Here is a 56939-nt window from a genome sequence, read left to right as displayed (position 1 = left end):
GTCGCGCAGCAGCGCCGGCACCTGGAAGCACAGCGACTTGCCGCCGCCGGTGGGCATCAGCACCAGGGCGTCGCCGCCTTCGCTCACGTGCTGGATGATCCGCGCCTGGTTGCCGCGGAAAGCGTCGTAACCGAACACGTCTTTGAGGGTGCGCAGGGCGGAATCGAGCATGGGGCCTCCGGATGAAGCCGGGCATTATACGCCAGCCCGCACCCGGTTCCGTGCGCCACTCGCCTGGCAGCGCGCCCACTGCTCGTCTACAATCGAGCGCGCATTCTTCCCGAGGTAGTGTCCCGATGTCCTTCGCCGAGCAACTGTCCCGCCTGCAAGCCTTTCTCGATGCCGACGACCTGCATGAGGAAGCGCTGGACTACGTGGCCGCCCACGGTTACCTGACCGCCCTGTCCATCTGCCCCGATCCGGTACCGGAGCGCGAGTGGATCGACGCCCTGTTCGCCGAGCCGCCGCACTACCGCAGCGACGCCGAGCGCGAGGAGATCGAAGCCTCGCTGATCCAGCTCAAGGCGCATATCGGTCGTCAGCTGGCCAGCGACGAGGACATGGAGCTGCCCTGCGATCTCGACCTGGGCGACGATCCCGACGACTCCGACCTGCGCGGCTGGTGCATCGGCTTCATGGAGGGCGTGTTCCTGCGCGAGGCCGTGTGGTTCGAGAACGCCGAGGACGAGGTCAGCGAGCTGCTGCTGCCGATCATGGTCGGCTCCGGCCTGTTCGACGAGGAGCCGGAGTTCGCCGAGATCGCCAGCGACCGTGACCTGGTCGACAGCATGATCGACCAGATCCCCGAGCTGCTCACCGCGCTGTTCCTGCTCTGCCAGGCTCCGGAAGAGAAGCCGGCGCTGCTCAAGCCCCGCCAGCACTGAGCCGCGCCGCATGGCGCCACGCGAACCCGCCGAGATCCGTCACGCCTGGCTGCGCTGGCTGCTGCTGGGCATTGGCTGGCTGAGCGTGGCGCTGGGCGTGCTCGGCATCTTCCTGCCGGTGCTGCCCACCACCCCCTTCCTGCTGCTGGCCGCCGCCTGCTTCGTGCGCAGCTCGCGGCGCGTCTACGTCTGGCTGGTCACCCACCCGCGCCTCGGCCCGTGGATCCGCGACTACCTCGACGGCCAGGGCATCCCCTTCCGCGCCAAGGCCTGGGCCATCGGCCTGATGTGGGCGAGCATCCTGCTGTCCTGCTACCTGGTGCCGCTGCTGCCGGCCCGCCTGTTCATGCTGACCAGCGCCGTGCTGGTGACCCTCTACATCCTCCGCCAGAAGACTCTCGGCCGGCCCTGAGGGACGGCGCCTTCCCCACAACCGGGGCCGATACCCCCAGCCACGGGGAAAGTTCCCCACCCCCCGACGCCAGGTACGAGGCCTCGCCTGGGGGGCAGGCGCTGCCCGCCCTTGGCTGCCGCGCCTGGCGATGGCTCCGTGCCGCCTGGCACCATGCTTGCTTGGTCTCCACTGACGATACCTTTCTGCCATCACGGGAAGCATCACGGGAAGGGCTCGATCAACGGAAGCAGTGCCCGGCCGGGAGCAACCGGCCGCGCAATCCGGTATGCACTGGAAGCACCGAGGCAAGACCTCTCGTCCTGATCGGCTCCGCAACGGCGCCGACCCGCGCCGAGTCGCCGTTCTCCTCCGTCGTGGAGCATCCAGTCGCGGTGAACGCCATCGTTCCGATGGTCGACGCGCGCCCGACAATGCACGCGCGTCTGCGTCTATCCGTGCAGCAGGGTGAGGACAACATGGACAAGAAATCATCTTCCGCGAGCCTGTTCCAGCTATCGGCCGTCGCCTGGGCGATCCTGGCGACCCTGAGCCTGCCCGGCAGCGCTGCCGGCTCCCTGGACGACGAGAGCCAGCCGCCGCCGACCGACCCCTCGGCCTACGTCGATGCTCCGGAGCATCCGGACGAGACGCTGCACGAGATGGAGAGCTGGCCGAAGGCCAACAAGGGCGCCTACGACCTGCCGAACGGGGTGAGCGGCGACAAGAACACGCCGACCGCCGAGAACGTGCTGCAGCCGCTGCAGCAGACCTCGTTCAACTACCCGACCAACGGCACGGCAAGCCCGCTGTTCGGCGCCCAGCCCTTCACCCAGCAGGTGCTGCGCTTCGAGGAGTTCGGCCTGGAGAGGCTCGACCCCGGCGCCCCGGCCGGCACCCTGCCGCTGCCACCGCCGAGCCTCGGCCCGGCTCCGGCCCAGGATCCGCTCAGCGTTGCCCGCAGCGGTCCGCCCTCCTCGGCGCTGGACGACTTTCTCAGGCAGCCGGGGCTGTTCCCGTTCCCGGCCCAGTACTCCAACGTGCTGGACCCCAACCCGTGGAAGTCCCAGATCGAGCACTTCCTCAACCGCTACGTCAGTTCGCCGGCCGAGGGCCGCCCGCCGGGCAAGGGCTGGTCGCACCAGCGCTGGAACGAGTTCTATCCCCAGGCCGCGTTCAAGACGGTACAGGCAGGGGCGCGGGTCAACGGTGGCGTGCGCAACGGCCGGCAGCTGCACGGCTACGCGGTCGGCGAATTCGGCCCCGGCGGCCTCTACCACAACACCGCCGGCACGCCAGCGACCGCCGGCACCACAGCCGGCATCGGCATCCGCCTCCACCCGAACATGCCGGTGCAGAATCACAAGTCGCTGTGGACCTTCGACGGCACCCTGCCGCCCAAGCTGCTGATGGTCCGTTACGGCCAGCCGATGCTGATGCGCCACTACAACGCCCTGCCGATCGACCCGGCGGCCAACCGCGGCTTCGGCCTGCACACCATCAGCACCCACGAGCACAACGGTCATGTCCCGGCCGAGAGCGACGGCTTCGCCAACGCCTTCTTCTTCCCCGGCCAGTACTACGACTATCGCTGGCCGGTGCAGCTGGCCGGCTACGACAGCATCAACACCAGGGCGGAGGATCCGCGAGCCGCCTTCCCCTGCGCACCGGGAGAGACCCTCTGGGTCAACGACCTCAACCCCGGCCCGAGAACCTGTGGCGACGACGGCAAGATCAGGATTCGCGGCGACTGGCGCGAGACCATGAGCACCCACTGGTTCCACGACCACATGCTCGATTTCACCGCGCAGAACGTCTACAAGGGCAACGCCGCGGTGATGAACTACTACAGCGCCGTCGACCGCGGCAACGAGGCGTTCGACGACGGCGTCAACCTGCGCTTCCCCAGCGGCTCGGCGCTGCCCTGGGGCAACCGCGACTACGACGTCAACCTGGTGATGGCCGACAAGGCCTGGGACGACCGGGGCCAGCTGTGGTTCAACCCGTTCAACACCGACGGCTTCCTCGGCGACCAGATGGTGGTCAACTGGCTGTACAAGCCCTACATGGAGGTGCGCGCACGCAGCTACCGCTTCCGCCTCCTCAACGGCTCGGTGTCGCGCTACTTCAAGATCGCCGTGGTGCGCGAGATCCAGGGCAGCGGCGGCGAGTTCAAGGGGCCCAAGGGCTCGGGCGTGTCCTACGACCGGGTGCCGTTCCACATGATCGCCAACGACGGCAACATCATGGAGCACGCCGTGCCCTTCGACGGCAGCATGGATCTGGACGGCGACGGCGACCGCAAGGACCACCACGGCATCCTGCCGACCCAGGCCATCGCCGAGCGCTATGACATCATCATCGACTTCGCCCGGCACGGCATCCGCCCGGGAGACCGCCTCTACCTCGTCAACCTGATGGAGCACGACACCGGCAAGGGCCCGTCGAACAAGGAGCTGTCGCTTGGCGAGGTGCTGTCCGAGGCATACAAGGCGACCCTCGACCAGACCAGCAAAGGCGCGCGCTGGCGGGACGGCGATCCGGTGGTCGGCAAGTTCCTGCAGTTGCGGGTCGTCACCTATGGCGGCAATGACCTGAGCATGAACCCTGCCGAATACGAGCCGGCCAAGCCCGGCAAGGCCGCCGGCAAGAAGATGATCCCGCTGACCATCGACCGCAACAGCGTTGCCGACCGGGCCAAGCTCGCCCAGGCCCGCAAGCGCCACTTCACGTTCGGCCGCTCCGACGGCACCGATGCCGAACCCTGGACCGTCAAGACCGACGGCGGCCTCGGCTATGCCGCCGACCCGCGGCGGATCTCGGCAGCGCCCCAGCTGGCCAACGGTCCGACCGACGCCGGCTGGAGCGGCGACGGCACCCTAGAGGTATGGACCATCGAGAACGGCGGCGGGGGCTGGAGCCATCCCGTGCACGTGCACTTCGAGGAGGGCGTCATCCTCAGCCGCGACGGCCGGGAGCCGCCGGAGTGGGAGAAGTGGGCGCGCAAGGACGTCTATCGCGTCGGGCCGGAGGTCGATGGCTCCATCGAGGTCGAGGTGGCACTGCGCTTCCGCGAGTTCGCCGGCACCTACGTCGAGCACTGCCACAACACCCAGCACGAAGACACCGCGATGCTGCTGCGCTGGGACCTGGAGCACCCCGGCCAGTTCCAGTTCATGCCGACGCCCCTGCCGACCTGGGATGGCGTGCAGTACGCCGGCTCGGTGGCCCTTCCCACTGCCCGCAGTAGCAGCGGCGGCAGCGGTAGCTCGGGAGGCGATACCGGCGGCAGCGATGGCGGCACCGGCGGTAGCGATGGCGGTACGGGCGGCGACGGCGGCAGTGGCGGCGGCACCCCGCCCGCCAATCAGCTGCCGGTGGCCATGGCCGACAGCGCCAGCACCAGGGCTGGCGCGGCGATCAGCATCGACGTGCTGGCCAACGACAGCGATCCGGAAGGCCAGCCGCTGAGCATCGTCGACCTGAACCCGCCGTTCCACGGCCAAGGCAGCGCCAGCACCGACGGCGACCGGGTGCTCTATACCCCGCCGACCACGCTGAGCGAGCCCCTGACCGCGACCTTCACCTACTCGGCCAGGGACGCCCAGGGCGGCGTCTCGAGCCCGGCCACGATCAGCGTGGCGGTCAACCCGGCGCCCAGTGCCGAAGACCTGAAGGTCACCACTGCCGAGGTCCGCTCGCGCAGCGGCAACCGCTATCGCTGGGAACTGAGCGGACGGACCTCGCTGCCGAGCGGCAACAGCATCGAGGTGACGGTCGCGACCCGCAGCGGGCCTCTCAGCCTGGGCAAGGCCACCCTGACCTCTGCCGGATCCTGGCGGCTTTCCGTGGAAACCACCGGCAGCGGCCCGGCAGCGGCCCCCACAGCGACCATCCGCTCGATCCACGGCGAGGTCACGGTACCGCTCAAGGCGCTCTGAGCCTCCCGCCCGCGCCCGGGAGTTCCCCGGACGCGGGCGGGATCCTGCGAAACGGACTGCCCGCGAGGGCGAACCAGCTCCGCCCGCCAGCGGACCCAGCACGGGAAGCCGAAGCCATGTCCAGCCAGCCCCGCACCGCCCGATCCGTCCTCACCACGCTGCTGCTGTCGCTCGCCCTGCTCGGCGCGCTGAGTCCGGCGGCCGCCACCTCCGCCAGCGAGAGCAGCGCGGCGAGCGGCTCCGTCTCCCCCTGGGGGCGGGACTACTTCCCCAACATCGTCCTGATCAACCAGGACGGCCAGAAGGTCCGCTTCTTCGACGACCTGATCAAGGACAAGGTGGTGGCGATCAACTTCATCTTCACCGCCTGCGGCGACTCCTGCCCGCTGGAAACCGCCCGCCTGCGCCAGGTGCAGAACCTGCTTGGCGAGCGGGTCGGCCGCGACGTCTTCCTCTACTCGATCAGCATCGACCCGATCTCCGATACCCCGGAGGTGCTCAAGCGCTACACCGAGAAGTTCAACATCGGCCCGGGCTGGCAGTTCCTCACCGGCGACTACGACGAGATCAACCTGCTGCGCCAGAAGCTCGGCCTGTTCATCGACGGGGTGGACGACCAGCAGGTCGACGCCAGCGGCACCCGCGACCACAACCTGAGCCTGATCATCGGCAACCAGAGCACCGGCCGCTGGATGAAGGCCTCGCCCTTCGAGAACCCGTACATCCTCGCCGACCGTCTCGGCAGCGTCCTGCACAACTGGAAGCAGGCCAGCGTCGTGCACAACGACTATGCCGAGGCCCCCGACGTACGCACGCCCTCGGCCGGCGAGCAGATCTACCGCACGCGCTGCGCCTCCTGCCACACCCTCGGCGACACCCGGCACGCCGGGCTGCGCAGCCTCGGGCCGGACCTGCTCGGCGTGACCCGCCGCCGCGACCCGGCCTGGCTCAGCCGCTGGATCAGGGAGCCCGACCGCATGCTGGCCGAGAAGGATCCGCTGGCCATGGCGCTGCTTGAGCAATACAACCGCGTGCCCATGCCCAACCTGCGCCTGGGCGAGGTCGAGATCAGCGCCCTGCTGGCCTATCTGGAGGAAGAGAGCAACCGGCAGAACCCGCCGCAACCCCTCGTGCAGGAAAGCCACGACGCGCAGCGCCAGCACCCGCGCTAGCGACGGCCGGCTGCCGACAAGCCGGCCGCGTTGCGCCTATCCTCAGAAGGGAACCGACAGGGCGTGAGCGGCGCGATGGAGCGATGCGGGATGGTCACGAGACAGCCGACCGGCAGGCGCGCGCTTGTGGGCTTCTGCCTGCTCGCCAGCCTGCTGCCCGGTCTCGCCGTGCAGGCCAACTGGGACTTCGCACGGATCATCCGCCTCGCCGAGCAGCGCTACGGCGGCCTGGGCATCGGACGCGAGCGCCTCGAGCAGTGGTCGCAGCTGATCGAGCACGGTGGCGGGTTCGACGAAGCCGAGCAGCTGCGTGCGGTCAACGGCTTCTTCAACCAGGCCCTGCGCTTCACCGACGACGCCAGCACCTGGCAGCAGCTCGACTACTGGGCCACCCCCCTGGAAGCCCTGGTGAAGGGGGCCGGCGACTGCGAGGACTACGCCATCGCCAAGTACCTGACCCTGCGCCAGCTCGGCGTCCCCGGCGAGAAGCTGCGCATCACCTACGTCAAGGCGCTGGAACTCGACCAGGCGCACATGGTGCTGGCCTGGTACGCCACCCCGACCAGCGAACCGCTGGTGCTGGACAACCTGATCCCCGATATCCGCCCTGCCTCGCAACGCCCCGACCTGCTGCCGGTGTATGCCTTCAATGCCGAAGGCGTCTGGCTGCCGGGTGCCGGCGGCAACCAGCGCAGCGGCGACAGCAAGACCCTGTCGCGCTGGCAGGACCTGCTGAACAAGATGCGCCACGAAGGATTTGCCCGGACCACGGGCAAGGAGGCCCCATGACCCTGCTGCAGCAACGCTTCCTCTCCATCTGCCTGTTCCTGCTGCTGGCCTTCACCGTCAGCTTCGTCGCCAGCCTGGAAAGCTCCCGCGAGCAGACCGTCGCGCAGCTGCGCTCGCACGCCCAGGACGCCGCCACCGCCCTCGGCGTGGCGCTGACGCCGCACATCGATGACCCGGCCACGGTCGAGCTGATGGTCTCCTCGATCTTCGACAGCGGCTACTTCGCCAGCATCCGCGTGCGGCGCGCGGACGACGGCGCCATGCTGGCCGAGCGGCAGATGAACCCGCGCAGCGACGAGGTGCCGGGCTGGTTCGCCCGCCTGGTGGACCTCCACGCCGAAGGCGGCGAGGCGCTGATCCAGCGCGGCTGGCAGCAGGCCGCGCGGGTCGAGGTGGTCAGCCACCCGCAGTTCGCCCTCGCCCGCCTGTGGCACGCCGCCCTGGGCAGCCTCTCCTGGCTGGCGCTGTGCGGGCTGCTCAGCGCCGCCCTCGGCGGCTGGCTGCTGCAGCGCCAGCTGCGCCCCCTGGAGCGCATGGTGGAGCAGGCCGAGGCCATCGGCCGCCGCGAGTTCATCAGCCAGCCGCTGCCGCATACGCCCGAGCTGCGCCGGGTGGTGCTGGCGATGAACCAGATGGCCGACAAGCTGCGCAGCCTGTTCGACGAGGAGGCGGCGCGCAGCGAGCGGCTGCGCAACGAGGCCTACCAGGACAGCCTCACCGGCCTGGCCAACCGCCGCCTGCTCAACATGCGCCTCGACGCCCAGCTGCTGGCCAGCGAGCAGAACGCCGCCGGCTACCTGCTGCTGCTGCGCCTCAACGACCTCAGCGGCCTCAACCAGCGCCAGGGCGCCGGGCGCACCGATGCCCTGATCCGCGAGATCGGCGAGCGCCTGCAGCAGATTGGCGTCCGCTTCGCACACCCCGACTGGCTGGCCGCCCGCTGCCGCGGCGGCGAGTTCGCCCTGCTCGCCCCCGGCGCCACTACCGCCGAGATCGAGCAGCTGGCGGCCGAACTCGGCGAGACGCTCGCCGGCCTGCAGGACACCGGCGCCAGCGACTGCGAGCCGGCGGCGCACATCGGCCTGACCGCCTACCAGCCGGGAGAAAGCCGCCAGGGCGTGCTGAGTCGCGCCGACCAGGCGCTGAGCCAGGCCCAGCAGCGCTACGACCAGCCCTGGGAGCGCGTGGACGAGAGCACCCCGGTCTGCCGCCTCGACCAGCACGACTGGCGCCACTGGCTGGACGAGGCGCTCGGCGAGGGCAAGCTGCAGCTGTACTTCCAGCCGGTGGTGCGCAGCGACGACCGCACGCTGCTCCACCACAAGGTGCTGGCGCGCCTGCTCGATCCGCAGGGCAAGGCCATACCGGCCGGCCTGTTCCTGCCCTGGGTCGCCCGTCTGGGCTGGGGGCCGCGCCTCGACCGGCTGATGCTCGAGCACGTCCTCGAACACCTGCGCCAGCATCCGCAGCCGCTGGCCATGAGCCTGTCCGGAGCCACCCTGCACGACCAGGTCAGCCTCGCCCTGATCCTTCACAGCCTGCGCAGGCATCCCCAGCAGGCGGGCCTGCTGACCCTGGAGCTGGACGAGCGCACGCTGCCCGGCGCCGAGCAGTTGCCGGCCCTGTGCGAGCCCCTGCGCGAAACCGGCTACGGCCTCGCGGTACAGCATTTCGGCGGACGCTTCAGCCTGATCGGCAACCTCACCCACCTTGGCCTGGCCTGGCTGAAGATCGACGGCAGCCACATCCACGGCCTCGACCGGGAAGCCGACCGGCGCGTGTTCATCGAGGCCATCCGCCGCACCACCCACAACATCGACCTGCCGCTGATCGCCGAGATGGTGGAAAGCGAAGGCGAGGCGCAGGCCCTGCGCGAGCTGGGAGTGCACGGGATGATGGGGCGCCTGATCGGAGTGCCGGCGCCCTGGCCGAAGAGCGAACAGCCCGCCACGGGAAGCGGCGTGCGGCCGGGAGCGAAGCTCGAATAGGGGAGCGGGGAAAGGCCCGCGCCGGCGGTGAGCCGACCGGCGCGGGCGGGATGGCTCAGACGACCTTGAGCGAGCCGTCGTCGAGCATGGCGTGGATGATGCTGGCCTGGTCGGCGGAGCCGTAGGCCGTCGACAGGTTCACGCCGTCGAGCACGATGGTCTGGCTCGCCGGCAGCGGCCCGGCGCCGTCGGGGTTCACCGTGAGGGTGGTGCTGCTGCCGGTGGTGAGGGTCAGGTAACTGCCCAGCACGCTGGCCAGCTCCGACATGCCCAGCGACGGATCCAGGCCGGCAAGCAGATCGCTCAGGTCGAGGCTGTCCTGCCCCGGATCGAAGTCGGTGACATGGTCGACGCCGCTGTCCCCGGCGAGCCAGACGAAGGTATCGCTGCCCGCTCCGCCGCTCAGGGCGTCGTCGCCGGAACCGCCGATGAGCGTGTCGTCGCCGGCCATGCCGGCGAGGCGGTCGCTGCCGCCCAGCCCGATCAGCACGTTGTCGCCGGCGCTGCCGGTCAGCTCGTCGTCGTGCTGGGAGCCGATCAGGTTCTCCAGCCCGGTCAGGCGGTCCGTGCCGGCGCCGCCGGTATTCTGCGACTGCCCGATCAGACTTTCGCTCAGGCTGACCCGCACCCCGCTCGTGGCGCTGATGTAGCTGGCCGTATCGTTGCCGGCGCCGCCGATCAGCGTATCGTTGCCGGCGCCGCCGGCCAGGATGTCGTCGCCCGAGCCGCCGTCGAGCACGTCGTTGCCGGAGCCGCCGACGAGGATGTCGTCGCCGCTGTCGCCCTTGAGGGTGCTGCCGCCCTCGCGCCCGAGCAGGATCTCGTCGAGGTAGCTGCCGACCAGCACGCTGCCGGGATCGCGCTCCAGATGCACGTCGGCAGAACCCACCACGCTGCCGCCCAGACTAACCTCGTAGCTGAAGCTGCCCCCGTCGCGCTCGGTCTGCCCCCCCTCGATGAAGGTGATCGTGGAGCCGGCATCCAGCACCTGGCCGCCGCTGGCCGATGCGGCGATGGCCGCCAGGGCCAGCAGGTGGCTGTTGGGGCCGGTGTCGTTGGCCAGCAGCGCCCACTTGGGAATCGTCAGGCTGTCCGGCCCGGACTGGATCGGCACGTTGCTGAGCACGCGGTCGTCGCGCACCACCAGCGGCCCCGAGGCGGCATCGACGATCAGCGACAGGTTCGCGCCCGCCGTATCGCCATCGTTGTCGATCAGCACGTAGCCGATGTGCTCCCTGGCCGACTGGCCGACTCCGGCCGGCGGGGTGTAGACGAAGGCGCCATCGTCCATGTCGACCGCGAAGCGGCCGCCGGCGACGGTGGTGATGGTCAGGATGTGGCTGGCCGCATCGAAACTGCCGGCACCGGTCCCGCCGCTCACGCCTATGCTGCCGCCCCCGGCAGGCTGGTAGGTGTAGGTGACGCCGTCCACGGTCACCGACTGCACATGACCGCCATCGGCGCCGAAGCCGCCACCGCTGGTCAGGTTGCCGGCCAGCGACGCGGCCCGCACGCTGTCCACCAGGGTATCGCTGAGCTGGGCGAAGTCGGTGATGGTCTGGGCGTCGCTGCCCGCCCCGGCGGCGCCGTCGTAGGCGATCGGATCGAGCGCCGCCTCGGTCACCCCCGAGCCCATGCCCAGGGCATGCATGGTGATGCCGTTGGCCTCGAGGAAGTCGATCCAGGCGGCCTCCTCGGCGGCGGAGATGCCGACGCTGCCGGCCGGCAGCTTGGGAATGCCGTCGGACAGGAAGTAGCCGACGTTCTGCCCGTCGGGCAGCTTGCCGGCTTGCCCCCAGGCGCTGTTCATCACCGCCTGCAGGGCGGCGTCGTAGTTGGTCAGGTCGGAGTCCGACGGGTCGTCGATGGCCAGCACGGCGTCGATCGCCTCGTTGACGGATTGCCACTCGCTGCCCAGCACCTGCGCCGCGGAGCCGAAGATGACCACCTTGACCGCCACCTCACCCCGCGCCTCGTACTGCTCGAGCAGCTCGCAGATCGCCTGGCGGGCGGCCTCCAGGCGGTTGTAGCCGCCGAACTGGGCCGACTCGTTCATGCTGTCGGAAACGTCGAGGACGATCAGCAGGTTGGTCTTGTTGCTCAGGGTGTTCTGCTCGTGGGCCGCCTGGTCGACGGCGCTGGGACGGTCGTCGACGATCTCGATGGCGATCTGCGCGGGTGCGGACGCGGCCGTGCCGTCGGACACCTGCAGCTCGAACAGTTCGCGCTCGACACCGGGGCCGTCCGTGGTCGGCCCGCTCAGCTGGTAGAGGTAGCTGCCGGTACCGGTCGCCGCATCGTAGCCGGTGATGGTCAGGGTTCCGTAGCTGCCGGTGAACACATGGCCGGCCAGCTGGTCGATGGCGACGGTCTGGCCGTTGATGGTGACGCTGGCCAGATCGTCCAGGCCGTCCGCATCGCCCAGGCGGAAGGTGCCGCTGGCGAACTCGCCGTCGCCGGCAGCCGCCGAGCCGCCGGGCAATCCGGCCTCGTACACGCAGTCGGCGATGCCGCCGGGATTGCCCGGATCGACATCCACGGTCGGTCCGTCGTTGCTGCCGCGCAGGGTGATGGTCAGGGTGGCGCTGGCCGGGTCGCCATCGCCGTCCTGGATGCGGTAGGTGAAGCTCTCGCTGCGCACATCGCCCTCGCGCAGCGCCTGGGTCGCCGCCCGCGCATTGTCGAGGAGGAAGCTGTAGCTGCCGTCGGCGTTCAGCTGCAGCGTGCCGTACTGCGAGAGGACCGTCGACAGCGGATTGTCCCAGGCGACGAAGCTGTGCCCGTCCGCCCCCGGCTGGCCATTGGCATGCAGGTCGTTGTCGAGCACGCTGCCGGCCAGCGCATCCGTCGCGTTCTCGCGGATCTCGGGAGTATCGTCCACCGCGCGCGGAGCATCGTCGGCGATCGTCACGTCCAGCTGACGCTCCGCCGACATGTCGCCGGTACGGTCGATGACCCGCACGACGAAGCTCTCGCCGACCACGTCCATGCCGCCGCTCAGGCCGGCGCCGCCGAGGTGGAAGGCGGGGCCATCGAGGGTGTAGGTCCAGCGACCGTCGGCGGCGACCACCAGGGTGCCGTAGAGCCCCTGCACGCTGCCCCCCGCCGCCACGTTGACCCAGTTGCCACCGGCATCACGCACCTGCAGCGCCAGCACGCCATCCGGGGCATCCACCACGAAGCGCCCGTAGGCCGAAGTTTCCGCACTGCCCGCCTGGCTGCCCGCGGGCAGGCCGGACTCGTCCACCGCGGCCCGATCGATCAGTACCTGGGCGCTGGGATCGTCGAAGTATTCGATCTCGAGCGTGGGGATGGACGGCTCCGCCTGCGGGTCCTCCGCGGGAACCAGCTCCTCGGCCTGCAGCGGGACGAAGCTCAGCGGTCCGGTCGGGAAGCCGATTTCCGGGTCGACCCGGCCGGCGGTCTCGCCCAGCAGGACGAAGGAGATGCCGCCGCCCCCGGCCCCGCCAGCGTCGCCGCCGGGGCCCGCCGCCGGGGGCTCGGCGCTCAGCGTCGGGTCGGCGCCCGCCCTGATCGCCTGCTGCAGCTGCTCGACGCCGTTCGCCTCCTGCCCTGCCGCCTCCTCGGCGCCCCGCTCGCCCAGCAGCCGCGTGCTCAGCACCTGGCCGCTGTCACGTCCGAGAGTCAGTTCCCCGCCATTGGCCAGCCGCACGACCACCGCCCCCTCCGCGCCGGTCTGCAGCTGCTCGCCGGCGAACAGCCGGTCCCCCTCGACCAGCACCCGCTTGCCGCCCGTCGTTACCGCGAACGCCTCGCCGACCACCTGCCTGACGACCCCGATCAACCGTGCCATGAGTCCATCCTCCTGCAGCCACCGCCCAGCGGGGCCTGCCTGTAGCGCTGACAGTACGGGGAGGATGTCGCGAGCGAAGTCAGTCGAAACGGGGCAAAGCGGGGCGACACGGCAGCCGGCGAACGACGAAAAGCCGTCGCCCTCCTGGTTTCATCCGGATAGACCGGTCCCCCGCAATGGCAAGCTTCCCCCGGCTGGCGTCCTCGTGTTCCGCCCGTGCTTTCCGATCTGCATGGAACGGCGAATAGCTGCTTCCTGCAGATTGCCTTCTCCTAACAACCTTTGCCGGTTTCTCAGAAGACATCAGACCTTTTTTTCATATTTCTTATGAAAAACACTTCTGAGCAGATAGTCCCGGATGTTCTTTCATTCTTGAGTAGAACGACAAAGCGCCAGGCAGCAACGGAAGTCATAAATCTGGCGCACGACCATCAAGAGTGGACAGACACCAGCGGAAGGAGACACCCATGCGCCTCTCACCTAAGTGGGTCGGACTGCTGTTGGCAGCAGGGTTCAATCAGGTCTCGGCCATGACGCTCTCGGAAGCCATCCAGAGCACCATCGACAACCACCCGGAAATCCACGCCGCCAGCAACAGCCGCCTGGCTGCCGACGAGCAGCTCAAGGTCGCCAAGGGTGGCTACCTGCCGACCGTCGACATGCTGGCCAGCTACGGCCGCGAGCACACCGACAACCCGAGCACCCGCGCCTTCGGCGACCACAACACGGAAACCCTCAATGCACGCACCGCCGAGCTGCGCCTGCGGCAGATGCTGTTCGACGGCTTCAACACCCCCAACGAGGTCGCCCGCAGCGCGGCGGTAGTCGATTCGCGCGCCTACCGCCTGCTGGGTACCAGCGAGAGCCTGGCGCTGCGCACCGCGGAGGTGTACCTGGAGGTGCTCAAGCGCCGCGAGATGGTCGCCCTGGCCGAGAACAACCTGCAGGCGCACCGCCGCGTGCACGACCAGATCAGCATGCGCAGCCGCAGCGGCGTCGGCAGCAGCGCCGACCGCGACCAGTCGCAGGCGCGTCTGGCCCTGGCCGAGAACAACCTGTACACCGAGCAGGTCAACCTGGCCGATGCCGAAGCCAACTTCTTCAGCGTCGTCGGCCGCATGCCCGACGAGCTGAGCGCTCCGACCTCGATCCGCGGCCAGCTGCCGGACAGCGTGGCCAGCGCCCGCGACCGCGTGATGAGCAACAACCCGCTGCTCAAGTCGGCCCAGGCCGACGTGCAGGCCGCCGAGAAGCAGTACGAGGCCGCCAAGTCGCGCTTCTACCCGCGCTTCGACGTGGAGCTCGCCGGCAATGCCGACGACAATCGCCAGGGCGAGGAAGGCCACTACAACCGCTGGTATGCCGGCGTGACCATGAACTACAACCTGTTCAACGGCATGCGCGACAAGGCCCAGCTGCAATCCAGCGCGCACCAGATCAACGAGTCGATGGACATCCGCAACAACGCGTTGCGCCTGCTCAACGAGAACCTGATGCTGGCCTGGAACGCCATGGAGAACGCCCGCCTGCAAACGCCGCAGGCACGCGAGTACGCCGAGTCCAGCGCACGGGTGCGCGAGGCCTACCAGCAGCAGTTCTCCCTCGGCCAGCGCACCCTGCTCGACCTGCTCGACAGCGAAAACGAGCTGTTCACCGCCAACCGCCGCTATACCGAAGTCCGCTACACCGAGGAATTCTCGATGTACCGCGTGATCGCCTCCATGGGCGAGCTGCTGCGCCAGCAGAACGTAGTCCCGCCGAGCGAGGCCGTGGCCATCAACGAGGTGCAGAGCCAGGCGCGCCTCCCCACCCTGAAATAAGCCGGTGCCGGCGACCGGCAGCTGGCTGTCGGTCGCCCGTCTCGACAATCACTGGAAGTCGCCCGGGGGGCCACCACCATGACCATCATGGAACGGGTCGGCAATGCCGAAGGTCCGCAGCACGATCACGACGACCCGCTGCTGGACGGACTGGCGATCCTCTGCAGGCTGCACGACCGACCGCTCAACCGCGCCAGCCTGCGCGCCGGCCTGCCGCTGCCCGGGCAGCGCCTGAACGCCGAACTGCTGCCCCGCGCCGCGGCCCGCGCCGGCCTGCAGGCCCGCCTGCTGCGCCGGCCGCTGGACGGCATCGCCGCACTCAACCTGCCGGTACTGCTGCTGCTGCGCGATGGCCGCAGCGCCGTGCTGCGCCAGTGGGGCGCGGACGGCCGGGCGCTGATCCTGCCCAGCGAAGCGGACGGCGGCGAGCAGTGGCTGGAGCGCGAGCAACTGGCCGCCGACTACGCCGGCCTGGCGCTGTTCGCCCGCCCCCGCCACGAACTCGAGGAACTGCGCGAGCCGCTGGTTCCGCGGGTGCAGTCGTGGTTCCGCGATACCCTCAGGCTGTCGCGCTGGCTGTACACCGACGCCATGTTCGCCAGCCTGCTGATCAACCTGCTCGGCCTGGCCGTGCCGCTGTTCGTCATGCAGACCTACGACCGGGTGGTGCCGAACCAGGCGCTGTCGACCCTGTGGGTGCTGACCGCCGGCCTGCTGCTCGCCACCCTGTTCGAGCTGCTGCTGCGCGTGCTGCGCTTCCGCCTGCTCGACATCGCCGGCAAGAAGACCGACGTGGTGCTCTCCGCCACCCTGTTCGAACGCATCGCCGGCATGGCCATGAAGGCCCGCCCGGCCAGCATCGGCGGCTTCGCGCAGAGCATCCACGACTTCCAGGGCCTGCGCGAATTCCTCACCGCGGTGACCCTGACCAGCCTGATCGACCTGCCCTTCGCCCTGCTGATGCTGCTGGTGATCGGCCTGCTCGGCGGCCCCCTGGTGATCGTCCCGCTGCTCGCCTTCCCGCTCACCGCACTGTTCGCCTTCATCGTCCAGCGCCGCCTGCGCGATACCGTGCAGCGCAGCCTGACGCTGGGCGCCGAACGCCAGGCACTGCTGATCGAGACCCTCGGCGGCCTGGAAACCCTGAAGAGCTGCGGCGCCGAGGGCGAGCGCCAGCACCAGTGGGAGCACACCCACGGCGCCCTCACCCGCCTCGACGGCCATGCCCGCCTGCTCTCCGCGGTGGCGCTCAACGGCACCCTGTTCCTCCAGCAGCTCGCCGGACTGGCGCTGATCGTCGCCGGCGTGTACGCCATAGTCGCCGGCCAGCTCAGCGTCGGCGCGCTGGTCGCCTGCTACATGCTCAACGGCCGGATCATGGCGCCGCTCGGGCAGATCGCCAGCCTGATCACCCGCTACCAGCAGGCCCAGCTGACCATGAAGAGCACCGACGCGCTGATGGCCCTGCCGCAGGAGCGCGCCAGCCGCCAGCGGCCGCTGGAGCACACCCGCCTGCACGGTGCGCTGGAGCTGCGCCAGGTGAACTTCGCCTACCCGGAGCAGGGCCAGCCGGCCCTGCATGGCCTGTCGCTGCGCATCGCCGCCGGCGAGAAGGTCGGCATCATCGGCCGCAGCGGCTCGGGCAAGAGCACCCTGGCGCGCCTGCTGATGGGGTTCTACGCACCGGACGAGGGGCAGATCCTGTTCGACGGCCTCGACCAGCGCCAGGTCGACGTGGCCGACCTGCGCCAGCAGATCGGCTACGTCGCCCACGATCTGCCGCTGCTCGCCGGCACCCTGCGCAGCAACCTGACCCTGGGCGCCCGCCACGTCAGCGACGAGCGCCTGCTCGAGGTCGCCGAGCTGACCGGCGCCGCCGACCTGGCCCGCCAGCATCCGCAGGGCTTCGAGCGTCCGGTAGGCGAGCGCGGCCAGCTGCTCTCGGCCGGCCAGCGCCAGGCGGTGCTGCTGGCCCGTGCCCTGCTGCTCGATCCGCCGATCCTGCTGCTCGACGAGCCCACCAGCTCGATGGACAACGCCAGCGAGGAAGCGCTGCGCGCCCGCCTGCGCGACTGCTGTCGCGACAAGACCCTGCTGCTGGTCACCCACCGGCCGGCCATGCTCGGCCTGGTCGACCGCCTGATCGTGCTCGACGGCGGCCGGCTGGTCGCCGACGGCCCGCGCGATGCGGTCATCGAAGCCTTGCGCAAGGGCCGCGTCGGCCCGCTGACGGTTTGAGGAGGCGCCCATGCACCTGTCGCGGATGGCCGAACCGGCCTTCATGCCCGAAGTCCAGGGCGCCCTGAGCGAAGACGCCAGCGCCCTGACCCGCCTGACCGTGTGGCTGATCGGCGGCCTGCTGCTGGCGGCCCTGGTCTGGGCGCACTTCGCCGTGCTCGACGAGGTCACCACCGGCGAGGGCAAGGCGATCCCCTCCAGCAAGGTGCAGACCATCCAGAACCTGGAGGGCGGCATAGTCGCCGAGATCTTCGTGCGCGAAGGTCAGGTGGTGGACAAGGGCGATCGCCTGCTGCGCCTGGACGACACCCGCTTCGTCTCCAACATGGGCGAGACCGAGGCCGACCGTCTGGCTCTGCTCGCCCGCGTCGAACGCCTCGGCGCCGAGGCCGAGGGCCGCGAGCTGCAGCTGCCGGCGGAAATCGCCGAGGGCGCGCCCGGTCTGGCCGCCGACGAGCTGGCGCTGTTCCGCTCGCGTCAGCAGGGGCTGGCCAGCGAGGTGACCATCCTCAACGAGCAGTTGCGGCAGAAGACCCAGGAGCTGGCCGAGTTCCGCGCCAAGGCGCAGCAGTACCGCGCCAGCCTGGGGCTGATCCAGAGCGAGCTGCAGATGTCCGAGCCGCTGGTCAAGAGCGGCGCCATCTCCCAGGTCGAGATCCTGCGCCTGCGCCGCAGTGCGGTGGAGATCCGCGGCGCGCTGGAGGCCACCAACCTGGCCATCCCGCGCGCCGAGGCCGCGGCCAAGGAGGTCGAGGGCAAGATCGCCGACGCGCAGCTGAAATTCCGCACCGCGGCGCTCAAGGAACTCAACGAGGCGCGTACCGAGCTGAGCAAGATCACCGCCAGCAGCGCCGCCATCGAGGACCGGGTCAACCGCACCGGGGTGGTGTCGCCGGTGCACGGCATCGTCAAGCAGCTCAAGGTCAACACCATCGGCGGCGTGGTGCAGCCGGGCAGCGACCTGCTGGAAATCGTGCCGCTGGAGGACAGCCTGCTGATCGAGGCGCGCATCCGCCCGCAGGACGTGGCCTTCCTCCATCCGGGGCAGGAGGCGATGGTCAAGTTCACCGCCTATGACTACACCATCTACGGCGGCCTCAAGGCCCGCCTGGAGATGATCGGCGCCGACACCATCGCCGACGAGGACGGCAACAGCTTCTACCCCATCCAGTTGCGCACCGAGAGAAGCCACCTGGGCAGCGCCGAAAAACCGTTGCTGATCATCCCCGGCATGGTCGCCAACGTCGACATCATCACCGGGCAGAAGAGCGTGCTCGACTACCTGCTCAAGCCGGTGCTCAAGGCGCGCGCCGAGGCGCTGCGCGAACGCTGACGCCCGTCACTCGCGCAGGTGGTTGCGCCGGTAGGTGTCCTCGCCCATGGCGGCGATCTGCGCATCGATCAGCGCCTCGAACGGGCGCAGCAGGGCGTCGAAGCGCCCCGCCCCTTCCAGCGCGTTCAGGCAGTGCACGATGGCCTCGACGGTGGACAGCGCGCCCGGCCCCGGCGCCTTGCGCAACCGGTAGCGGCTGACCAGGCCGTCCGGCAGGCTCAACCGCGGCAGCGCCGCCAGCCAGGGATTGCAGTGCAGGATGCGCCGCGCCTTGCGCCAGGTGCCGTCCGGCACGATCAGCAGCCGCTCCCCGGCACCCGCCGCCGTATCCAGCCCGTCGACGCAGCGCGCGCCCTCGCCGGGAAACAGCAGCCAGGCCTCGGCGCCGGCCAGTTCGCTCTCCAGTTCGGCAAAGCGCTCGCCGACGCGCAGCTCGGCATTGCTCAGGCCGAAGGCGGCCAGCCGCGCGGTGTTCAGCGCATGGCGCACCTCGTCCGGGTGCTGCAGGATCAGCACCCGGGTACGGTTGTCGAGATGGGGGATCAGCGGGCACAGGCAATGGCTCTGCGGCCGCAGGCAGCGGGGGCATCGGTCTCGGGACATGCGCGCATTGTCGCACGCCCCGCCGCGCTCAGCCCAGCGGCTGGCGCGCCGGCTCGCGGCCCAGCACGCGGCGCCACCAGCCGTCGGCGCTGACCATGCTGATCCCCAGCAGCACCAGCACTCCGCCGCCGACGAAGAAGGCGTCGATGCCCTCGTCGAGCAGCCAGACACCGAACAGCACGCCGAACAGCGGGGTCATGAAGGAGAACACCCCCAGGCGCGAGGCCAGGTAGCGGCGCAGCAGCCAGAACCAGGTGAGGAAGGCGACGAAGGACACCAGCACGCTCTGGTACAGCAGGCTGCCCCACACCACCGGGGTGAAACGCGCGCCGTCCACATGGCCAGCGAGCCAGGCCAGCGGGATCAGCAGCAGGGCCGCGCAGAGCAGTTGGTAGAGCAGGGTCTTGGCCGGCGCTGCCCGCGCCAGGCTGGTGCAGCGCACCACCACCGTGGTCAGCCCCCAGAACAGTCCGGCCAGCAGCCCCAGGGCGTCGCCCAGCAGCATCCCGCGGGAGATGCCCTGCTGCAGGGCGCCGGCGCCGAAGGCGATCACGATGCCGGCGAAGGCCAGGCCGATGCCCAGCCACTGCAGGCGACGCAGCCGCTCGCTGGGCAGGGTGAGATGCAGGCCGAGGGCGGCGAAGATGGGCGCGGTGTACAGCAGCACCACCATGTGCGAGGCGCTGGTGAAGCGCAGTCCCTCGGCGACGAACAGGAACTCCAGGGCGAACAGCATCCCGGCCAGCAGACCGGGGCCCAGGGTGCCGTCGCCGAGGGCGAGGGGCTGGCGCCTGGCGAGCATGAGCAGGGACACCAGCACGGCGGCCACCAGGGAACGCAGGCCGATCTGCAGCACCGGCGCCATGTCCGGCGCGGCCAGCTTGATCGCCACCTGCTGCAGTCCCCAGATGCAGCACAGCACCACCATCAACTGGATGGCCAGGCCATCCAGCCCCTGTCGCGTATCCGACATCTCTTCACTCCCGAAAAAACGAAACGGCCCGCGGCGACGTGCGCGGACCCGGTCTGAGCGGAATCCAGGCCATTGCCTGCATTCAGTTGGCGGCCAGAAAGTGCATGCCCTCCTCCAGCCCGGCCGGGGTGAGCGGGTACATGCGCTCCTGCACCAGCTCGCGGACCAGCGCCGTGGAAGTGCTGTACTTCCAGGCATCCTGCGGGTAGGGGTTGATCCAGATGAGCTTCTTGTAGGTTTCCATGAAGCGCTGCATCCACACGAAACCCGGTTCCTCGTTCCAGTGCTCGACGCTGCCGCCGGCATGGGTGATCTCGTAGGGGCCCATGGAAGCGTCGCCGACGAACACCACCTTGTAGTCCGGGCCGTACTTGTGCAGCAGGTCGTGGGTGGCGATGCGCTCGCCGTGGCGGCGCTGGTTGTCCTTCCACACCGACTCGTAGACGAAGTTGTGGAAATAGAAGTGCTCGAGGTGCTTGAACTCGCTGCGGCAGGCGGAGAACAGCTCCTCGCACACCTTGACGTAGGCGTCCATCGAGCCGCCGATGTCGAGCAGCAGCAGGAGCTTCACCGCATTGCGCCGCTCGGGGCGCATGCGGATGTTGAGCAGACCGGCATCGCGCGCGGTGTGCTCGATGGTGCCGTCGAGATCGAACTCCTCGGCCGCGCCCTCGCGGGCGAAGCGGCGCAGACGGCGCAGGGCCAGCTGCAGGTTGCGCGAGCCGAGTTCGGCCTGGTCGTCCAGGTTGCGGTACTGGCGCTGCTCCCAGACCTTGGCCGCCCGCCCCTGGCGCTCGCCGGCGTCGCCGATGCGGATGCCCTCGGGGTGATACCCGCCCGAGCCGAACGGGCTGGTGCCGCCGGTGCCGATCCACTTGTTGCCGCCGGCGTGGCGCTCCTTCTGCTCGGCCAGGCGCTGCTTGAACGCCTCGAGCAGCGCATCGAGGCCGCCCAGGCTCTTCAGCTGCGCCCTGTCCTCCGGACTCAGGAAACGCTCGAACTCCTTGCGCAGCCAGTCCTCGGGGATCAGCGCCTGCAGCGCCGCGTCGAGGTCGGCGAGGCCCTGGAAGTAGGCGGCGAAGGCGCGGTCGAACTTGTCGAAATGCCGCTCGTCCTTCACCAGGGTGGTACGCGCCAGGAAGTAGAAGGCGTCCAGATCGGCGAACACCACCTGGCGCTGCAGCGCCTCGAGCAGGTCGAGCAGCTCGCGCAGCGATACCGGCACCTTCGCCGCGCGCAGCTCGTTGAACAGGTTGAGCAGCATTTCTATGCCCCCGGAGAAAACCGTAGGGTGGGCAGCCGCGCAGCGTTGCCCACCGGTGAAAAACCGCGTTGCGGGCTTTCCACACTACCGCCCGGCACGGCGGCTCATGAACGCCAGGCGCTCGAGCAGCATCACGTCCTGTTCGTTCTTCACCAGCGCACCGGCCAGCGGCGGGATGGCCTTGGTCGGATCGCGCTCGCGCAGCACCGCCTCGCCGATCTGGTCGGCCATCAGCAGCTTGAGCCAGTCGACCAGTTCCGAGGTCGACGGCTTCTTCTTCAGCCCCGGCACCTTGCGGATGTCGAAGAAGATCTCCAGCGCCTCCTGCACCAGCTCCTGGCGGATGCCGGGGAAGTGCACGTCGACGATCTTCTGCAGGGTGGCGCGGTCGGGGAAGGCGATGTAGTGGAAGAAGCAGCGGCGCAGGAAGGCGTCCGGCAGCTCCTTCTCGTTGTTGGAGGTGATGATGATGATCGGCCGCTGCGTCGCCCGGATCGTCTCGCCGGTCTCGTAGACGAAGAACTCCATGCGATCGAGTTCCTGCAGCAGGTCGTTGGGGAACTCGATGTCGGCCTTGTCGATCTCGTCGATCAGCAGCACCACCCGCTCGCCGGCTTCGAAGGCCTCCCACAGCTTGCCCTTCCTGATGTAGTTGCGCACGTCGTGGACCTTGTCCACGCCCAGCTGCGAATCGCGCAGGCGGCTCACCGCGTCGTACTCGTAGAGTCCCTGGTGGGCCTTGGTGGTCGACTTGATGTGCCAGGTGATCAGCCGGGTGCCCAGCGCCTCGGCCAGCTGCTCGGCGAGCAGGGTCTTGCCGGTGCCCGGCTCGCCCTTGACCAGCAGCGGGCGCTGCAGGGTGATGGCGGCGTTGACCGCCAGCTTGAGGTCGTCGGTGGCGACGTAGGAAGCGGTGCCTTCGAACTTCATCGGAAATGTCTCTCGTGAGATGCGCGGCCGGCCCTGCGGCGGCCAATTCCCGACTATAGCGCGAGGGAAAGCGGCCTGTGAACGCCGCAGTGCCCAGGACTGGTGCAGGCGTGCGCCTGGCGCCGCTGGACGCCTCCTCGGCGACGGCATAGGCTGTTGCGGTTCAGCTTTCCATCGGAGGAGAAGGCCCGACATGAGCCGCATCTACGCAGACAACGCCCAAGCCATCGGCAATACGCCGCTGATCCGCATCAACCGTCTCGGCCCGCAGGGCGTGACCATCCTGGCCAAGAACGAGGGCCGCAACCCGGGCTACTCGGTGAAGTGCCGGATCGGCGCCAGCATGATCTGGGAGGCCGAGCAGAGCGGCCGGCTCAAGCCGGGGATGGCCATCGTCGAGCCGACCTCGGGCAACACCGGCATCGGCCTGGCCTTCGTCGCCGCCGCCAAGGGCTACCGGCTGATCCTGACCATGCCGGCCTCGATGAGCCTGGAGCGGCGCAAGGTGCTCAAGGCACTCGGCGCCGAACTGGTGCTGACCGAGCCGGCCAAGGGCATGAAGGGCGCCATCGACAAGGCCAGCGAGATCGCCAGCTCCGATCCGGCCCAGTACCTGCTGCTGCAGCAGTTCGAGAACCCGGCCAACCCGGCGATCCATGAGCAGACCACCGGCCCGGAAATCTGGAACGACACCGACGGCGCCATCGACGTGCTGGTGGCCGGCGTCGGCACCGGCGGCACCATCACCGGGGTGTCGCGCTACATCAAGAACACCATGGGCAAGCCGATCCTCTCGGTGGCCGTGGAGCCGACCGGCTCGCCGGTGATCAGCCAGACCCTGGCAGGCGCCGAGGTCAAGCCCGCACCGCACAAGATCCAGGGCATCGGCGCCGGCTTCGTGCCGAAGAATCTCGACCTGTCGCTGGTCGATCGCGTCGAGCAGGTCGGCGACGACGAGGCCAAGGCCATGGCCCTGCGCCTGATGCGCGAGGAAGGCATCCTCTGCGGCATCTCCTGCGGCGCGGCCATGGCCGCCGCGGTGCGCATCGCCCAGGAGCCCGCCATGCAGGGCAAGACCATCGTGGTGATTCTCCCCGACTCCGGCGAGCGCTACCTGTCGACCATGCTGTTCGACGGCCTGTTCGGCGAGCAGGAGCTGCAGCAGTAAGGCGTCACGAGCAGCCGGCCGCGATTTGTCGCGGCCGGACAAAAAAGTGTTTGCCATGCCGGACGGGAACGGGCAAAGTGAAGTCGTTGGTCAAGGCGGAATACGTCAGCTGTAAACGCACTGAATCAGTACGTCAGTCCGTCATTCTCGACATCTTGATTCCACACCCAGGGACTCCGGTCCAGCAACAAATCAACACCTAGGAATTGCACGAAATGGCAACTGGCACTGTTAAGTGGTTCAACGACACCAAAGGTTTCGGTTTCATCAAGCCGGACGACGGTGGTGACGATCTGTTCGCCCACTTCTCCGAAATCCGCGCTCAGGGCTTCAAGACCCTGGCCGAGAACCAGAAAGTGTCCTTCGACGTGACCACCGGCCCGAAGGGCAAGCAAGCTTCCAACATCCAGGTCATCGGCTGATCCGCTGATCCAGATGTGAAAAACCCGGCTCTCGAGCCGGGTTTTTTTGTGCCTGCGATTCGCTCAGCTTTCGACCTGGCCGCTCGCCAGCAGTTCGCCGCGGCGCCACAGCTTCCACTGCCCGGACTGGTAGCGTCCCCAGTTCTCGTTGGCCGTCAGCGGCTCGGTGGCGATCACCGTGACCACGTCATCGGGCGAGGTTTCCGCCTGGAAGTCCACCGCCACGTCGGCATCCTTGAGCTGCGCCGGGCCGAAGGGCGCGCGGCGGGTGATGTGCGCCAGCTTGGTGGAGCAGAAGCTGAACAGCCAGTCGCCATCGCTGAGCAGGGTGTTGAATACGCCGAGGCGGCGATAGCCGGCACAGGCCTCGACCAGGATCGGCAGCAACTGCTCCACTTCCACGGGCTCGGGAAAAGCACCACGCACCCGATTGAGCAGATCGCAGAAGGCCGCCTCGCTGTCGGTATCGCCCACCGGCCGGTAGAAGTCGGTCAGTGGCACGAGTCCGGCCAGTTGACCGTTGTGGGCGAAGCACCAGTTGCGCCCCCACAGTTCGCGCACGAACGGATGGGTGTTGGCCAGACTGACCTTGCCGACATTGGCCTGGCGGATGTGGCCGATCACGACCTCGCTCTTGATCGGGTAGCGCTGCACCAGCCGCGCCACCTCCGACTCGCTGCTCGCCTGCGGGTCCTGGAACAGGCGCAGGCCGCGGCCCTCGTAGAAGGCGATGCCCCAGCCGTCGCGGTGCGGCCCGGTGCGCCCGCCGCGCTGCATCAGCCCGGTGAAGCTGAAGACGATGTCGGTCGGCACGTTGGCGCTCATGCCCAGCAGTTCGCACATGATCGACTCTCCCTGGCAATGCGGCCCTTACAACCTGGGTTCGCGACGCTCGCCGCCGCCCTGCTGCGCCAGTACCTCGGCGAGGGTCGGCTCGCGTGCCGCCTCGGCGGCGGCCTGGCGCGCCCGCCGGCGGCGCTGCAGCGGCCAGCGGATGGCGACGAACACGAAGTACAGGACGAAGGCGGCCATGCCGAAGGTGGCCAGGTCGGTGACCGCGCGCCAGACATTGCTGCCGGTATCGAACAGCAGGTCCAGCGCGCTGATAGCGATGGCGGGCGCATACAGGTCGCGCAGCGGGTCGACCAGGGTCGGGGTGAACAGCAGCACCGCCATGATCACCCGCAGCGGCTCGCGCAGGGCGCGCCACATCCAGCCGGTCATGCGGAAGCCAACCGCCAGCGCGGCCAGCGCGGCGACGCCGTACACGGCCCAGGCGAGGAGATAGTCTTGTTCGGTCATCGGTGCATGGCAGCGGCGGAATCAGGGCGCTTATGATAGCGGCTTTTCCCCGGAGCCGCGCGCCAGACGCGGCTGGAGTAGCCGATGTCCACCACCCCGCCCATCGCCCGCCGCCAGGACGGCGCCGATCCCTACGCCTGGCTGGAGCAGCGCGACGACGCCGAAGTGCTTGCCTACCTGCACGCCGAGAACGCCTGGCTGGAGGAGCAGCTGGCCGATACCACCGAGCTGCGCGAACAGCTGTTCGAGGAGATCCGCGCGCGCATCCGCGAGACCGACCTGTCGCTGCCGACGCCCTGGGGCCCCTGGCTGTACTACCAGCGCACCACCGCCGGCGAGGAGTATCCGCGCCACTACCGCTGCCCGCTCCCGGCCGACGGCTCGCTGGTCGTCGACGAAAGCGCCGAGCAGCTGCTGCTCGACCCCAACGCACTGGCCGGCGACGGCTACCTGGCCATCGGCGCCTTCAGCATCAGCCCCGACCACTGCCGCCTGGCCTACAGCCTGGACACCCAGGGCGACGAGGTCTATGAGCTTTTCGTCAAGGAGCTGGCCAGCGGCGACATCACCGCCCTGCCCTTCGACGACTGCGACGGCAGCATGACCTGGGCCAACGACAGCCGCACGCTGTTCTTCGGCGAGCTGGACGACACCCACCGGCCGCACAAGCTGTACCGCCACCGCCTGGGCGAGGACGGCGCCGAACTGGTGTTCGAGGAGCGCGACGGGCGCTTCTTCCTCGGCTGTCACCGTTCCAGCTCCGAGCGCCAGCTGATCCTGCTGCTGGCCAGCAAGACCACCAGCGAGGCCTGGGTGCTGGATGCCGAGCGGCCGGACGGCACCTTCCAGTGCCTTGCCCCGCGCGAGGAAGGCCACGAGTACTACCCCGACCACGGCCAGGTCGACGGCCAGTGGAGCTGGGTGATCCGCAGCAACCAGGCGGGCATCAACTTCGCCCTGTACCGCGCCACGGAGTCCGCGCCGACCCGCGAACACTGGCAGGAGCTGGTCCCCCACCGAGCCGAACTGATGCTCGAGGAGGTCAGCCTGAACGCCGGCGCCCTCACCCTCGGCCTGCGCGACAACGGCCTGCCGGTGATCGAGGTGCTGCCGCGCGGCGGTGCGCCCTACCGGGTGCAGCTGCCGGACGCCGCCTACAGCCTGCACGTCTACGACCACCTGGAGTTCGACAGCCCGGTGATCCGCCTGCGCTACGAGGCGCTCAACCGCCCGGCGCAGATCCGCCAGCTGGAGCTGGCCACCGGCGCGCAGACAGTGCTCAAGCAGACCCCGGTGGAAGGCCCGTTCGACGCCGACGCCTACGAGAGCCGGCGCATCTGGGCCACCGCCGCTGACGGCACTCGGGTACCGGTCAGCCTGGTCGGTCGCCGCGAGGTGCTCGAAGGCCGGCGCCCGGCGCCGCTGTACCTGTACGGCTACGGCGCCTACGGCGAGAGCCTCGACCCCTGGTTCTCCCACGCGCGGCTGTCCCTGCTGGAGCGCGGCTTCCTGTTCGCCATCGCCCATGTGCGCGGCGGCGGCGAGCTGGGCGAGGCCTGGTACCAGGCCGGCAAGCTCGCGCACAAGCAGAACACCTTCGGCGACTTCATCGCCTGCGCCGAGCGACTGATCGCCGACGGCTATACCACGCCAGGACAGTTGGCGATCAGCGGCGGCAGCGCCGGCGGCCTGCTGATCGGTGCGGTGCTCAACCAGCGCCCGGAGCTGTTCGCCGCGGCCATCGCCGAGGTGCCCTTCGTCGACATCCTCAACACCATGCAGAACCCCGAACTGCCGCTGACGGTGACCGAATACGACGAGTGGGGCGACCCGAACGAGCCCGAGGTCTACCAGCGCATCCGGGCCTACGCCCCCTACGAGAACGTCACCGCCCAGGCCTATCCGGCGCTCCTCGCCGTGGCCGGCTACCACGACAGCCGCGTGCAGTACTGGGAAGCAGCCAAGTGGGTGGCCAGGCTGCGGGCGAGCAAGACCGACGACCGCCTGCTGCTGCTCAAGACCGAGTTCGACGCCGGCCACGGCGGCATGAGCGGCCGCTACCAGGCGCTGCGCGACGCGGCGCTGGAGTACGCCTTCCTGCTCAAGGTGCTGAAGCTGGGCTGACCGGGCAAATGCAGGAAGGGGCGCCGAGGCGCCCCTTCCTGCATGCGGCTGTCGATCAGGACAGCTCGCGCGCCATCACCTGCGCGCTGTGGTGCACGCCGTAGCGGCGGCGCGAGTAGACATACAGGGCCAGGCCGATGCTCATCCAGGCGACGAACAGCGCCCACTCCACCGGCACCAGCGCCGACGGGCTGAACGGCATGTACATGGCCGCCATGGCGATGCTCAGCAGCACGGCCACCACGCCGACCAGCATGCCGCCACGCACCTTGAACGGGCGCGGCATGTGCGGCTCGCGCACGCGCAGCACCACGAACGACAGGGCGACGAACAGGTAGGCGATGACGATGGCCAGGCTGCCGGCGTCGACGAACCACACCAGCGCCTTGCGCCCCAGCAGCGGCGCGGCGGTGCTGAGCATGCCGATCAGCAGGATGGCGTTGGTCGGGGTCTTGTAGCGCGGATGCAGCTTGGCCAGGAAGGCCGGCAGCATGCCGGCATGGGCCAGCGCGTAGATCGCCCGGCTGCCGCCGATGTAGAAGGCGTTCCAGCTGGTGACGATGCCGGCGACACCGGCCAGGATCATCAGCTTGGCGGCCCAGGGCGCACCATAAATGGTCCCCATCGCCTGCGGCACGGTCAGCACGTCGGCACTGATGGCGCCGGCCGGGATCGCCAGGCTGACGCCAAGGATGATCAGCGCATAGAAGGCCACGGCCATCAGCACCGAGAAGATCAGCATCTTGCCGATCTCGCGCGGCGGCAGGTTGACCTCCTCGGCCGCTTGGGGGATCACGTCGAAGCCGACGAACATGAACGGCACCATCATCAGCACGGTGAGCACCCCGGCGCTGCCACCGACCAGCAGCGGGTCCATGTTGCCGGTTTCACCCTCGAACAGCGCGCCGGTGATGAACATCACACCGACGGCGAGGATCAGCACCGTCACCACCTTCTGGATCAGCGAGGCGGTCTGCACGCCGAAGTAGTTGACCGCGGTCATTATGATCGAGCCGAGCATGCCGACCGCCACCCAGGAGGCCATCACGTCCCAGCCCGCCACCGTCCACAGGTAGCCGACCTGATAGCCGGGAATCAGGTTGTCGAGCACGGTGGGCAGGGCCACCGCCTCGAAGGCCACCACCGAGACGTAGCCCAGCACGATGGCCCAGGTACACACGAAGGAAGCGAAGTGGCCGAGGGCACGGTAGCTGTAGACGTGCTCGCCGCCCGATTGCGGCATGGCTGCGGCGAGTTCGGCGTAGGTCAGGCCGATCAGCACGATGGCCAGACCGCCGAGGAGGAAGGCGAGGATCGAGCCGAGGCTGCCGGCGGACTGGATCCAGCTGCCGGTCAGCACGATCCAGCCCCAGCCGATCATCGCGCCGAACGACAGGGCCAGGACTTCCTTGCGCCCGAGCACGCGGGCAAAGCTGGTGGTGCGGTTATCAACGCTCATCGTATTTCCTACCTCCATAAGCAGGCTCTGTTGTTCTTGAGCGTAAAAATAAATGCACGAAGCATTCCAACTTTTCGAACACGACTGTAAAGAAAACCGCTACACCCAGAAAACCGCGGCGCAGACCCCATCCGCGCCATCGTCCGGGAAAATTTCTTGATGATCAGTGCATTATCGATAGCTACCGAAGCACACACGGCGTTACCAGCGGTGACACGTCGTGCAGCATTTCAGTGCTCCCGATCAGCATTCTGCACAATCGGGAGGCACAACATGCCGCAAGGCGTTCAATGAATCGCACAGGCTTTCCGGCAGCCAAGACAAACAGGCCCCGCGCCTGCGCGCGGAGCCTGTCCTGGAGAAAACAACAAGCGGGGGAAGTGCGCGGTCAGCGCAACAGGCGGGTGTCCAGCACCTTCGACGGGCCGCCCAGCACGCTCTCGCTGATCTGCACGAAGTCCTCGGTGCTGGCCTTGTCCAGGCGCATCAGCCCGCGGGTCACGTCGTCCAGCGAACGCTGGCCGCCGCTGGCCTTGCGGATCTCGGCGTCGAGATCCTGCAGCAGCAGCACCGCCCGCGCCGTCACCGGTCCACTGGCCCGCTCGCCGCGCAGAGAGCTCACCTTGCGGCTCCAGCGGGTCAGCTGCTCGCGGATCTTCTGGTAGCGGTCCTCGCTCAGCCCGCCGGCGCGACGCATCAGCTCGATGGCGTAGTACTCGGCGACGCCCTCGGTGATCCAGTCGCTGCGGTCGGTGTCGCTGATGCGACTGAACACGTGGGCCAGCTCGTGCACCAGCGAGCTGGTGCCGTTCTCGCTGACCAGCGGGCGGTCGCGGTGCATGTACAGCGAGTTGGGCGCGGACAGACCGCCGCGCCACATCGGATCGCCGGCGCCGACGATCAGCAGCTTGTCCGGCTCGCGCGGGAAAACCGCCTGGGCATGAGGCCAGACGAAGGTCAGCAGGGTGAGGATGTCCATGCGCCGCACGCCCTCGCCCACCGGTGCCGCCACGGTGACGTCGGTCTTGCCGAGGACGGCGCGGCGGCTGCCGAGCTTGCCGGCGAGAATCCAGCCGGTGGGGCGGTCGAACAGGCGCGCCGGGTTGTCGATGCGGAAGCGATTCTTGCCGATGCGCGGCCAGCCGGTCTCGACGCTCCGCCAGCCCTCGGGCAGCTCGAACTGCAGGCGGCTGACCAGCTCGACGCCGGACTCCACGTCGATCTTCGCCGACGGAACCAGATCGTCGCCGCGCAGCAGCGCCCAGTCCGGGGTCATGCGCGCGTCGAAGCGGCCGTTGTCACGCGGATGGCTGATCTTCACCCGGTAGCTGAGCTGGGCCCTGCCCTCCTGCGGGCGCCAGATGCCACGCTCGGGGCCGGTCTGCTGCCATTCGCCCTGGGCCTGGAAATCGCTGTAGTAGCCCTGATCGCCCAGGCTGAAGTCGAGGTACCTGAGCGCCTCGCCGCGCTCCAGGGTGACGGTGACCTCGGCCTGATCGCTGTCCGGCAGGAAGCGCACCCGGTAATCGACGTCGATGCGCTGCGCCGCCGGCAGCGACGCGGACAATCCCAGCAGCAGTGCAGCCAAGGGCAGCTTGAAGCGTTGAAACATGGCAGGTTCTCCTTTGCTGCGGGATTGGATGCCACCGGCCCCGACAGGTTCAGCCGGCGCGAAAAATCAGGTGCTCCTCCCAGTCGTCCTCGGCGACGCTCGTTTCGCTGAGCATGCGTCCGGCCTGGGAGATGCGCGCGTCGTGCACCGCCTGCGGGTCGCCGCAGACCAGATGATGCCAGGGCAGCAGGTCCTTGCCCTCGGCCACCAGCCGGTAGGCGCAGGTGGGCGGCAGCCAGCGGAACTGGTCGGCCTGCTCGGGAGTGAGCTGGATGCAGTCGGGTACGAAACGCTTGCGCTCGGCATAGTCGCTGCAGCGGCAGGTATCGAGGTCGAGCAGCTTGCAGGCGATGCGGGTGTAGTAGACGCTGCCGTCGTCCTCGTCCTCGAGCTTCTGCAGGCAGCACAGGCCGCAGCCGTCGCACAGCGATTCCCACTCGTCACGGTCGAGCTGGGCGAGGGTCTTGAGTTTCCAGAAGGATTCGGTCTTGGCGGCCATGGCGGGACTCCGTGCGGGGGGCGGCAGTCTAGCCGCACGCCGGTCGCCGGCCAAGCGGCGGCGCGACCGGCGGAAAACCGGGTTCAGACCGGGTCGTTGCGGCGCAGCAGCTCTTCCGGGAGGTGCTCGATGTACTCCTCCTCCGGCGGCGGCATCTGCAGGTGGTAGCCCTGCCGCTCGATGTTTTCCAGCACCTTGGCCGCATCCTCGCGGGCCAGCTTGCGCTCGGCGGTGAGCAGCATGTCGAACACGTGCTGCGGAGCGCCGAACGCGCTGAGCAGCGCCTCGGGCACCCGGGCCAGCGCCTCGCGCTTGTCGACATACAGGTACATCTCGCGCTTGCGCGGACTCTTGTAGATGGAGCAGATACGTTTCATCGGCGATCTCAGGACAGGGTATCGAGCAGCGCCTGGCCCATCAGGGCCCGGCGCCAGCCACGCAGGGAATCGGGCAGCGAATAGGGACCGGACGGGTAGCCGGTCTTGAGCAGGGCCTCGAGCACCTTCTTGCGCAGCATCAGTTCGGGGACGATCTGCAGGCGCTCGGCCTCGCGCTGACCGACCGCGCGCAGCTTCTTCAGCAGCGGCGATACCTCCAGCGGCAGCGGCTCAGGCAACTGCGCCGGCCACTGCTCGGCCGGCTGCGCGGCCGCCTCGGCGATCAGGCGCAGGATGGTCTCGCCGTCCTGGCGCACGGTGCGCGGATGCATGTCCTCGATGCGCGCCAGGGTCACCAGGTCGCGCGGCTGGGTGCGCGCCAGCGGCCACAGCGAACGCTCGCGCAGGATGCGGTTGCGCGGCTGGTCGCGCTGGCGCGCCTGCTCCTCGCGCCAGGCGCAGAGGGCTCGCAGCACGGCCAGCTGCTGGCCGTTCAGGCGCCAGGCCAGCTTGACCTCGCGCCAGGCCTCCTGCGGATCGTGCACCTCGCGCTGGCCGGCGATCAGTTCGGCGCCGTCCTCGAGCAGCCAGGCACGCTTGTCGGCGGGCAGTCGGCGCTCCAGCTCGCGATAGACCTCGCACAGATGCTGCACGTCCTCGGCGGCGTAGCGCACCTGCATCTCGCTGAGCGGGCGCTGCAGCCAGTCGGAGCGGGTTTCATCCTTGGGCAGCTCGAGGCCGAGCAGCTCCTTGACCAGCCGCGAGTAGCCCATCGAGAAGCCGATGTTCAGGTAGCCGGCGGCGATCTGGGTGTCGAACAGCGGCTGCGGCTGGCTGCCGGTCAGGCGCTGGAACACCTCGAGGTCCTCGCTGCACGAATGCAGCACCTTGACCACCGCGGGATCCTCGAGCAGCGCGGCGAAGGATGTCCAGTCGGTGATGCGCAGCGGGTCGATCAGCCAGGCGGCCTCGCCATCGCCCACCTGCACGAGCGCGGCGATCGGGTAGAAGGTGTCCACCCGCATGAACTCGGTATCCAGCGTCACGAAGGGCCGCGTGCGCCACTCCCGGCAACGGTCGGCGAGGGTCGCATCATCCAGGATCCAGCGGATATCGATAGCGGGCACGGGGCTCTCCTGCAAAAGAGCGCAGTATAACGCGCAGGGCGGCGAATCGCGTGGGAATCCCCTGCGCAGCGCGTCTGCCGCGGGTTAAGCTGGGCCCGTTCGCGGGCCATGCCCGGCCCGCCCGCACCCCATGAGGAGCCACCGGATGTCGCTCGCCCGCCTGATCACCCCCGAGGCCCTGGCCCAACACCTGGGCCGGTCCAAGCTGAGGATTCTCGACTGCCGCTTCGCCCTGGAAGACCCCGGCTACGGCCGCCGCGCACACGCCGCCGGCCACCTCCCCGGCGCCTGCTTCGCCGACCTCGAGGAGGATCTGTCCGCTCCCGTGGTAGCTGGACGCACCGGCCGCCATCCGCTGCCCGATCCGCAGCGGCTGTGCCGGCGCCTGCGCGACTGGGGCGTCGACGACGACAGCGAGATCGTGTTGTACGACGACGGTCCGGGCGCGTTCGCCGCGCGCGCCTGGTGGCTGCTGCTGTGGCTGGGCAAGCGCGAAGGCGTGTACCTGCTCGACGGCGGCCTGAACGCCTGGCGCGACGCCGGCCTGCCGCTGGAGCACGAACAGCCGCAACCGCCGCTCGGCCATTTCGAAGGGCAAGCGGACAACGACCTGGTGGTGGAGAGTGACGCGCTGCTGAGTCGACTCGCCGATCCGCAGCTGACCCTGCTGGACGCGAGGGGCCTGCCGCGCTTCAGGGGCGAAGTCGAACCCATCGACCCGGTCGCCGGCCACATCCCCGGCGCCCAGTGCGCCCCATTCATCGACAACCTGGACAGCCATGAGCGCTTCCTGCCGGCCGAAGCCCTGCGCCAGCGCTTCGCCGCCCTGCTCGGCAGCCGCCCGCAGGAACGACTGGTGGCCTACTGCGGCTCCGGGGTGACCGCCTGCCACAACCTGTTTGCCCTGTGCCTCGCCGGCTTCCCGCTGGGCAAGCTGTATGCAGGCTCCTGGAGCGAGTGGATCACCGACCCGAGCCGTCCCGTGATCCGCGAGTGCTGATGGCGTCCCGTTCGCCCTATCGGCACAGGGCGTCGGCCGCAGGCAAAAACCGCAGACAAAAAAAAGGGCGGGGTATGACCCCCGCCACTCTTTGTTCCCTATCACCTTCCTGGTGAGCCGCCTCCGGCGGTGTCCTGACCGGCTTCCATGCCGGCTGCGTTCTTCCCTGTCCGCAGTTGTGATATTAGCGGCGCCGATCGCGGCTGCAAGCACCCGGATGCTCGACCCAGAGGCACCGAAACGCCTGCCATGGATAAAAATAATCCTTTAAAAACAACAACATAAAAGACAAAACCGAGATGAAGGGTCGTTTTCCACTCCGGCGCGCAGCGACTCTCCTACAGCATGCGTAAGTCATGGCTTACATGCACTTGCAGCATTCGCCCGGAACTTGTACCCGCAATAAAACACCGCCCCGCAAATACGAAACCCGGCCGGGGCCGGGTTCGCACGCAAGACTGCGCGGGTATTACTCAAGAGGATACCGGTTACTGAAACAACGCCTCGCTGGACAGGCCGTTGCTTTCCAGAATTTCCCGCAGGCGCTTGAGCGCCTCGACCTGGATCTGCCGCACCCGCTCGCGGGTCAGGCCGATCTCCCGCCCGACCTCCTCCAAGGTGCAGCTTTCATGTCCGCGCAGGCCGAAACGGCGGATGACCACTTCGCGCTGCTTTTCGGTCAGGTCGGACAACCACTGGTCGATACTCTGACCGAGGTCCTCGTCCTGCAGCAGCTCGCAAGGATCGGTCGGATGGTCGTCGGTCAGGGTGTCCAGCAGGGTCTTGTCGGAGTCCGGGCCGAGAGCCACGTCCACAGAGGTCACCCGTTCGTTGAGGCCGAGCATGCGCTTGACCTCAGCCACCGGCTTCTCCAGCAGCTGGGCGATTTCCTCGGCGGTGGGCTCGTGGTCGAGCTTCTGGGTCAGCTCCCGCGCTGCGCGCAGGTAGACGTTGAGCTCCTTGACCACGTGGATCGGCAGACGGATGGTGCGGGTCTGGTTCATGATCGCCCGCTCGATGGTCTGGCGGATCCACCAGGTTGCATAGGTGGAGAAGCGGAAACCCCGCTCCGGGTCGAATTTCTCCACTGCGCGGATCAGGCCGAGGTTACCCTCCTCGATCAGGTCGAGCAGGGTCAGGCCGCGATTGACATAGCGCCGGGCGATCTTCACCACCAGGCGCAGGTTGCTCTCGATCATCCGCTTGCGCCCGGCGACCTCGCCGCGGCGAGCCATGCGGGCGAAATGGACCTCTTCCTCGGGACTGAGCAGGGGCGAGAAACCGATCTCGTTGAGATACAGCTGCGTCGCATCCAGTGCCCGACTGTAGTCGACGAACTTGTGCTGGCGTCCACCCCCAACCGTGGCTGAGCCGGCGAATGCCTCATTGCCGCTGTCGCCTTCGTCCGTATCGGACGAGAGCATATCCGCAGCGACGTTTATCTCCAGAAGGAGAACTTCCTCGTCACTGTCAAACTCCGGCGTTATTTTTGTAATGGCCATCGTTTCTGTCCCTTTGCTGAGTTCGACCACAGGTCCGGTGGCAACTTGCGCTGCCCTGCACGAGAACCCGTCTACTCACGCTATCGGCAAAGGGTGACAGTTCAGCGACGCGGCAGATATTGCAGCGGGTCGACGGGCTTGCCCTGTCGGCGAATCTCGAAATGCAGCTTCACCCGATCAGTCCCCGTGGCACCCATCTCGGCAATCGTCTGGCCGGCCTTGACCTGCTGCCCCTCCCGAACCAGCAACCTACGGTTGTGTCCGTAGGCACTGACGTAAGTGTCGCTATGCTTGATGATAACGAGCTCGCCGTATCCCCTGAGTCCGCTTCCGGCATATACAACATTGCCTGCAGACGCCGCAACTACAGGCTGGCCCATTTCGCCGGCTATATCAATGCCTTTGTTCAAACTGCTGTTTGAGGAGAACAGCGCGATCAACTGGCCATTGGCAGGCCAGGTCCAGCCGGCGGAAGAAACGGTCGCTGCCCCCGAAGGTTGCATCGTCGCCGGGGCAGTCACGGGCGACCGGGTCGCCCTGGTGGTGGTCACCGGAGCAGAGGCGGTGCTACCGCTGGCCGCCATGGGCACTACCGGCCCGCTGCCGGAGAAGCGGATCACCTGACCGACGCGGATGGTGTAGGGGGCGGGAATGGCGTTGCGCTCCGCCAGTGCCCGCCAGTCCCAGCCATGGCGGGACGCGATCGAGTAGAGGGTATCACCGCTGCGCACCCGGTACTGGCCATGGGTCACCGGCTGGCGCGCCGGTGCACTCGCCGGTCGCGCCTCGATACTTTCGCTGGTGCCACCGGAGGTCGCACAGCCAACCAGCTGCGCCAGCAGCAGGCTCAAGCCCAACCCCGCACCCAGCCGCAGGGTTCTGAGGCGACTGCGGTCGTTCATGCCGATTGCCATGTTCATCCCTCGCCTCAAGCCTCCTGCCCGGCCTGGCGCAACTGGCGCTTGGCCACCCACTCCAGTCCCAGCACCAGCGCCACGCCCCCCAGGGCCAGCAGCACGGCCAGCAGCACCTGCGGGTCCTGGCCGGTGATCTCGGCATAGCCCGAGGGCAGCAGGTTGCCCTGCAGCACCGGCTGCTGCACACCGTGGCTGTCGGTTCGCCAGGTCAGGGTTTCCTTCCACGGCCAGACCTTGTTCAACGAGCCGAGCATCAGGCCGGTGAGGAAGGTGAGGGTCAGGCAGCGCAGATGGTTGAGCATCCAGCTCAGCAGGCGCGCGAAGCTCAGCAGTCCGCAGGCGCAACCGGCGGCGAACACCAGCAGCACGGCCAGATCGAAGCTTTTCACCGCATCGAGAACGAAGCTGTACAGCCCCATCAGCACCAGCAGGAAGCTGCCGGAAATGCCCGGCAGGATCATAGCGCAGATGGCGATGGCGCCGGCGAAGAACAGGCTCAGCGGATCATGCCCCCACTGCATGGGCGCGGCGACCGTGATCCACCAGGCGAACAGCGCACCGAGAGCGAGGCTCAGCCAGCTCGGCCAGTTCCAGCGGCGGATCTCGCGGCCGACCAGCCAGGTCGACACCACGATCAGGCCGAAGAAGAACGACCAGATCGGGATCGGCTGGTGCTCGAGCAGCCAGGTGATCAGCCGCGCCAGGCTGAACACGCTGAACAGGATGCCCGAGAGCAGGACCAGCAGGAAGTTGGCATTGGCGGTCCGCCAGGCCTGGCGCAGGTTGCCGCGCAGCAGGTCGCGCAGGGCCACCGGCACGGCGGCGATCGAGCGCAGCAGTTCGTCGTAGATGCCACTGACGAAGGCGATGGTGCCGCCGGAGACCCCGGGCACCACGTCGGCTGCCCCCATGGCCACGCCCTTGGCAAACAGCAGGAAGGGATTTTGCATCGGTTTTTTCCGTAAAACAGAAGATGCGACTCAGAACACCGAGCCGGTCAGCAGGGGCACGAAGCGTACCGGGTCCAGAACCTGGCGGGTGAAACCACCCCCCTCGCGGACGATCAGCATCAGTTGCTGCTCGTCGCCGCTGCCGACCGGAATCACCAGGCGTCCGCCCGGCGCCAGTTGGTCGAGCAGGGCCTGCGGCACCTGCGTTGCGGCGGCGGCGACGAGGATGCCATTGTACGGCGCCAGCGCCGGCCAACCCTCCCAGCCGTCGCCCCAGCGAAAGACCACGTTGCGCAGGTTGAGTTCAAGCAGACGCTCTTTAGCGCGGTCCTGCAACGACTGGATGCGCTCGACGGAGAACACCCGCTCGACCAGTTGGGCCAGCACCGCGGTCTGGTAGCCGGAGCCGGTACCGATCTCCATCACCTTGTCCAGCGGCCCGCCGGCCAGCAGCAGCTCGGTCATGCGCGCCACCATGAACGGCTGGGAGATGGTCTGGTTGTGACCGATCGGCAGTGCGGTGTCCTCATAGGCGCGATGCGCCAGCGCCTCGTCGACGAACAGGTGACGCGGCGTGCGGCGGATCACCTCGAGCACCCGGGGATCGGCGATGCCCTCCTCGCTGAGGCGCTGCACCAGCCGTTCGCGGGTGCGCTGGGAGGTCATGCCTATCCCTCGGCGCTGCAGATCGTCCGTAATCAAAACAGGCTCTCCAGGATGCTCAGGCCGCGGAAGGCCTCGTGGAAGGTGCGATCCAGCTGCAATGGGGTGATCGACACGTAGCCCTGCATCACCGCATGGAAGTCGGTCCCCGGCCCGCCGTCTTCGGCGTCGCCGGCCACCGAGATCCAGTAGCCTTCCTTACCGCGCGGATTGACCACCTTGACCGGCGCCGCCGCGCGGGCACGATGGCCGAGGCGGGTCAGCTGCACCCCGCGGATGCGCTCCAGCGGCAGGTTGGGAATGTTGACGTTGAGCACCGTGCGCGGCGGCAGTTCCAGCTTGTCGTGCGCCTCGACCAGTCGGCGGGCGATGTGCGCGGCAGCCGGCAGGTTGTCGGGCAGACGCGACAGCAGCGAGAAGGCGAATGCCGGCCTGTCGAGGAAACGCCCCTCGAGGGCAGCCGCCACGGTGCCGGAGTAGAGCACGTCGTCACCCAGGTTGGCACCGAGATTGATGCCCGACACCACCATGTCCGGGGTGTGCTCGAGGAGACCGTTGAGGCCCAGGTGCACGCAGTCGGTGGGGGTGCCGTTGACGCTGATGTAGCCATTGCCCAGACGCTGCGGATGCAGCGGGCGGTCGAGGGTCAGCGAGCTGCTGGCGCCGCTGCGGTCGGCATCGGGAGCGATCACCACGCACTCGGCATAGTCCGCCAGCGCCTCGTGCAGGGCGATTATCCCGGGGGCGTACACGCCGTCATCGTTGGCGATCAGTAAGCGCATGGCGTTTCCGTAGTTCCGCTCGGCATCAGTTGGACGAGTTCGCGCACGACCACGGTGGCGAAGCAGCCGGCCGGCAGGACGAATTCCAGTTGCAGGGTATCGATGGCGGAATAATGCCACGTCAGCCCGCCGATGGGGAGGCGCAGGATGCGCCGCTCTTGCCGCAGATCAGCGTCCGCCAGCCAGCGGACCAGGGCGCCATCCCCTTCCTGCACCTGCTGCTCGAGGGCCAGCGGCGCGCCTCGGGTCTCCAGCTCGCCGGCACCGAACAGCGGCCCAGTGGGATGCAGGTCCAGCGCGGCCAGACGCGGGTCGCCGCACTCGGCCTCGCCGGCCGGGAAGAAGCTGCGGCTGTCGGTGAAGGCCAGCAGGTCGCCGGGCAGCGCGCGGTTCCAGCAGCCCTCGGCAACCCGCGCGGCGAGCACCCGATTGAACAGGTAGCTGCGCGCCGCCGAGAGCACCCGCGAGCGGCGGTTGCGCTGCTCGGGCAGGCTGCCCTGCCCGGCCCAGTGGCGCGCCTCGTGCAGGTTGCCGCCGTCGAAGCCGAAGCGCTGCAGGCCGAAGTAGTTGGGCACGCCGCCGGCCGCGATCTGCCGCAGGCGCGACTCCAGCGCCTCGCGGTCGGCCTGCAGGGCGGTCAGGCGGATGATGAAGCCGTTGGCCGCATGGGCGCCGCGCTGCAGCTTGCGCGAATGGCGGGTGCGCTCGAGGATGCGCAGCTCGTCGCCTTCGGCGGCGGCGAGGTCCGGATCGGCCTTGCCCGGCAGGTGCAGGCTGAACCACTGGCGGGTCAGCGCCTGGCGGTCCTTGAGCCCGGCGTAGCTGATCGCCTTGAGCGGCACGCCGGCGGCGCGGGCGATGCGCTTCGCCGCCTCCTCGGTATTGAGATTGCGCTTCTCCACCCACAGCCACAGATGCTCGCCGGCACCGGACAGCGGGATGTCGAGCACCTCGTTGACCTGGAAGTCCTCGGCGCTGTGCTTGAGCACCGCGGAGCCGCACGGCTCGCCCCAGGCAGTCGGCCCGAGCAGGGCCGGTGCGTCGAGCACCTCGCTCATCGCGGCAGCAGCAGGGCGACCGCGTGCACGGCGATGCCCTCCTCGCGTCCGGTGAAGCCGAGCTTCTCGGTGGTGGTGGCCTTGACGTTGACCGCATCGGGCTCGACCTGCAGGTCGGCGGCGATGTGCGCGCGCATCGCCTCGATGTGCGGGGCCATCTTCGGCGCCTGCGCGACTATGGTGGCGTCGACGTTGCCGACCCGCCAGCCCTTGCCCTGCACCAGCGCCAGCACATGACGCAGCAGCACGCGGCTGTCGGCGCCCTTGAACTGCGGGTCGGTGTCCGGGAAGTGCCGGCCGATGTCGCCGAGCGCCGCCGCGCCGAGCAGCGCATCGCTCAGCGCGTGCAGCAGCACGTCGCCGTCGGAATGGGCAACCAGCCCGAACTTGTGGGGAATGCGCACGCCGCCGAGGGTGATGAACTCGCCCTCGCCGAAGCGGTGCACGTCGTAGCCGTGGCCGATACGCATGGAAATACGCCCTGAAGGAATTCAGGGCGCGATTCTACAGGAGTTGTACCGCGGATGACCCTGCCCCCTGGCGCCGTGCCCCCATCACTGACGGCGAGCACCGCCACCAGGCCGAGGGAGGTAAAAAAACCGTGCACCCTATGAATTAACATGTTATCAATCAGCACATAACAACAACGCGATCACCCCATGACTGCCTTGTCCCTCCCCCGCTCCATCGTCGAATCCGCGCTGTCGCCTGCCCGCAGCGGTGCGCCAGCCACCGCGGATGGTCCGGTCGCCTGACCACGACCGTCGCCTCTGGCCCCCGGCCAATCCAGCACCACCCACAACACAACAACAAGCAAAGAAGGTAAGCCCATGAAGCTCTCCTCCAACCTGAACGCCCTGCGTAAATCCCTGCTCGCCACTGCTGTCGGCCTCTCCCTGTGCGCCAGCACCGCCTGGGGCGCCGAGGGCGACCAGCCCAACGTGCGCCTGCTGCTGCTCGGCACCAAGGGCGGCCCGTCGCTGCTGCAGACCAAGAGCCTGCCGCAGTCCACCGTACTGATGGTGAACAACGACGCCTACCTGCTCGACGCCGGCTACGGCGCCAGCCTGCGCCTGGTCGAGGCAGGCATCCCGCTGCGCAACATCAAGGGCATCTTCATCACCCACCTGCACAGCGACCACGTGCTCGACTACCCGTCGGTGCTGATGAACGGCTGGGCCAGCGGCCTGAAGAACCCGGTCAAGGTGTTCGGCCCGCAGGGCATCCAGGAAATGACCGAGCATGCGTGGAAGACCTTCCAAGTCGACATCGACCTGCGCATCGCCGACGAAGGCAAGCCCGACCCGCGCCCGCTGGTGACCACCCAGACCATCGAGGAAGGTCTGGTCTACCAGGACCAGAACCTCAAGGTCAGCGCCGTCGCCGTACCGCACCCGCCGTTCGACAAGGGCCAGGCCTTCGCCTTCAAGTTCGAGGTCGGCGGCAAGAACATCGTGCTGTCCGGCGACACCAACTACTCCGCCGACCTGGCCAGGTTCGCCAAGGACGCCGACGTGTTCATCAGCGAAGTGGTCCACGTCGAGGGCGTGCAGCGCCTGGCCGACCGTATCGGCAACGGCTCCAAGCTGGCCGAGGCGATCATCTCCCACCACGTGACCGCCGAGGATGTCGGCCGCATGGCCACCGACGCCAAGGTCAAGCAGGTGGTGCTCAGCCACTTCGTGCCGGCCGACGACCCGACCCTGACCGCCGAACACTGGCGCAGCGCAGTGGCCAAGACCTACGCCGGCGAGATCGTGGTCGGCCACGACGGCATGGAGATTCCGCTCCAGTAAGGCGGCAACCAACCTGCTCCACGCAAGCGCCCTGCCTCTGGCAGGGCGCTCTGCTTTGGCGTCAACCTTTCAGCGCCGCCGCATGATGGCGCAGGTGGTCGTCGATGAAGCTGGCGATGAACCAGTAGCTGTGGTCGTAGTCCGGTTGCAGGCGCAGGGTCAGCGGATGGCCGGCCGCCGCGGCGGTGGCGCGCAGCACCTCGGGCTTGAGCTGCAGCTCGAGGAAGCTGTCGGCCTCGCCCTGGTCGACGAGGATCGGCAGACGCTCGCGGGCCGCGATCAGCAGCGCGCAGGCATCCCACTCGCGCCAGCTGTCGCGGTCCTCGCCGAGGTAGCGCGAGAAGGCCTTCTCGCCCCAAGGGCAACTGCTCGGATTGGCGATCGGTGCAAACGCCGACAGCGAGCGGTATCGCCCCGGATTGCGCAGGGCGCAGACCAGCGCGCCATGCCCGCCCATGGAGTGACCGCTGATGCCGCGCTTGTCGCTGACCGGGAAGTTCGCCTCGACCAGTGCCGGCAGCTCGAGCACCACGTAGTCGTGCATCCGGTAGTGGTGCGCCCAGGGCTCCCGGGTGGCATTCAGGTAGAAGCCGGCGCCGAGGCCGAAGTCCCAGGCGCCGTCCGGATCGCCCGGCACGTCCGGCCCGCGCGGGCTGGTGTCCGGCGCCACCAGCACCAGCCCCAGCTCGGCGGCCAGGCGCTGGGCGCCGGCCTTCTGCATGAAGTTCTCGTCGGTGCAGGTCAGCCCGCTCAGCCAGTACAGCACCGGCAGTTTCGCGCCCTGCTCGGCCTGCGGCGGCAGGTAGACGGCGAACGTCATGTCGCACTTGAGGGTGGCGGAGTGGTGGCGGTAGCGGTTATGCCAGCCGCCGAAGCTCTTCTGGCTGGAAAGCAGTTCGAGGCTCATGGGGAAATCCTTGAACGATGTCCGGAAACGGCGCGCCCACGCAGGAGCGTGGGCGCGATCATCGAGAGCAGTGCGTCACGCCACTCAGAAGTGGATGACGGTGCGGATGCTCTTGCCCTCGTGCATCAGGTCGAAGGCCTTGTTGATGTCCTCCAGGCCCATGGTGTGGGTGATGAAGGTGTCCAGCGGGATCTCGCCCTTCTGCGACTTCTCCACGTAGCTGGGCAGCTCGGTGCGGCCCTTGACGCCGCCGAAGGCGCTGCCGCGCCAGACGCGGCCGGTGACCAGCTGGAACGGGCGGGTGCTGATCTCGGCGCCGGCCGGGGCCACGCCGATGATGGTCGACTCGCCCCAGCCCTTGTGGCAGCACTCCAGCGCCGCGCGCATCAGCTGCACGTTGCCGATGCACTCGAAGCTGTAGTCCACGCCGCCGTCGGTCATCTCGACGATCACGTCCTGGATCGGCTTGTCATGGTCCTTCGGGTTGACGAAGTCGGTGAGGCCCAGCTCGCGGGCCACGACCTCCTTGGCCGGGTTGATGTCGATGCCGATGATGCGCGAGGCCTTGGCCATCTTGGCGCCGATGATCGCCGCGAGGCCGATGCCGCCCAGGCCGAAGATCGCCACGGTCGAGCCCTCGGTGACCTTGGCGGTGTTGAGCACCGCGCCGATGCCGGTGGTCACCCCGCAGCCGAGCAGGCAGACCTTCTCCAGCGGCGCTTCCTTGGGGATCACCGCCACCGAGACTTCCGGCAGCACGGTGTACTCGGAGAAGGTCGAGCAGCCCATGTAGTGGTAGACCGGCTGGCCGTTGTAGCTGAAGCGGGTGGTGCCATCGGGCATCAGGCCCTTGCCCTGGGTGGCGCGCACCGAGCTGCACAGGTTGGTCTTGCCGGACTTGCAGAACTTGCACTCGCGGCACTCGGCGGTATACAGCGGGATCACGTGGTCGCCGACCTTCACCGAGGTGACGCCCTCGCCGACTGCCTCGACGATGCCGCCACCCTCGTGGCCGAGGATGCAGGGGAACACGCCCTCGCTGTCCTGGCCGGACAGGGTGTAGGCGTCGGTATGGCACACGCCGCTGGCGACGATGCGCACCAGCACCTCGCCCTTCTGCGGCGGCGCGACATCCACCTCGACGATCTGCAGCGGCTGGTTGGGGGCGAAGGCGACGGCGGCTCGCGACTTGATCATGCGCAACTCCTTGGAACGCTGAGGGGACCGACGCGGCAGCCGGTCGCCACCGCGCGAAGATGGCGAAAAGTGTAGATCAGCTCAGAATGGCGAGTAATCGGCCTCGAGACAAAATATTATTGCTACACAGGGATAATCCAGGAGTCGCCATGAACCGCTGGGAAGGGCTCGACGAATTCGTCGCCGTCGCCGAATGCGGCCAGTTCACCGCCGCCGCCGAGCGCCTCGGCGTGTCCTCCTCGCACGTCAGCCGGCAGGTCGCCCGCCTCGAGGAGTGCCTGCAGACCCGCCTGCTGTATCGCAGCACCCGCCGGGTCAGCCTGACCGAGGCCGGGCAGACCTTCCTGCAGCACTGCCGCAACCTGATCGACGCCCGCGACGAGGCCTGGCGCGCGGTCAGCGACCTGTCCGCCGAGCCCAAGGGGCTGTTGCGCATGACCTGCGCGGTGGCCTACGGCGAGCGCTTCGTGGTGCCGCTGGTCAACGAATTCATGAGTCTGCACCCGCAGCTCAGCATCGACATCCAGCTGACCAACCGCCCGCTCGACCTGCTCCACGAGGGCCTCGACCTGGCCATCCGCCTCGGCCGCCTGGGCGACGAACGTCTGGTGGCCACCCGCCTGGCGCCGCGGGAGATGTACCTGGGCGCCGCGCCGACCTACCTGGTGCGCGCCGGCACGCCGCGCAGCCTGGCCGAACTGGCGCGGCACAACTGCCTGGTCGGCAGCAGCGATCTGTGGAGCTTCGCCGACGACGGCGGGGAAACCCAGCTGCGCGTGCAAGGCAACTGGCGCTGCAACAGCGGCACGGCGGTGCTCGACGCCGCCCTGCGCGGCTTCGGCCTGTGCCAGTTGCCCGACTACTACGTGCTTGAGCACCTCAGGAGCGGTGCGCTGGTCGCCCTGCTGGACGACCGGCGCCCGCCGAACACCGCGGTGTGGGCGCTGCATCCGCCACAGCGCAACCTGTCGCCCAAGGTGCGCCAGCTGGTGGACTTCCTCCGGCAGCGCCTCGGCGAGCTGCCGGAGTACCACGACGCCGGCTGATCCCGTTACTGCGCCTGCTGCACCTGGCGCTCCAGCTCGCTGCGCAGCGCCGGGTCGAGACGCAGCTGGCGGGCCAGCTCGTCGAGGTAGGCGCGTTCCATGAAGTTCTGCTCGTCCAACAGCAGCAGGCTGGCCAGGTACATCTCGGCGGCCATCTCCGGCGTCTGCGCGGCGCGCGCCACCGCCGCCGGGTCCAGCGGCTGGTGCAGTTCGGCATCGATCCAGCGCAGCAACTGCGGATCCTGGCTGAGCTTGGCCACCTCGGCATCGATCAACTGGCGCTCGCGCTCGTCGATATGGCCGTCGGCCTTGGCCGCGGCGATCACCGCGCGCAGGATCGCATGGCTGTGCTGCTCGGCCTGCGGCGGCGGCAAACGGTCGATGGTCTGCGGGGCACTGGGGGCCGCACTGGCGGCGCCCTGCTGCTGTTGCCAGTTGCTGTAGGCCTTGTAGGCCATCACTCCGAGCGCGGCCAGGCCGCCGTAGGTCAGCGCCTTGCCGCCGTACTTGCGCGCCTTCTTGCTGCCCAGCAACAGGCCGATGGCGCCAGCCGCCAGGCCGCCACCGGCCGCACCGGAGAGCAGGCTGCCCAGCCCGCTGTCCTTGCCGCCCGGACGTTCCTCGCTGCGCGGTTTCGCTTGATTGCCGGCGTTGCCGAGCAGGCCGGGGGCGGCCTTGAGCAACTGGTCGAGCAGACTGCGGGTATCCATGTTCAGCCTCCTGTGAAGATCAGCCGATTATGCCGGGCAGCCCGCCGGGACAACGCCCGGCGGCCACGCAAAACTGCAAGCGGATGTGACGACGTCAGTCCAGCTCCTCGCCCAGCTCGCGGATCGGCGTGTCGCGCTGGGCGGCGCGCACGTACTGCGCCGGCCAGGCCAGGCGATGGCCGAGCGTCTCGGCGGCGTGCAGCGGCCAGTAGGGGTCGCGCAGCAGCTCGCGGGCCAGCAGCACCAGGTCGGCCTGCTCGCTGCGCAGCACGTGTTCGGCCTGCGCCGGCTCGGTGATCAGACCGACCGCGCCGGTGGCGATGCCGGCCTCGCGGCGCACCCGCTCGGCGAAGCGCGCCTGGTAGCCCGGCCCCACCGGGATCTGCGCGTTGGGCGCCAGCCCGCCGGAGGACACGTCGATCAGGTCGACACCGCGCTCGCGCAGCAGGCCGGCCAGCTCGACGGTTTCGCGCTCGCTCCAGCCGCCGTCGATCCAGTCGGTGGCCGACAGGCGCACCAGCAGCGGCAGCTCGGCCGGCCACACCGCGCGCACCGCCTCGACCACTTCCAGCAGCAGGCGGGTGCGGTTGGCGAAGCTGCCGCCGTACTCGTCGTCGCGCTGGTTGCTCAGCGGCGAGAGGAACTGGTGCAGCAGGTAGCCGTGGGCGGCGTGCACCTCGGCCACCTTGAAGCCGGCCGCCAGCGCCCGCTCGGCGGCGCGGACGAAGTCCTGCACCAGCGCGGCGATCTGCTCGCGGCTCATGACCTGCGGAACGTGGTGACTGTCATCGAAAGCGATCGCCGAGGGCGCCAGCGGCGTCCATCCGCCCTGCTCCCGCGGCACCGAGCCAGTCTTGCCCTCCCACGGTCGCCAGGTGCCGGCCTTGCGCCCGGCATGGGCCAGCTGGATGCCGGCCACCGAGCCCTGGGAATGGATGAAGCGGGTGATGCGGCGCAGTGGCTCGATCTGTGCGTCGTCCCACAGGCCCAGGCAATGCGGACTGATCCGCCCCTCCGCGGTGACTCCGGTGGCCTCGACGATGATCAGGCCGGCGCCGCCGGTGGCGCGACTGCCCAGATGGACCAGATGCCAGTCGTTGGCCAGCCCGTCGCGGGCGCTGTACTGGCACATCGGCGACACGGCGATGCGGTTGGGGATGGTCAGTTGCCGCAGGGTCAGCGGCTGGAACAGCTGGATCATGGCAGGGCTCCGCAGGTCGTCCGTTATCCTGCGGATATGGCACCGCTCGGGCGGAGAATCAAGGGGCGCAGGGACGCAGAGCGTCCCAGACCAGGTCGGCAGCGGTTTTTTGATCGTGCCCACGCTCCAGCATGGGCACACCTCCGGGGACGCTCTGCGTCCCATGGGCGCGGAGCACCCAAGGCCGGTTCCCACGCAGGAGCGTGGGAACCATCGGTGCTGCCTCAGCGCGCCTCGATATGCGCCACCAGCAGCTGCACGCTCTCCTGGCCGCGGTACTCGTTGACGTCCAGCTTGTAGGCCACCTCGGCCCAGCGCACGTTGGGGTTGGGCCACAGTTCGCGGTCGATGTTGAAGGCGATGGCGTCGAGCTGGGCGCGGCCGCACTCGGTCTTCAGCACCAGCTTGAGGTGACGCTCGCCGACGATGCGCTGCTGGACGATCTCGAACACACCGTGGAACAGCGGCTCGGGGAAGTGCTGGCCCCAGGGGCCGGCGTGGCGCAGCTGCTGGGCGAGATCGAGGCGGAACTCCTCGGCGGACAGCGCGCCGTCGGTGAGCAGGCGCCCGGCGAGGTCATCCTCGACCAGCTGGCGGCGCGCCTCGGCGTCGAAGGCGGCGGCGAAGGCGCCGAAGTTCTCCTGCGGCAGCGACAGGCCGGCAGCCATGGCGTGGCCGCCGAACTTGCTGATCAGCCCGGGATGGCGCGCCGCCACCGCGTCCAGGGCGTCGCGGATGTGGAAGCCGGGGATCGAGCGCGCCGAGCCCTTGAGCACACCGTCGCCGGCGTCGGCGAAGGCGATGGTCGGCCGGTGGTAGCGCTCCTTGAGCCGCGAGGCGAGGATGCCGATCACCCCCTGGTGCCAGTCGGCGTCGAACAGGCACAGGCCGAACGGCAGCTCCTCGACCTTGAGGTCCTTGAGCTGGGCCAGCGCCTCGCGCTGCATGCCCTGCTCGATGGCCTTGCGGTCCTGGTTGAGCGCATCGAGCTGCTGGGCCATATCGCGAGCCAGCGCCTCGTCCTCGCAGAGCAGGCACTCGATGCCCAGGCTCATGTCGTCCAGGCGGCCGGCGGCGTTGAGGCGCGGGCCGAGGATGAAGCCCAGATCCGTCGACGTTATGCGCCGGTGGTCGCGGCCGGCCACCTCGAGCAGCGCGCGCAACCCCGGCCGGGCGCGGCCGGCGCGGATGCGCGCCAGGCCCTGGTGAACCAGGATGCGGTTGTTGGCGTCCAGCGGCACCACGTCGGCGACGCTGCCGAGGGCCACCAGGTCGAGCAGCTCGGCGAGGTTCGGCTCGACAATGCCGCGGCGGGCAAACCAGTCCAGCTCGCGCAGCCGCGCACGCAGGGCCAGCAGCACGTAGAAGATCACCCCGACCCCGGCCAGCGCCTTGCTCGGGAAGCTGCAGCCCGGCTGGTTGGGGTTGACGATGGCGTCGGCCGCCGGCAGTTCGTGGCCGGGCAGGTGGTGGTCGGTGACCAGCACCGCCAGGCCCGCCGCCTTGGCCGCCGCCACGCCGTCGATGCTGGAGATGCCGTTGTCGACGGTGATCAGCAGTTCGGGGCGCTTCTCCAGCGCCACCGCGACTATCTCCGGGGTCAGGCCGTAGCCGTACTCGAAGCGGTTGGGCACCAGGTAGTCGACGTGCGCGGCGCCGAGCATGCGCAGCGCCAGCACGCCGACGCTGCTGGCGGTGGCGCCGTCGGCGTCGAAGTCGCCGACGATGACGATGCGCTGACGCTGCTCCAGCGCCGCCACCAGCAGCTCGACCGCGGCGTCGATGCCCAGCAGCTCGCGGTACGGAATCAGCCGCGCCAGCGCCTTGTCCAGCTCGGCGGCGGACTGCACGCCGCGGGCGGCGTACAGGCGGGTCAGCAGCGGCGGCAGGTCGCCGAGATCAGGCAGGACGGACGGCAGGGAACGGGGAACGATGCGCATCGGGGATTCGGTTCGGGACTCGGCAGGGGACGGACGGATCACAGCGAGGTGGCGGCGCGGGCGGCCTGGTCGTAGACGCCGGACAGGGTACGCAGCAGGCCGGCCAGACGGTGCAGCTCGGCGGGGTCGATCTTCAGGCTCTCGAAGGAGGAGATCAGGCATTCGCCGCGGATCTCGGCGTACTCCAGGCACAGCGCGCGGCCCTGCTCGGTGGTGCGGTAGAACATCTCCTTGCCCTGCTTCTCGCCTTCCACCAGGCCGAGCTTGATCAGCTTCTTCAGCGCGTAGGTCACCGTGTGGGTGTCCTCGATGTTGAGCAGCAGGCACAGGTCCGCCTGGCGCTTGGCGCGGTCGCGGCTGGTCAGGTTGTGCAGCACCATCACGTCGAGGGCGTTGAGCTCGGCGCCGCCGGCGGCCTTCATGCAGCGCTCCATCCAGCGCATGAAGGCATGGCCGGCGATGATCAGGCCGAACTCGAACTCGGACAGCTCCTGCGACTGCGCCGCCAGGTGGGCGGAGGCCACTATGGGCGAGCGCGGCGACCGGGGGGTGGGTAGATCAGCCATCGGGCATTCCATCGGGGAGGCGATTGGGGCGGGCAAGGATAGCAGGAATGCGCCGCTCATCCGCAGCGCCGCCGCATAGCAAATTTATGTTGACGTTTTATCAACGTTTTATCATTGTTTTGCCAAGGACGCTCCAACGCCCTCCCTAACCCACCAACAACAACCAGGGGAAACCAGCCATGAGTCGCCTGCTCCTCAACTGCGATATCGGCGAAAGCTTCGGCGCCTGGACCATGGGCCTCGACGCCGAGGTCATGCCGCACATCGACTGCGCCAACATCGCCTGCGGCTTCCACGCCGCCGACCCCTCGATCATGCGCCGCACCGTGGCCCTGGCGGTGCAGCACGAGGTACGCATCGGCGCCCACCCCGCCTACCCCGACCTGGTCGGCTTCGGCCGCCGTTCGCTGGCCTGCAGCGCGCAGGAAGTCGAGGACATGCTGCTCTACCAGATCGGCGCGCTGGACGGCATCTGCCGCGCCGAGGGCAGCCGGGTCAGCTACGTCAAGCCGCACGGCGCGCTGTACAACGACATGATGCGCAAGCCCGAACTGCTGCGCGCGGTACTGCGTGCGGTGCGTTTGTACGATCCCGCCCTGCCGCTGATGCTGATGTCGGTACGCGACAACAGCGCCGCCGAGGCGCTGGCCGCCGAAGAGGGCATCTCGCTGTGGTTCGAGACCTTCGCCGACCGCGCCTACGACGGCGAAGGGTTCCTCGTCGCGCGCAGCCTGCCCGGCGCGGTGCACCACGACAGCGAGCAGGTGATCGCCCAGGCGCTGGCCCTGGCCGGCGGCAAGCCGCTGACCGCCAGCGACGGCAGCGCCCTGGTCCTGCGCGCCGACAGCCTGTGCGTGCACGGCGACAACGCCAGCTCGGTGGCCGCGGTGCGGCGCATCCGCGAAGCGCTGGACGGGCTGCCGGCATGAACCTGCGCATCGAGCCCGTCGCCATCGACTGCCTGATGCTGCGCCTGTTCGACGCCATCGACGAGGCGCACATGCCCTGGCTGCTGGCCGCCACGCAGCGCCTGCGCGAGACCTTCGGCGCGGCGCTGGTCGACCTGGTGCCGTCCTACACCACCCTGATGCTGCACTACGATCTCGCACAACTCGACGACGGCCAGGCACGCAGCCTGATCCGCGCGGCGCTGCAAGACCTCGAGCCGGCCCGCGCCGGCAGCGGCACCCTGCACCGTCTGCCGGTGTGGTACGACGCCAGCGTCGGCCCGGAACTGCCGCTGCTGGGCGAGCGCAGCGGGCTGGGCAGCGCCGGGGTGATCGAACTCCACAGCAGCCGCGAGTACCAGGTGTTCGCCCTCGGCTTCGCTCCCGGCTTCGCCTTCATGGGCCTGGTCGAGCCGCAGCTGGCCTCGCCGCGCCTGGCCACCCCGCGCCAACGGGTACCCGCCGGCAGCCTGGGCATCGCCGACCGGCAGACCGCCGTGTACCCCTCGGTCTCCCCGGGCGGCTGGAACCTGATCGGGCGCATGCCCATCCCGCTGTTCGACCGCGATCAGGGCCGCAGCCTGCTGCAGCCGGGCGACCGGGTGCGCTTCGTGCCGGTCGAGCGCGCCGAATTCCTCCGCCTGGGCGGCGACGACAGCCCCTTCGAGGTGCAGCCATGAGCCTTGTGATCGAACGCCACGGCCTGCTGGCCACCCTGCAGGACGCCGGCCGCTTCGGCGTGCGCCACCTCGGCGTCGGCCAGGGCGGCGGCGCCGACTGGATCTCCCTGCGCTGGGCCAACTGGCTGCTCGGCAATGCGCTGGACGCCGCGGTGATCGAGATCACCTTGGGCGGTTTCAGCCTGGTCGCCGAGCAGGACGTCTGCCTGGCCCTGTGCGGCGCCGACCTGGATGCGCGTCTCGACGACGCGCCGCTGGCGCCCTGGCGCAGCTTCATCCTGCGCCGCGGCCAGCGCCTGAGCCTCAACCAGGCGCGCCTCGGCCTGCGCGCCTACCTGGCCGCGCCGGGCGGCTTCGCCGCGCCGCAGGTGCTGGGCAGCTGCGCCACCGTGGTCCGCGAGGGCCTCGGCGGCCTGCACCGCGACGGCCGGCCGCTGGCCGAGGGCGAGCGCCTGAGCTGGCGCGGCGCATCACCCACGCCGCGCGAAGTGCCGGCGCAGCGGATTCCGGCGCTGGACAGCCGCGCGCCGCTCGCCGTGGTGCTCGGTGCGCAGATCGGCGATTTCGCCGGGCAGAGCCTGTTCGACGCCTTCAACAGCGAGTGGACGGTGGACAACCGCGCCGACCGCATGGGCGTGCGCCTGCTCGGCCCGCGCCTGGAGTGCCGGCGCGGCGAGATGATCTCCGAAGGCATCCCGCTGGGCGCCATCCAGGTGCCGGCCGACGGCCAGCCCATCGTGCTGCTCAACGACCGCCAGACCATCGGCGGCTACCCGCGCCTCGGCGCACTGACCCCGCAGGCGGTGGCGCGGCTGGCGCAATGCCCGCCCGGCACCAACCTGCGCCTGACGCCGGTCGGCCTGGAAATCGCCCAGCGCCAGCAGCGGCAGTTGCTGGCGCTCTGGCAGCACGGCCATGCAGTGGCCTCCGCGCCGGCCAGGTGCACCGCCTGAGTCGCCGCAAAGCGGAGCAACGACACGACAAGAAACGCCCACGGCCGGGAAGCCGTGGCACTGCCCCAGGGACCCCGACCCGAAGGCTCTGAACTACCTGCCCTCGCCCCAACAAGAATTATGAGAAGGTACCGAAAAATGCAGTCCACCCAAGTGTGTTCCAGCATGCCCCAGACCTCGCAACGCAGCGTACTGCGCGGCGCCATCTTCCTGATGGCGACCTCGGCGATCGGCCCGGCGTTCCTCACCCAGACCTCGCTGTTCACCGAGAAATACCTGGCCAGCTTCGCCTTCGCCATCCTGATCTCGCTGCTGATCGACATCGGCGCGCAGCTCAACATCTGGCGGGTGATCAGCGTGTCCAACATGCGCGGCCAGGACGTCGCCAACCGGGTGCTGCCCGGCCTCGGCCACCTGCTCACCGGCTTCATCGTCCTCGGCGGGATCGCCTTCAACATCGGCAACATCGCCGGCGCCGGGCTGGCGCTCAACGTGATCTTCGGCGTCTCGCCGCTGGTCGGCTCGCTGATCGCCGCGGTGGCGACCATCGCCATCTTCCTGGTGCGCAACGCCAGCCGGGTGATGGACGCGGTGAGCCAGCTGCTCGGCCTGCTGATGCTGTGCATGGTCGGCTATGCGGTGTACTCGGCCAATCCGCCGGTGGCTGCAGCGCTGAGCCACACCTTCGCCCCGGACGATCCGCTGGTGCTGATGCTGCCGATCATCACCCTGGTGGGCGGCACCGTCGGCGGCTACATCTCCTTCGCCGGCGGCCATCGCCTGGTGGAGGCCGGCATCACCGGCGTGGAAAACGTCGGCGTGGTGACCCGCGCCGCGGTGACCGGCATCCTCACCACCGGCGTGGTGCGCATCTGCCTGTTCCTTGCCACCCTCGGCGTGGTCAGCCAGGGCGTGAAGCTCGATCCGGGCAACCCGGCCTCCTCGGTGTTCGCCCACGCCCTCGGCGCCTTCGGCTACAAGGCCTTCGGCCTGGTGCTGCTGGCCGCCGCGGTGTCCTCGGTGATCGGCGCCGCCTACACCAGCGTGAGCTTCCTGCACTCGGTGCACAGCAGCGTGCGCAACCACAGCCAGCGCTGGGTGATCGCCTTCATCGTCTGCTCGACGCTGATCTACTGCCTGGTCGGCAAGCCGGTGCAGGTGCTGGTGGTGGCCGGCGCGCTCAACGCCCTGGTCCTGCCGCTGGCGCTCGGCTGCATCCTGTGGGCGGCACACCAGCAGCGCATCGTCGGCAGCCAGTACCAGCACCCGCGCTGGATGCTGGTGTTCGGTGTGGTGGCGATGCTGGCCACCGTGGTCGGCGTGGCGCTGTCGTTCCAGTCGCTGCTGCAGTTCTGGTTCAGCTGACCACCGGCGGGCGGGCGTGGCTCAGCCGCGCTCGCCCAGCAGCCACTCGAGCGGCAGCTCGTGCTGGCCGCGCTCGTCGGTGACGAACAGGGTGCCCTCGCTGATCATCACGCTCCAGGAGAGCGAGCGCGGCAGGTCACGGGACAGCTCGGCCAAGGGCTCCTGGGGCAGCGCGGCGATGTTGAGGTTCTTCAGGGTCTTCACCGCGCCCACCACCTTGTCCTGCCAGACGCGCAGGTTGCCGTAGGTCAGCACGCTGACCCGTTCGGCGCGCCGCGAGCACCAGGTCATGCGCTCGGCATCGGGCTGGCCGACCTCGATCCAGTGCAGCACGCGGTCGTCGAGGCTTTTCTCCCACAGCGCCGGCTCGTCGACGTCGGACAGGCCGCGGCCGAAGGCGACCTGCTCGTCGTACCACAGCGCGTAGGCCAGCAGGCGCACCGCCAGGCGCTCCTCGGTTTCCGAGGGATGCTTGGCGACGGTGAAGCGCAGGTTCTGGTAGACGCCGCGATCGAGGTCGGTGAGGTTGAGTTCGACTTTGTAGGGGGTGGACTGCAGGGCCATGGGCGGATTCTTGGTTGATCGGGAAAGGAGACCAGTGTAACCGAATCCACCCCCTCGCCCCGTATCCGTGGCGGCTCTGCATGGCAGCCCCTGCAGGAGCAGATTCATCTGCGACCGCTGCAGCAGCGGGTCGCGAATGAATTCGCTCCGCCCCTCAGCCCGGCAGCTCCTCAATCTTGCTGTCCAGCGCACGCCCGCGGCGCAGGCCCAGCTCGCGCATGTCGCGGGACAGCTCGTGCAGGTGCTTGTGAATGCGCAGGCCGATGTCGCCCTTCTTCTCCATGGTCTGGATCAGCGGCAGGAAACTGTCGTGCAGCGACTGCGCCAGGCCCTCGAGCAGCGCGGCGAAGTCCGGCTGCGGCGGCGCCGCCACCTCCACCGCGACCTGCGGCCGCTGGTCGGCCAGCGCCTGCAGGCGCTCGAGCAGTTCGTCCCAGGGGACCGGCGCGGCGGCAGCACCGAGTCCCTGCACGGCGTCGGCCAGGTCGCGCAGCTGGGCGACCACGCGCACGCCGACGTCGGCCTCGCCGCCGCCCATGGCCTTGGCGCGGCGGAAGTCGGCCCTGATCTGCTCCCAGCGCGCGGCCTGCTCGGCGGTCAGGTTGCCGCGCAGTTCGGCGAGCTTGAGCAGGTTCTCCTCGGCGCCGGTGGTGAGCAGCTGCGCCTCGCCCTGGTAGTGGTCGGCGATCAGCTGCAGCAATTCCTCGTCGTTCATCACCGCGCTGATCTTCTCGGCCATCTTGTTCATGTTGCGGTAGCTGCCCTGCAGCTTGAACGGCGGCTCCGTGCGGTACTGGTCGGCCTGGGCGGCGCTGGCGATGTACTGCTGGTTGACCCGCAGCACCACGTCGCGCACCTGCATCAGGCGCTGCAGGGTGGCGGTGATCTCGTCCAGCTCGGCGCCGCTGTAGGCGTGCGACAGCTCGTTGGCGGAGAACTCGCGGCCCTCGGCCCTGGCCACCAGGCGGTAGAGGTCGGCCATGTCGCGGGTGGCCAGCGGCGCCAGCACCGGGTTGGAGGTCAGCGCGTTCTCGATGTAGCTGAGGGCGAAGGCCTCCTGCATGCCGCCCAGGGTGTCGCCGAGATTGTAGATGTCGGCGCGGTTGGCCAGCATGTCGGGAATCCTGAACACCTCGCCGGACTCGGTGTAGGGGTTGCCGGACATCACCACGCAGAACTTCTTGCCGCGCATGTCGTAGGTGCGCGTGCGGCCCTTCCACACCCCCTCGATGCGCCGGGTGCCGTCGCACAGCGAGATGAACTTCTGCAGGAACTCCGGGTGGGTGTGCTGGATGTCGTCGACGTAGAGCATCACGTTGTTGCCCATCTCCAGCGCCAGGTTGAGCTTCTCCAGCTCCTGGCGGGCGGTGGCGTCGGGCGCCTGCGCCGGGTCCAGCGAGCGCACCTCGTGGCCGAGCGCCGGGCCGTTGATCTTCATGAAGATCAGGCCGAGGCGGTGGGCGACGTACTCCATCAGGGTGGTCTTGCCGTAGCCGGGCGGCGAGATGAGCATCAGCAGGCCCATCAGGTCGCTGCGCTTGTTCTCCCCGGCGCTGCCCATCTGCTTGGCCAGGTTGTCGCCGATGAAGCCCAGATACACGTCGTTGATCAGCTTGTTGCGCACGAAGGAGCTGAGCGGGCGCGCCTTGAACTCGGCCAGGCGCAGCGCCGTGCGCTCGCGGGCGATCACCTCCTGGCGCAGCGCCTGGTAACGCGTGAGGCCCGGCAGGTAGTGCTCGCGGTGGGCGCGCAGACGGGCGAACAGCTCGTCCAGCGCCAGCTCCAGGCGCTGCTCGCGGATGCGCGGATGCTCGCCGAGCAGGCCCTCCACCGTGAAGCGCAGGTCGACCTCGGTGACCCGGCGCGGCAGCTCCTCGCCGAGCAGTTCGAGCGCCGCCGCCTCGGGCGCGTAGGCGGCCAGCGCGGCGAACTCGGCCTGGCCGCACAGGCCGTGCAGCCAGTCGAGCGCCAGCGTCCACTGCGCCGCCGGGCGTTCGGCCAGGCGCGCCAGCGCCTGGCGATAGTCGTCCCACATGCGCGCCTCGACCAGCCGTGTGCGCAGGGCGTCCTGCAGTTGGCGGGCGTACTTGCTGAAGGTGAACTCGATGCGCTCGGCGGCCAGCTCCTGCACCAGGTACTCGGCGGCCTCGGCCACCACCGCCGCGTCCAGGTCCAGCGGCTGTTCGGCGAGGAAGGCCTGCAGCGCGGCGGCGATCTCGCCCTGCAGGCTGCGCAGGCCGTCGTCGCGGCCGAACAGCTGGCGGATGTGCCGGCTGCTGCGAGCGCGTTCCGGCCACTGCGCCGGCTGCTCCCGGTGGCGCAGACGCTCCCAGCACAGGCAAGCGAAGGCGCGCGGCAGCGGCGCATGGCGCAGCAGCCCGGCGCTGCCGGTCAGCGGCAGCAGGCGGGCGAGGATCGCCGCGGCGTCCTGGTCGTGGATGCCCTTCTCGTAGCCTTCCTTGTAGCGCGGCGCGGCGAACTCGCGCACCGCGCGCACCAGCGCCTCGGGCTGGGCCAGCAGCAGCCTGAGGCGGTCGAGGTCGAGGCCGCCCTCGCCGCGCTCGGCGGCGGCCAGTACCTCGCCGGCCAGGTATTCGCCGCGGTACAGCTCGGCCGACTCCGACTCCAGGCTGGCCTGCCAGAAGGCGCGCAGCCCCTCCAGCTCGGCGTCCTGCAGCGGCTCGATGAAGTCGGTGCCGGTCAGGTGCAGGCACAGCTGCTCGCCGCGCGGCAGCAGGGTCAGGTCCAGCTCCTGGCTGTTGACGCTGAAGCGGTGGCGGCCGAGGCGGATCAGGTTGCCGCCCTCCTCGAACAGCTCGCTCTTGTCGCGCAGGGCGCGCACCGCCTGGTCGCGGGCGCCCTTGAGGCGCGCCTCCAGGTCGTCGGCCTTGACGCTGTCCTTCAGCTCGCGCAGGCGCTCGGCCAGGTCGCGCAGCTTGAGGATCAGCGGGTCGGCGGCGAAGAAGGCGTTGAGCTCCTCCATGCTCGCCAGGCGCACGGTGCGCCGACCGAAGCTGTCGAGGATGCGCCGTGCGGCCTCCTGCAGGCCCTGGGCGCGGCGCTGCCGTTCGTCGAGCAGCGCCTGCTTGTGCGTCTCGAAGGTCTCCAGCAGCTCCTCGCGCTTGGCGAGGATGTCGGCGAGGAACTCCTCCTGCTCGCCGAAGCGGCTTTCCAGCTCCTCCAGCTGCAGCAGCAGGCGCGCCTGCTGCTCGTCGCAGCGCTCGGGATCGCTGGCCTGGCCGAGGGCGCTGGTGATGCCCTGGCCGAACAGCTTGAACTGGGCGCCGAACTGGGCGACCGTCTCCGCCGAACCGAGGCCCTTGCGGCGCTGCTCGGCGCGGGCGCGTGCCTGGTTGAGGCGGGCGTACAGCTCGGAGATCGCCTCGACGATGCGCGTGCGCTCGGTGGCGTCGTCGATCGCCAGGCTGGCCATCAGGTTGGAGAGCATGTCCAGGTCGGTGGCCATCGCCTGCAGGCCGGCCAGCGGTTCGGCCAACTGGGCGACGCTGGCCGCCTGCTGCGCCGCGCCGTCCAGCTCGGCCAGGCGCGCGGCGTAGGGCTGCAGCGCCTGCGCACCGGCGAGAAAGCGCGCGGTGGCCGCGGCGACCCGCGCCTGCGCCTCGAGCAGCGCCGCCTCCATGGTGTCGATGCGCGCCACGTCGATGTAGCGGTAGTCGCGGATGGTCAGCAGCAGGCCGCGTTGGGCGGTCAGCGCGTTGAGCGCCTCGACGAAGGCCGCCACCGCATCCCAGCTGTCGACGTGCAGGCCGGCGAGCAGCGCCTGCTGGCGGGTCTCGGCCTCGGCCATGGCGCGCGCCGACTGCTGGCGGATGCTCTCGACCTTCTCGAACTCGTCGAGCACCCGCTCGGCGGTGGCGGCGATCTCGCGCAGCAGCGGCGCCAGCTCGCCGAGTTCGGCGGCGCCCAGCCAGTGGTAGGCGTCGAACAGCCGGCGCACGCTCTGG

General features: G+C 69.0%; 47 protein-coding genes (2 of these 47 cut by a window edge). 19 read left to right on the top strand and 28 right to left on the bottom strand.

The genetic code is table 11. The features are described 5' to 3' along the window. Nucleotides 1-171: the 5' portion of a DNA helicase RecQ gene (gene recQ / locus RA210_RS08970; protein ID WP_201486157.1), read on the bottom strand. It extends 1971 nt beyond the left edge of the window; only the first 171 of its 2142 coding nucleotides appear in the window; its start codon is at nt 169-171; its stop codon lies off the left edge, out of view. A gap of 125 nt (nt 172-296) precedes the next feature. Here recQ and RA210_RS08965 point away from each other — a divergent pair, with 125 nt between their 5' ends. The 6 genes from RA210_RS08965 (at nt 297) to RA210_RS08940 (ending at nt 9165) form a co-directional block, all read left to right on the top strand. Next, entirely contained in the window at nt 297-884 is a 588-nt protein-coding gene (locus tag RA210_RS08965; protein WP_136488468.1) for a UPF0149 family protein, read from the top strand. Between the two features lie 10 nt (nt 885-894). Beyond that, nucleotides 895-1296: a YbaN family protein gene (locus RA210_RS08960; protein ID WP_136488469.1), complete on the top strand. Its 402-nt coding sequence runs from the start codon at nt 895-897 to the stop codon at nt 1294-1296. 458 nt (nt 1297-1754) lie between these two features. Then, on the top strand, nt 1755-5216 hold the full coding sequence (locus RA210_RS08955; protein ID WP_201486350.1) for an Ig-like domain-containing protein: 3462 nt from the start codon (nt 1755-1757) through the stop codon (nt 5214-5216). A 116-nt stretch (nt 5217-5332) separates the two neighbouring features. Further along, on the top strand, nt 5333-6388 hold the full coding sequence (locus RA210_RS08950) for an SCO family protein (protein WP_201486156.1): 1056 nt from the start codon (nt 5333-5335) through the stop codon (nt 6386-6388). 90 nt (nt 6389-6478) lie between these two features. Next, entirely contained in the window at nt 6479-7177 is a 699-nt protein-coding gene (gene lapG / locus RA210_RS08945) for a cysteine protease LapG (protein WP_136488471.1), read from the top strand. Next, a complete protein-coding gene (locus RA210_RS08940; RefSeq protein WP_201486155.1) occupies nt 7174-9165 on the top strand; it encodes a bifunctional diguanylate cyclase/phosphodiesterase in 1992 nt (663 codons plus the stop codon). Before lapG ends, RA210_RS08940 begins: the two co-directional genes overlap by 4 nt. 55 nt (nt 9166-9220) lie before the next feature. Here RA210_RS08940 and RA210_RS08935 read toward each other — a convergent pair whose 3' ends face one another. Continuing rightward, nucleotides 9221-12979: a retention module-containing protein gene (locus tag RA210_RS08935; RefSeq protein WP_201486154.1), complete on the bottom strand. Its 3759-nt coding sequence runs from the start codon at nt 12977-12979 to the stop codon at nt 9221-9223. A gap of 467 nt (nt 12980-13446) precedes the next feature. On the opposite strand from RA210_RS08935, the gene RA210_RS08930 reads away from it, so the two are divergent. The 3 genes from RA210_RS08930 (at nt 13447) to RA210_RS08920 (ending at nt 18370) form a co-directional block, all read left to right on the top strand. Further along, on the top strand, nt 13447-14799 hold the full coding sequence (locus tag RA210_RS08930) for a TolC family outer membrane protein (protein WP_136488474.1): 1353 nt from the start codon (nt 13447-13449) through the stop codon (nt 14797-14799). Between the two features lie 78 nt (nt 14800-14877). Next, nucleotides 14878-17037, top strand: coding sequence for a type I secretion system permease/ATPase (locus tag RA210_RS08925; RefSeq protein ID WP_201486153.1), 2160 nt, complete (start codon nt 14878-14880; stop codon nt 17035-17037). A 10-nt stretch (nt 17038-17047) separates the two neighbouring features. Further along, nucleotides 17048-18370, top strand: a complete 1323-nt coding sequence (locus RA210_RS08920; RefSeq protein ID WP_236574686.1) for an HlyD family type I secretion periplasmic adaptor subunit — start codon at nt 17048-17050, stop codon at nt 18368-18370. Between the two features lie 6 nt (nt 18371-18376). On the opposite strand, the gene RA210_RS08915 is transcribed toward RA210_RS08920, so the two are convergent. The 4 genes from RA210_RS08915 to RA210_RS08900 all read right to left on the bottom strand — a co-directional run bounded on the left by RA210_RS08915 (nt 18377) and on the right by RA210_RS08900 (nt 22140). Next, nucleotides 18377-18973, bottom strand: coding sequence for a tRNA-uridine aminocarboxypropyltransferase (locus RA210_RS08915; RefSeq protein ID WP_201486152.1), 597 nt, complete (start codon nt 18971-18973; stop codon nt 18377-18379). A 28-nt stretch (nt 18974-19001) separates the two neighbouring features. Then, nucleotides 19002-19946, bottom strand: a complete 945-nt coding sequence (locus RA210_RS08910) for a DMT family transporter (RefSeq protein ID WP_136488477.1) — start codon at nt 19944-19946, stop codon at nt 19002-19004. 82 nt (nt 19947-20028) lie between these two features. Beyond that, the gene (locus RA210_RS08905) at nt 20029-21210 is read right to left on the bottom strand and encodes a vWA domain-containing protein (RefSeq protein ID WP_201486151.1); all 1182 of its coding nucleotides are present in this window, start codon (nt 21208-21210) and stop codon (nt 20029-20031) included. A gap of 84 nt (nt 21211-21294) precedes the next feature. After that, nucleotides 21295-22140, bottom strand: a complete 846-nt coding sequence (locus tag RA210_RS08900) for an AAA family ATPase (RefSeq protein WP_136488479.1) — start codon at nt 22138-22140, stop codon at nt 21295-21297. A gap of 193 nt (nt 22141-22333) precedes the next feature. On the opposite strand from RA210_RS08900, the gene cysK reads away from it, so the two are divergent. Together cysK and RA210_RS08890 are read left to right on the top strand one after the other, a co-directional pair. Then, nucleotides 22334-23308: a cysteine synthase A gene (cysK, locus tag RA210_RS08895; protein ID WP_201486150.1), complete on the top strand. Its 975-nt coding sequence runs from the start codon at nt 22334-22336 to the stop codon at nt 23306-23308. 215 nt (nt 23309-23523) lie between these two features. After that, complete coding sequence (locus RA210_RS08890) at nt 23524-23730, top strand: cold-shock protein (protein ID WP_136488481.1); 207 nt, start codon at nt 23524-23526, stop codon at nt 23728-23730. Nucleotides 23731-23793: 63 nt separating this feature from the next. On the opposite strand, the gene RA210_RS08885 is transcribed toward RA210_RS08890, so the two are convergent. Together RA210_RS08885 and RA210_RS08880 are read right to left on the bottom strand one after the other, a co-directional pair. After that, nucleotides 23794-24573: a class II glutamine amidotransferase gene (locus tag RA210_RS08885; protein ID WP_136488482.1), complete on the bottom strand. Its 780-nt coding sequence runs from the start codon at nt 24571-24573 to the stop codon at nt 23794-23796. 27 nt (nt 24574-24600) lie between these two features. Further along, complete coding sequence (locus RA210_RS08880; RefSeq protein ID WP_136488483.1) at nt 24601-25032, bottom strand: MFS transporter; 432 nt, start codon at nt 25030-25032, stop codon at nt 24601-24603. An 84-nt stretch (nt 25033-25116) separates the two neighbouring features. Between RA210_RS08880 and RA210_RS08875 the strand changes: the two genes are divergently transcribed. After that, a complete protein-coding gene (locus RA210_RS08875; protein ID WP_201486149.1) occupies nt 25117-27156 on the top strand; it encodes a S9 family peptidase in 2040 nt (679 codons plus the stop codon). A 55-nt stretch (nt 27157-27211) separates the two neighbouring features. Here the strand turns inward: RA210_RS08875 and RA210_RS08870 are convergent, their stop codons facing one another. From RA210_RS08870 to rnd, 5 genes are all read right to left on the bottom strand, one after another. Next, nucleotides 27212-28615 carry an APC family permease gene (locus RA210_RS08870; protein ID WP_201486148.1) on the bottom strand — a complete coding sequence of 468 codons (1404 nt, stop codon included), beginning with the start codon at nt 28613-28615 and terminating at the stop codon, nt 27212-27214. A 388-nt stretch (nt 28616-29003) separates the two neighbouring features. Further along, nucleotides 29004-30227: a hypothetical protein gene (locus tag RA210_RS08865; RefSeq protein WP_201486147.1), complete on the bottom strand. Its 1224-nt coding sequence runs from the start codon at nt 30225-30227 to the stop codon at nt 29004-29006. Between the two features lie 49 nt (nt 30228-30276). Further along, the gene (locus tag RA210_RS08860; protein ID WP_136488487.1) at nt 30277-30726 is read right to left on the bottom strand and encodes a YcgN family cysteine cluster protein; all 450 of its coding nucleotides are present in this window, start codon (nt 30724-30726) and stop codon (nt 30277-30279) included. 83 nt (nt 30727-30809) lie between these two features. Next, nucleotides 30810-31103 carry a YcgL domain-containing protein gene (locus RA210_RS08855; RefSeq protein ID WP_136488488.1) on the bottom strand — a complete coding sequence of 98 codons (294 nt, stop codon included), beginning with the start codon at nt 31101-31103 and terminating at the stop codon, nt 30810-30812. A gap of 8 nt (nt 31104-31111) precedes the next feature. Beyond that, on the bottom strand, nt 31112-32230 hold the full coding sequence (gene rnd / locus RA210_RS08850) for a ribonuclease D (RefSeq protein ID WP_136488489.1): 1119 nt from the start codon (nt 32228-32230) through the stop codon (nt 31112-31114). A gap of 145 nt (nt 32231-32375) precedes the next feature. Between rnd and RA210_RS08845 the strand changes: the two genes are divergently transcribed. Then, entirely contained in the window at nt 32376-33230 is an 855-nt protein-coding gene (locus tag RA210_RS08845; protein WP_201486146.1) for a sulfurtransferase, read from the top strand. Between the two features lie 488 nt (nt 33231-33718). Here the strand turns inward: RA210_RS08845 and rpoS are convergent, their stop codons facing one another. The 7 genes from rpoS to ispF all read right to left on the bottom strand — a co-directional run bounded on the left by rpoS (nt 33719) and on the right by ispF (nt 39572). Continuing rightward, nucleotides 33719-34732, bottom strand: a complete 1014-nt coding sequence (gene rpoS, locus RA210_RS08840; protein ID WP_136488491.1) for an RNA polymerase sigma factor RpoS — start codon at nt 34730-34732, stop codon at nt 33719-33721. 101 nt (nt 34733-34833) lie between these two features. Then, nucleotides 34834-35652: a peptidoglycan DD-metalloendopeptidase family protein gene (locus RA210_RS08835; RefSeq protein ID WP_236574684.1), complete on the bottom strand. Its 819-nt coding sequence runs from the start codon at nt 35650-35652 to the stop codon at nt 34834-34836. Between the two features lie 8 nt (nt 35653-35660). Beyond that, nucleotides 35661-36599, bottom strand: a complete 939-nt coding sequence (locus tag RA210_RS08830; RefSeq protein WP_201486145.1) for a DUF368 domain-containing protein — start codon at nt 36597-36599, stop codon at nt 35661-35663. 30 nt (nt 36600-36629) lie between these two features. Further along, the gene (locus RA210_RS08825) at nt 36630-37265 is read right to left on the bottom strand and encodes a protein-L-isoaspartate(D-aspartate) O-methyltransferase (protein WP_136488493.1); all 636 of its coding nucleotides are present in this window, start codon (nt 37263-37265) and stop codon (nt 36630-36632) included. A gap of 32 nt (nt 37266-37297) precedes the next feature. Continuing rightward, nucleotides 37298-38044, bottom strand: a complete 747-nt coding sequence (gene surE / locus RA210_RS08820) for a 5'/3'-nucleotidase SurE (protein ID WP_136488494.1) — start codon at nt 38042-38044, stop codon at nt 37298-37300. Beyond that, nucleotides 38032-39102, bottom strand: coding sequence for a tRNA pseudouridine(13) synthase TruD (gene truD, locus RA210_RS08815; RefSeq protein WP_201486144.1), 1071 nt, complete (start codon nt 39100-39102; stop codon nt 38032-38034). Before truD ends, surE begins: the two co-directional genes overlap by 13 nt. Next, a complete protein-coding gene (gene ispF, locus RA210_RS08810) occupies nt 39099-39572 on the bottom strand; it encodes a 2-C-methyl-D-erythritol 2,4-cyclodiphosphate synthase (protein WP_136488496.1) in 474 nt (157 codons plus the stop codon). Before ispF ends, truD begins: the two co-directional genes overlap by 4 nt. Nucleotides 39573-39932: 360 nt before the next feature. On the opposite strand from ispF, the gene RA210_RS08805 reads away from it, so the two are divergent. After that, entirely contained in the window at nt 39933-40898 is a 966-nt protein-coding gene (locus RA210_RS08805) for an MBL fold metallo-hydrolase (protein ID WP_236574683.1), read from the top strand. Between the two features lie 61 nt (nt 40899-40959). Here RA210_RS08805 and fghA read toward each other — a convergent pair whose 3' ends face one another. Together fghA and RA210_RS08795 are read right to left on the bottom strand one after the other, a co-directional pair. Continuing rightward, nucleotides 40960-41805, bottom strand: a complete 846-nt coding sequence (gene fghA / locus RA210_RS08800; protein ID WP_201486143.1) for an S-formylglutathione hydrolase — start codon at nt 41803-41805, stop codon at nt 40960-40962. Between the two features lie 84 nt (nt 41806-41889). Next, on the bottom strand, nt 41890-43002 hold the full coding sequence (locus RA210_RS08795) for an S-(hydroxymethyl)glutathione dehydrogenase/class III alcohol dehydrogenase (RefSeq protein ID WP_136488498.1): 1113 nt from the start codon (nt 43000-43002) through the stop codon (nt 41890-41892). Between the two features lie 149 nt (nt 43003-43151). Between RA210_RS08795 and RA210_RS08790 the strand changes: the two genes are divergently transcribed. Continuing rightward, the gene (locus RA210_RS08790) at nt 43152-44048 is read left to right on the top strand and encodes a LysR family transcriptional regulator (protein WP_201486142.1); all 897 of its coding nucleotides are present in this window, start codon (nt 43152-43154) and stop codon (nt 44046-44048) included. Nucleotides 44049-44053: 5 nt separating this feature from the next. On the opposite strand, the gene RA210_RS08785 is transcribed toward RA210_RS08790, so the two are convergent. The 4 genes from RA210_RS08785 to RA210_RS08770 all read right to left on the bottom strand — a co-directional run bounded on the left by RA210_RS08785 (nt 44054) and on the right by RA210_RS08770 (nt 48465). Further along, entirely contained in the window at nt 44054-44758 is a 705-nt protein-coding gene (locus RA210_RS08785; RefSeq protein WP_201486141.1) for a tellurite resistance TerB family protein, read from the bottom strand. 94 nt (nt 44759-44852) lie between these two features. Next, on the bottom strand, nt 44853-45959 hold the full coding sequence (locus tag RA210_RS08780; RefSeq protein WP_136488501.1) for an NADH:flavin oxidoreductase/NADH oxidase: 1107 nt from the start codon (nt 45957-45959) through the stop codon (nt 44853-44855). Nucleotides 45960-46183: 224 nt separating this feature from the next. Further along, entirely contained in the window at nt 46184-47899 is a 1716-nt protein-coding gene (gene recJ / locus RA210_RS08775; RefSeq protein WP_201486140.1) for a single-stranded-DNA-specific exonuclease RecJ, read from the bottom strand. 38 nt (nt 47900-47937) lie between these two features. Beyond that, nucleotides 47938-48465, bottom strand: coding sequence for a winged helix DNA-binding protein (locus RA210_RS08770; RefSeq protein WP_136488503.1), 528 nt, complete (start codon nt 48463-48465; stop codon nt 47938-47940). A gap of 179 nt (nt 48466-48644) precedes the next feature. Between RA210_RS08770 and RA210_RS08765 the strand changes: the two genes are divergently transcribed. The 4 genes from RA210_RS08765 (at nt 48645) to RA210_RS08750 (ending at nt 52410) form a co-directional block, all read left to right on the top strand. Beyond that, nucleotides 48645-49394, top strand: coding sequence for a 5-oxoprolinase subunit PxpA (locus RA210_RS08765; protein WP_201486139.1), 750 nt, complete (start codon nt 48645-48647; stop codon nt 49392-49394). After that, nucleotides 49391-50092: a 5-oxoprolinase subunit B family protein gene (locus RA210_RS08760; protein WP_201486138.1), complete on the top strand. Its 702-nt coding sequence runs from the start codon at nt 49391-49393 to the stop codon at nt 50090-50092. Before RA210_RS08765 ends, RA210_RS08760 begins: the two co-directional genes overlap by 4 nt. Next, a complete protein-coding gene (locus RA210_RS08755) occupies nt 50089-51045 on the top strand; it encodes a biotin-dependent carboxyltransferase family protein (protein ID WP_201486137.1) in 957 nt (318 codons plus the stop codon). Before RA210_RS08760 ends, RA210_RS08755 begins: the two co-directional genes overlap by 4 nt. A gap of 138 nt (nt 51046-51183) precedes the next feature. Then, nucleotides 51184-52410 carry an NRAMP family divalent metal transporter gene (locus RA210_RS08750; protein ID WP_442963392.1) on the top strand — a complete coding sequence of 409 codons (1227 nt, stop codon included), beginning with the start codon at nt 51184-51186 and terminating at the stop codon, nt 52408-52410. Between the two features lie 21 nt (nt 52411-52431). On the opposite strand, the gene RA210_RS08745 is transcribed toward RA210_RS08750, so the two are convergent. Next, a complete protein-coding gene (locus tag RA210_RS08745; RefSeq protein ID WP_201486135.1) occupies nt 52432-52974 on the bottom strand; it encodes a YaeQ family protein in 543 nt (180 codons plus the stop codon). Between the two features lie 154 nt (nt 52975-53128). Continuing rightward, nucleotides 53129-56939: the 3' portion of a DNA repair ATPase gene (locus tag RA210_RS08740; RefSeq protein WP_201486134.1), read on the bottom strand. The gene runs 1421 nt beyond the window's last position; only the last 3811 of its 5232 coding nucleotides appear in the window; the start codon falls outside the window, past its right edge; the stop codon is at nt 53129-53131.

The organism is Pseudomonas sp. OF001 (assembly GCF_904426495.1).
In the GTDB taxonomy this organism is placed as follows: Bacteria; Pseudomonadota; Gammaproteobacteria; order Pseudomonadales; family Pseudomonadaceae; genus Geopseudomonas.
The sequence above is the reverse complement of the archived record's forward strand: the minus strand, read 5'-3'. Positions and strand labels throughout refer to the sequence as shown.

Coding starts and splice junctions, on each gene's coding strand:
- truD (WP_201486144.1), bottom strand. CDS start 39,102: ATGAGCGAGGTGCTCGACGCACCGGCCCTGCTCGGGCCGACTGCCTGG.
- RA210_RS08790 (WP_201486142.1), top strand. CDS start 43,152: ATGAACCGCTGGGAAGGGCTCGACGAATTCGTCGCCGTCGCCGAATGC.
- RA210_RS08865 (WP_201486147.1), bottom strand. CDS start 30,227: ATGTTTCAACGCTTCAAGCTGCCCTTGGCTGCACTGCTGCTGGGATTG.
- RA210_RS08835 (WP_236574684.1), bottom strand. CDS start 35,652: ATGAACATGGCAATCGGCATGAACGACCGCAGTCGCCTCAGAACCCTG.
- RA210_RS08905 (WP_201486151.1), bottom strand. CDS start 21,210: ATGCTGCTCAACCTGTTCAACGAGCTGCGCGCGGCGAAGGTGCCGGTA.
- RA210_RS08965 (WP_136488468.1), top strand. CDS start 297: ATGTCCTTCGCCGAGCAACTGTCCCGCCTGCAAGCCTTTCTCGATGCC.
- RA210_RS08845 (WP_201486146.1), top strand. CDS start 32,376: ATGTCGCTCGCCCGCCTGATCACCCCCGAGGCCCTGGCCCAACACCTG.
- ispF (WP_136488496.1), bottom strand. CDS start 39,572: ATGCGTATCGGCCACGGCTACGACGTGCACCGCTTCGGCGAGGGCGAG.
- RA210_RS08770 (WP_136488503.1), bottom strand. CDS start 48,465: ATGGCTGATCTACCCACCCCCCGGTCGCCGCGCTCGCCCATAGTGGCC.
- RA210_RS08935 (WP_201486154.1), bottom strand. CDS start 12,979: ATGGCACGGTTGATCGGGGTCGTCAGGCAGGTGGTCGGCGAGGCGTTC.
- RA210_RS08870 (WP_201486148.1), bottom strand. CDS start 28,615: ATGAGCGTTGATAACCGCACCACCAGCTTTGCCCGCGTGCTCGGGCGC.
- RA210_RS08950 (WP_201486156.1), top strand. CDS start 5,333: ATGTCCAGCCAGCCCCGCACCGCCCGATCCGTCCTCACCACGCTGCTG.
- lapG (WP_136488471.1), top strand. CDS start 6,479: ATGGTCACGAGACAGCCGACCGGCAGGCGCGCGCTTGTGGGCTTCTGC.
- RA210_RS08875 (WP_201486149.1), top strand. CDS start 25,117: ATGTCCACCACCCCGCCCATCGCCCGCCGCCAGGACGGCGCCGATCCC.
- RA210_RS08795 (WP_136488498.1), bottom strand. CDS start 43,002: ATGATCAAGTCGCGAGCCGCCGTCGCCTTCGCCCCCAACCAGCCGCTG.
- RA210_RS08855 (WP_136488488.1), bottom strand. CDS start 31,103: ATGAAACGTATCTGCTCCATCTACAAGAGTCCGCGCAAGCGCGAGATG.
- RA210_RS08885 (WP_136488482.1), bottom strand. CDS start 24,573: ATGTGCGAACTGCTGGGCATGAGCGCCAACGTGCCGACCGACATCGTC.
- RA210_RS08940 (WP_201486155.1), top strand. CDS start 7,174: ATGACCCTGCTGCAGCAACGCTTCCTCTCCATCTGCCTGTTCCTGCTG.
- RA210_RS08930 (WP_136488474.1), top strand. CDS start 13,447: ATGCGCCTCTCACCTAAGTGGGTCGGACTGCTGTTGGCAGCAGGGTTC.
- RA210_RS08910 (WP_136488477.1), bottom strand. CDS start 19,946: ATGTCGGATACGCGACAGGGGCTGGATGGCCTGGCCATCCAGTTGATG.
- cysK (WP_201486150.1), top strand. CDS start 22,334: ATGAGCCGCATCTACGCAGACAACGCCCAAGCCATCGGCAATACGCCG.
- RA210_RS08760 (WP_201486138.1), top strand. CDS start 49,391: ATGAACCTGCGCATCGAGCCCGTCGCCATCGACTGCCTGATGCTGCGC.
- surE (WP_136488494.1), bottom strand. CDS start 38,044: ATGCGCTTACTGATCGCCAACGATGACGGCGTGTACGCCCCCGGGATA.
- RA210_RS08920 (WP_236574686.1), top strand. CDS start 17,048: ATGCACCTGTCGCGGATGGCCGAACCGGCCTTCATGCCCGAAGTCCAG.
- RA210_RS08805 (WP_236574683.1), top strand. CDS start 39,933: ATGAAGCTCTCCTCCAACCTGAACGCCCTGCGTAAATCCCTGCTCGCC.
- RA210_RS08915 (WP_201486152.1), bottom strand. CDS start 18,973: ATGTCCCGAGACCGATGCCCCCGCTGCCTGCGGCCGCAGAGCCATTGC.
- RA210_RS08925 (WP_201486153.1), top strand. CDS start 14,878: ATGACCATCATGGAACGGGTCGGCAATGCCGAAGGTCCGCAGCACGAT.
- RA210_RS08785 (WP_201486141.1), bottom strand. CDS start 44,758: ATGGATACCCGCAGTCTGCTCGACCAGTTGCTCAAGGCCGCCCCCGGC.
- rpoS (WP_136488491.1), bottom strand. CDS start 34,732: ATGGCCATTACAAAAATAACGCCGGAGTTTGACAGTGACGAGGAAGTT.
- RA210_RS08755 (WP_201486137.1), top strand. CDS start 50,089: ATGAGCCTTGTGATCGAACGCCACGGCCTGCTGGCCACCCTGCAGGAC.
- RA210_RS08955 (WP_201486350.1), top strand. CDS start 1,755: ATGGACAAGAAATCATCTTCCGCGAGCCTGTTCCAGCTATCGGCCGTC.
- RA210_RS08900 (WP_136488479.1), bottom strand. CDS start 22,140: ATGAAGTTCGAAGGCACCGCTTCCTACGTCGCCACCGACGACCTCAAG.
- RA210_RS08825 (WP_136488493.1), bottom strand. CDS start 37,265: ATGACCTCCCAGCGCACCCGCGAACGGCTGGTGCAGCGCCTCAGCGAG.
- RA210_RS08830 (WP_201486145.1), bottom strand. CDS start 36,599: ATGCAAAATCCCTTCCTGCTGTTTGCCAAGGGCGTGGCCATGGGGGCA.
- RA210_RS08750 (WP_442963392.1), top strand. CDS start 51,184: ATGCAGTCCACCCAAGTGTGTTCCAGCATGCCCCAGACCTCGCAACGC.
- RA210_RS08765 (WP_201486139.1), top strand. CDS start 48,645: ATGAGTCGCCTGCTCCTCAACTGCGATATCGGCGAAAGCTTCGGCGCC.
- RA210_RS08890 (WP_136488481.1), top strand. CDS start 23,524: ATGGCAACTGGCACTGTTAAGTGGTTCAACGACACCAAAGGTTTCGGT.
- RA210_RS08745 (WP_201486135.1), bottom strand. CDS start 52,974: ATGGCCCTGCAGTCCACCCCCTACAAAGTCGAACTCAACCTCACCGAC.
- RA210_RS08960 (WP_136488469.1), top strand. CDS start 895: ATGGCGCCACGCGAACCCGCCGAGATCCGTCACGCCTGGCTGCGCTGG.
- RA210_RS08780 (WP_136488501.1), bottom strand. CDS start 45,959: ATGATCCAGCTGTTCCAGCCGCTGACCCTGCGGCAACTGACCATCCCC.
- recJ (WP_201486140.1), bottom strand. CDS start 47,899: ATGCGCATCGTTCCCCGTTCCCTGCCGTCCGTCCTGCCTGATCTCGGC.
- RA210_RS08860 (WP_136488487.1), bottom strand. CDS start 30,726: ATGGCCGCCAAGACCGAATCCTTCTGGAAACTCAAGACCCTCGCCCAG.
- fghA (WP_201486143.1), bottom strand. CDS start 41,805: ATGAGCCTCGAACTGCTTTCCAGCCAGAAGAGCTTCGGCGGCTGGCAT.
- RA210_RS08880 (WP_136488483.1), bottom strand. CDS start 25,032: ATGACCGAACAAGACTATCTCCTCGCCTGGGCCGTGTACGGCGTCGCC.